A 57,671-nucleotide genomic window follows, 5' to 3' on the forward strand; every position below is an offset into this window, starting at 1 on the left:
CAAATGGACAGTGTCACCTTTATTAGGTTGTTGATTTTTTGGCGAAAATGACTATGAAATACTTTACAGAATATTCTTATTATATTTATGCAACGCTAGTGATAATTTAATTTATATAAATTGAATTAAAACAGCTATTCCAATCTGCTGAAAATGATACTACATGAATGGAATAGCTGTTTTATTCTATTTTACAATGAACTCTTATTTTGTTTTCATTTTGATTTTTCTGCTAAATCAATGTTTGATATAAGTGGCCAACTATATTTATAACGCTAGCTAGCGTAGTATTTTTCCGCAGCGGTTACAAAGAATCATAATTACACCTATTAAATTCTGGTGTTAATTCTTTATTTCTTAGTAAATCCAAATAAAACAGTTGGCAATGCTCCCAGCCCGACAATAAGCAGCCAGTCAATTGCAGATAAGGTTACTGTATGGAAAATCGGCTGGAGCGGCGGAAAGTAAATAACAACTAATAGCAACAGCATCGATGATAGTACTGCTAAAATCAGATAACGATTTTCAAATAGGTTTCTTGCAAAAATTGATTTTTCACTGCGACAGTCAAACACATGAATTAATTGTGCCACAACCAGAGTGGAAAAAGCAATCGTCTGGGCATAGACAAGATTACTTGGATCGTTCTGGTAAGCTACAATAAATGCAATTAAAGTAACAACCCCGATTAATATTCCCCTGCTGATAATTTTATAGCCGAGGCCCCGGGAGAAGATTCCTTCACGCGGATTTCTTGGTCCCCGTTTCATCACATCTCCTTCAGCCTGATCTACCCCTAGTGCCATTGCAGGTAATCCGTCTGTTACTAAATTCACCCAAAGAATTTGCACAGGTACAAGCGGAAGCGGCAGTCCAAGCAGCATAGCAAAGAGCATCACTAAAATTTCTCCCACATTGGAAGCAAGCAGATAACGGATAAACTTCCGAATGTTTTCATAGATATTTCTGCCTTCCTGAATAGCGGATTTGATTGTCGCAAAATTGTCATCCATTAAAACAAGAGATGATGCTTCTTTCGTTACATCCGTTCCACTTATCCCCATTGCGATCCCTATATCACTTGCTTTCATAGCCGGAGCATCATTCACCCCGTCTCCTGTCATGGCAACAATATGCCCTTTTTCCTGAAAGGCGTTGACAATCCGAAGTTTATGCTCCGGTGTTACGCGTGCAAAAACATACGTTTCTTCAATCGTATCCACCAATTCAGCATCTGACATTTGTGTTAATTCTCTTCCTTCCAGTACCTTGCCACTCTCTGGAAGAATCTCTAAATGATTGGCAATTGCTTTTGCTGTGTGCGCATGGTCACCAGTTATCATAACTGTTTTAATTCCCGCTTCCTTACATTCACGAACAGCTGCTTTTACTTCTTTTCTTGGAGGATCCATCAGCCCGTATAAGCCAATTAATGTCAAGTCTTCCTCCAATAGTGCAGAATCCAGTGAATCAGAGGAAGATAACACCCGAAAGCCAATCGCAATAGTTCGAAGTGCCTTTTCGGCCATAGAAACCATTGCCTGCTCAGTCTGTTTACTCCGCTCTTTTGTTAAAACTGTCTTCCCATCCTCTGTTTGAATGTAGGAAGATTTTGGAAGTAAAATATCAGGTGCTCCTTTTGTGATTAATAAACGCATCCCGTTCTCATCTTCTATGACAATACTCATCCGTTTCCGATTGGAATCAAATGGTATTTCTTTCACAATCCGGAAAGGCTGTTTATCATTTTCATGAAAGCCATATTTATACGCTGCAACAAGCAGTGCGCCATCTGTAGGATCTCCATCTACAACATTCTTTCCTTTTTTCAAAGAAATGGATGCATGGTTACAAAGCATTCCATAGAGCAGCATTGATTTCAAATTTGCGTGAGAATCTTCTATCTTTTTTTGATTGTATAGAAAATCTCCCTGAGTCTGGTATCCATCACCTGTGACATATAAAGTTCTTCCGTTTATATATATTTCCTTTACAGTCATTTGGTTTTCGGTCATCGTCCCTGTTTTATCCGAGCAAATAACAGAAGCACATCCTAATGTCTCGACCGCCGAAAGCTTCCTTACAATGGCTTTCTTTTTAATCATTCTCTGGACACCAAGAGATAAAGCAACCGTAACTATTGCCGGCAGACCTTCAGGAATAGCAGCTACTGCCAGAGATATTCCGGCTAAAAACATTTCATACATCGGATGGCCCCGGAAAATACCAGCTACAACAACAAGTAATGTCAGGAATAGTGCAACAACAATCAGTATTTTTCCCAGTTCTGCCAATTTCATTTCCAGTGGTGTAATGGCCTTTTTCGTATTATCCAGCAATGTGGCAATCTGTCCCATCACGGTTTTCATGCCCGTGCTGACAACAATACCTTCTCCTGAGCCGCGTGTAACAAGCGTCCCCATAAAGGCCATATTGACTTGATCCTGTGCTTCTAATCCATCCATTCTGATTTCCTTTGTATGTTTAGCAACAGGAAGTGATTCACCTGTCAAAGCAGATTCTTCCGTTTCCAGACTGGTTGTTTGAATAACCCTGACATCTGCAGGAATTCTATCTCCACTTGCAAACCTGACAATATCTCCTACAACAACCTCTTTCGATGGAATTTTCACCCATTGCCCGTCCCGTTTTACGCTGGCTATCGGGGCGGACAGCTCTTTCAATTTTTCCAATGAGTTTTCTGCTTTTTGTTCTTGAAAATAGCCGATAATTCCATTAATTAATACAATAACCATAATAGCTATTGCATCAATATACTCTCCTAATAATCCGGCAATCAAAGTGGCAGCTAATAAAATCAATACCATAAAATCCTGGAATTGTTTTAAGAATAAAATCCATCCGGGTATTTTTTTCTTCGCTGCTAAAACATTTTCGCCATACTGCTGACGTCTTTTTGCAACCTGCTTCTCCCCTAACCCGACATCTGCTTTTACCTGCAATGTCTCTTCTAATTTTTTTTGGTTGAGCTGATACCATTTCATTATACATTCCTCCGGCAGACATGAATTGTACAAGCACTTAATCCATTTCTATGCCCGAACTTCTAAAAAGATGCTATAATTGCCGTTGAGGTGATCATATATGCCATTCGACGGTATTGTAACAAGAGCGGTTACGAAAGAATTAGCAGCAAAATTAGAACGAGGAAAAATTAATAAAATTTATCAGCCATCGGAAACAGAGATTGTCATGACAGTCCGCAGCCAATCTGTAAATCACAGTCTGCTCTTTTCTGTCCATCCTACGTATGCCCGATTTCATATAACAAACGATTCTTATACAAATCCAAAAGAGCCTCCTATGTTTTGTATGGTGCTGAGAAAGCATTTGGCCGGAAGCGTTATTGAAAATATTGAACAAAAAGGAATGGAGCGGATTGTGACATTTACGATCCGGACCCGTAATGAGATAGGCGATATCAGTTATAAACAATTAATTATGGAGCTGATGGGTAAGCATAGTAATCTTATTTTAGTGGATCAGGAAAAAGGCCATATTATTGACAGCCTAAAGCATGTTTCCTTATCGCAAAATCGTCACCGGACGATTTTACCCGGGCAGACCTATCAATTGCCGCCTGATCAGCATAAGTTTTCTATTTTAGATACAGACAGTGCATCGATAGTGAAAAAATTAGATTTTAACGCAGGTAAAATGGATAAACAGCTGCTCGGCTTAATAGAGGGCTTTTCTCCATTTGTTACGAAAAGAATGATTGAAAGTGTCCATCTTGGCTCCAATCAAGACTATGAGAATATGCTTGCTCATGTGCAAAAGCAATTACAGGAAAATGATTATTTGCCAGCTATTTATCAGGAACCAAAGGAAGATTTTCATGTGCTCGATTTCCCGGAGGAAAAGGCAGACACTGTATTTGAAGAAGTCAACCCGATGCTCGATACGTTTTATTCTGGAAAAGCAGAACGGGACCGCGTCAAACAGCAGGCAAAAGATCTCTATCGCTTTATTAAAACGGAACAGGATAAAAATGTCCGGAAGCTGAAAAAACACAAGCAAACAGTGGAAAAATCAGAACGCGCAGACCATTATCAAAAAATGGGTGAGCTTTTAACAGCACATATGCACCTGGTGAAGCCGAATCAAAAAGAAATCTCTGTTGTAGACTATTATGATCCGGATCAGCAGGAAATAACAATTCAGTTAAATCCAAATAAATCACCTAGCGCAAACGCACAGAATTATTTTAAAACCTACCAAAAACTGAAAAATTCCCGTAAGATTATGGAATCGGAAATCAAACGGACCAATGAAGAAATTGTTTATTTTGATCAATTGCTGCAGCAGCTTAATGTAGCAAGTACGGATGATATCGAAGAAATTCGTGAAGAACTCAGAGAAGAAGGATATTTGCGCAAACAGCGTTCTTCTAAAAAAGCAAAAAAACCGCAGAAGCCTGCACCGGAAACCTATCAATCTTCTGACGGCATCACTATTTTAGTCGGCAAAAATAACAAGCAAAACGAATATGCAACAATGCGTCTGGCCCATCGTGATGATGTATGGCTGCATACAAAGGATATTCCCGGTTCACATGTTATTATCCGGGACAAAGAACCGAGCGAAAAAACATTAGAGGAAGCCGCTATTTTAGCTGCCTATTTCAGTAAATCGCAGCAATCTTCCTCTGTTCCGGTAGATTATACGTTAATTCGTCATGTGAAAAAGCCAAATGGTTCGAAGCCTGGTTATGTGACATATGATAACCAAAAAACATTGTTTGTTACACCGGCAAAAGATATTGTAGATCAATTACGGGTAAAATAAAAAGACTTGAAAAGAGGTTTAAACAAATGAAACTTGTCGGAATATCAGGTGCTCCTGCCGGTGACAAAACTGCAATCGCAGTTAACCAGGTCTTAGTCCATGCCCGGCGTTTCGATTCGAGCCTGAAAACAGAATTAATCGACATAAGGGATTATGAAATTGACTTTTTTAACGGTGCTCCCTTAGCAGATTATAATGAAGATACCTGGAATATTGTTAAAAAGATTTCATCTGCTGATTTTCTCATTTTTGGTACGCCGATTTATCAAGCATCTATTTCAGGAGCGCTAAAAAACCTGCTGGACCATTTGCCTGAATTTGTCTTCAAGCATAAAGTAACAGGCATGGTTGCAACCGGATGGTCTGAAAAGCATTTTCTTGTTATGGAGTATCATCTAAGATCGATTCTATCTTATTTTAAAGGGCTCGTTCCAACGGGAAATGTCTTTGTCCATAATAGCGCTTTTAATATGGACAGTGATGAAATCATTGATGAACGAATTGTAGAAAGGCTTCAAGCTCTTGCAGAGGAAATGGTTGCTTTGCAGCAGGGGATGAAGAATTCTTAATCAAATCAGTCAGGTAAAACTCCTGCGAAAAGATCTTTCATTTTATAAGCAGGAAGCAGTTTATATTACAAAAAAAGTTCCAAGCCCTAAGGATTGGAACTTTTTTTTTATGCTTTTTAAACCGCCGTCGGTTTCAATTCTACTTCAATATTGCCTCTTGTCGCTTTTGAATACGGACAGAATTGATGTGCTGCTTCTGCCAGATCTTCTGCTTCCTCCTGGCTGACACCCTCGATTTTAATATGGAGAGTGGCTCCAATTTTAAAGCCATCATCGGAAGGGTCTTTCATAAAATGAACCTCGGCTGTTGTTTCTGACGTAATATTTTTACCTTTATTGGATGCCATTAAATTAAGTGCACCATCATAACATGCTGCATAACCCGCAGCAAAGAGCTGTTCCGGGTTGGAGCCTTTTTCATCTGATTTATTTCCGGCTGGATTAACTAAATTCACATCGATAATCCCATCATCTGATCTCACATGACCGTCTCTGCCATTTTGCGCTGTTGCTTTTGAACTGAAAATAATGTTACTCATCGAAATCACTGCTCCTTTATAATTTAATCTAAAGGTACTATTTCCTTTATTTCATTTCTTTAAACCTTTTTTCTAAAGACCTCAACTTTCGCACCTGAGAATAAGCATCTATACCTTTCTATTTCAAGATGAATATATTTTACATTATCCTGCTTGCGTTTTGTTAAATCATCTTTTTATTGAAAGGAAGATTGTGCATAGCGCCTTCAACCAACCACTACGCTTTCCATGGGGACGGCTTCAGCTAACTTAAAAAGAAAACTGCTTTTCAAGTGGATCTTCAGCTCGCCCTGTTCCCGTAGTTGGTCTGCGCTCAGTTAGGCTTCTATAGCAAATGAAAGAAATCATACCCTGATGGAGTTGGATGAAATAACCGCTTTTTGCTTGATAAAAAGATTATTTTAGTATTTTAAATGGTTGATTTGGCAATTTAAATTAAGATATAACATGGGATAGTAAATATCAGGAATAGCTTTTATGAACAGAAAGTAATCGTGACGGAACATTTTTATATGTACCACGAAAAAGATTTTCTTTACTGGTCTAATTTCTATTAGCCCCGTTGCATTAAACGGTATAGAATCCCTTTCTAGCGGAGGCGGACCGTTTTGACTCCTGAAAGGAAAGCGGAAAGCGTCGATTAAAAACGTAACAACTGGACCGAAGCAACTGAGATAAAGGAATCACCGTGAGTTTACGAACGGATGATGACTTTCACCCGCGGGGCATAAGCGCGACTTTAGCTCTGTCTGCGCCTGGCGGCTTGCCAGTCACTAAGTCTTCTTTATCGTAGGGCGCTATCGGGAAGTTGTCTAGTTTTTGACGCTTGTAGCTGGACAGGGATCAGCACCATCTGAAGATCCACTTTTGCCAAGTGATCTTCTTGGCAAAAGTTAGCTGAAGAGCGTGCCCCTAGGCAGGCTAAGGTCGCAACGTCCTGGGGCCTAAGATTACTCACCCCATCGAAAAGAGTTGTACGTCGAAAGCAAAACGGTCAGACGCAGCGGTGGCCTTACATGTTACCTTCTTTCTGGATAGAGTTTATGCTTTGTCAAGAGATAGATAGAAGGAACGATCACCACTTGTCTCTATAATAAGCAAGTTATTTTTTAAGTGCGAAAGTTGAGTAAAGACACTCTATTTTTAATCTGCGATAAAATCATAGTTTTCCAGCAGACGAAGAAAATGATCGACCTGCGGAAGCTGACGGATCCCTTCTTGAAAACAGGCCCAGGTATCACGTGTCACAGCCTCTTTTTCTAAAAATAAAGGAATGTATGGGTAATGCTCTTTGAGATGATTCGAGACACTTCCCGGTAATACAGCCATACCTATCCCCTGCTTCATAAATTGTTTACAGGTTTCAATTTGGTCCACTGTCATCTTTTTTTGCGGTTTAATATAGTTCTGCTGTTCAAATAACCAGCTATCAACAAGCTCATGCATACTGTCATCACTTTTAAAAGAAATGATTGGTCTTTCTTTTACAGCGTGATCCGGGAAGGGTTCTGTATCAAATATATAAAGCGGATCATCAAACAAATGCACCGATGTCGTCTCCTTTAATTTATCACCGCGAATAATACATACATGATATTGCTTATGATTTTTTCTGATGTCCTCACTGATTCCCGTTACTAAATCAACAGCTACCTTTGGATAGGCAGCCGTATATTCTCCTAAAATATCCGGAAGATAGCGTTGACTGATTAACGAAGAACAAGCAATGGACAGTGTTCCTTGTATTTCTTCTCCAGTCTCTGCTAAACGATTTTTAAATAAATGCTCCTTCTCCACCATTTCTTTTGCATGCTGAATAACCCGTTCTCCTGCAGGAGTTGGTAATAACCGCTTCGATGTCCTTATAAATATTGTTTCTCCAAAATAGTTTTCCATGTATTTTAAACGTTGTGTAACTGCCGGCTGGGAAATGAGAATAGCTTTTGCCGTTCCCCGTATTGTACCAATTTCATAGAGTTTTAACAGGATTTCATAATCATCCATCCGCATAACAAAAGCCTCCAATAAGTATAAATTATCATTATTTATTAAAATATAGTATTTTACTTATTTCATTATAGCATATAGTATTTAATGAAGAATATTTTATTTACTTTATAACTGACTAATGAAAAAGGAGTTAATTTTATGGACAAAAAGCTATTAAATAAAGAATTATTTACCAAAAGAGAAGATGCTTATGTCAACAGCAGTACACACAGTAATCCAGCCGCGCTGCAGAAAATTTCAGATTGGTTACAGCCGACAAGGGAACAAATTATTTTGGACATCGCTACAGGTGGCGGCCAGGTTGCAAAAACATTAGCCCCATCAGCCAAACAGGTTATCGCAACAGATTTAACACCATCCATGCTGTCAAATGTCCGAAACAGCATAAATGAAAACGATAATATTTTATTTATTATTGCGGATGCCGAGGAACTTCCTTTTCTTGATGATTCCATGGATATTATCACCTGCCGAATCGCAGCACACCACTTTCCACATCCGGAAAAATTTATTCAGGAAGCTTATCGTGTTTTAAAGCCTGGAGGAAAATGTTTATTTGTTGATAATATTGCTTCGGAGAATGAAGCGGAGGATCAATTTTTAAATCAGCTGGAAGCAATGCGCGATCCAAGTCATGAACGTGCTAAAAAGATTTCCGAATGGAAGGTACTTTTTTCAAAATATCAATTTACCCTGCTGCAGGAGGACATACGGATAAAAGAACTGCCTTTCCATGACTGGCTTCATCGTACCGTAGACAAAAAGGAAGCACGTCAGCAGGTGATTCATTTTGTGCAGACAGCAGATGAAAAGCTGCAAAAGTATATCCGTTTACAGAAGAAAGATGATGATATTGACTCCTTTGCCATTGATGAATGGATTAGTATGTGGGAAAAATAGGGATGAAAAAGGATGTGTTGCCTATGCAGCCTCACATCCTTTGTTTATCTTATAACTCACTTCTCCAGGCAAGAACTGTTTCTTTTTCTGTTTCTGTAAGCTTGTTTTCTTCTATAAGTAATTCTAATAACTGATCGAAGCCAGTAATAGATTGATAGGATAAACCAGCCTCCGCAAATGCTTCCTCTGCTCTTGGAAGTCCATAAGTAAAAATGGAATACACTGCTGTAATTTCAGCACCTTCCTGCTCCAGTGCCTGTGCAGATTGGATGGATGATCCGCCGGTAGAAATCAGATCCTCAATTACGAGTACCTTCTTCCCTTCCACAGATGCTCCCTCAATTTGGTTGCCTTTCCCATGTCCCTTTGGTTTAGAACGCACATATACCATTGGTAATTCAAGTTCTTCCGCTAACCAGGCCGCATGCGGTATCCCGGCAGTTGCACAGCCAGCGATTACCTCCGGCTTCGTATCACTATTTTTCACCATTTCTGCAAATGCTTTAACAATATTTTTGCGGACAGCAGGATAACTCATGGTTAAGCGGTTGTCACAATAGATAGGTGATTTTAACCCCGATGTCCATGTGAAGTAGTTATCTACCTTTAATTGTACTGCCTCAATTGCTAATAAATCTTTTGTTACTTTATTTTCCATGCTGCCACTCCTTCAATACTTGTTCATATGCTTTTCTGGGATTTTCTGCTTTGGTAATGCTTCTGCCGACAACAAGAAAATCACTGCCAAGCTCTTTTGCTTTTGCAGGAGTTGCCACGCGCTTCTGATCATCTTGAGAGGAATCTGCTAAACGGATGCCTGGCGTGATTGATAAGAAATCATTTCCGCAATGCTTTTTAATCACGGGAACCTCATGAACAGAGCTGACCACTCCGTCTGCTCCGGCTTCTTTTGCTAAGGATGCAAAACGGACAACGTTCTTTTCCACATTGCCCTGTAAGCCAAGCTCATGCTCTAACACTTCATCATCCATTGAAGTAAGAATAGTCACTGCCATCAGCTTTGTCGATGAGCCAGCCAGGCCCTGCTTCGCCTGGTAAATCATTTCTTTTCCGCCGATGGCATGTGTTGTTACTAAATCCACATCCAAGGCAGCAATATTTTTCATTGCCTGATGAACGGTATTTGGAATATCGTGAAGCTTTAAATCAAGAAAGATTGGATGATTCTCTGCCTGCAGCTTTTCAATAATTGCCGGCCCTTCCCGGTAAAAAAGCTCCATCCCGACTTTTACAGGAACACCTGCTAAATCATTTTCCTTTAAAAAACGTTCTGTATCTGCCCATGTTGGAAAGTCTAATGCGACATAGATGCTCATACTACTGCACTCCTTCTATCAATAACATCCTGTACAGAAGTATATTGGTATTTTATTAATGTTTCTGGAAGTGCATCAATAATGTCTACACAGGCAAAAGGATTTTGGAAATTTGCCGTACCGACTGCAACTGCATCTGCACCGGCCTGTAAAAATTCCAAAGCATCCTCTGCGGTAGTGATTCCTCCCATACCGATAATTGGAATAGACACCTGCTGCCTTACCTCATAAATCATCCGAATAGCAATTGGCTTGATCGCCGCACCGGATAAGCCGCCTGTCTGATTGGCAATCAGTGGTTTTCCAGTAGGCAAGTGAAGCTTCATCCCTGTCAATGTATTAATCATTGATAGCCCATCTGCTCCAGCTTCTTCGACTGCTTTGGCCATTTCTGCAATATTTGTCACATTCGGAGACAGTTTAACATAAACCGGAAGATTACTCGCTTCTTTTACTGCTGCTGTCACCTTCTTTGCCATCTCTGGATCTGTTCCGAACTGAATACCGCCTTCTTTTACATTGGGACAGGATATATTTAACTCTAATGCATTCACATCATTTGTTTCGTTAAATGCTTTGGTTACAAAAATATATTCTTCTAAAGAGCTCCCTGCCACATTTGCAATAATAGAAGTATCATATTCTGCAAGTCTCGGAACTTCATTTGCAATAATCCGCTCTACACCAGGATTTTGCAGGCCAATAGCATTCAACATGCCTGATGACGTTTCTGCAACTCTCGGTGTAGGATTTCCGAAACGTTCAAATTGAGTTGCTGCCTTCATGATAATGGCACCTAAACGGCTTAAGTCATAGAATTCGCTGTATTCCTTGCCAAATCCAAAGCAGCCGGATGCCGGCATAATCGGGTTTTTTAATGCTAGTCCAGGCAGTTTTACCTCCAGGTTCATAAGATAACCTCCTGTGCTGAAAATACTGGTCCATCACTGCAAATCTTTTTATAGCTGTTATCCACGGTCGGCAATACGCATGCCATACACGCACCAACACCACAGCCCATTCTCTCTTCCAGTGATACCTTGCCCGCAGTGTCTTTTAACTCTGTTGTCACTGCACGCAGCATCGGCAGCGGTCCGCAGCTGAAATACTGATCAAATGCACCGACCTCAGGGAATACATGTGTTACAAAGCCTTGATGTCCATAAGAGCCGTCATTTGTTACTACATATGTTTCTGCTATTTCTTTAAATGCATCTTCATAAAAGACATAATCCTTTGATTGAAATCCCAACACAGCAACAAGCTCCACGTTTTTTTCGCTTAAGCGTTTTGCAAGATGATAGATAGGAGGAACTCCAATTCCCCCACCTATTAACAATACACGACCGCCTTCTGGTACATCGTCTATTGAAAAGCCGTTTCCATTTGGCCCGAGTGCATCAACAGTCATCCCTGGCTGATAAGCTGCTAACGATTTTGTTCCACCGCCAACGACTTTGAATAAAATGGTAATTGTTCCTTCTTGCTTATCTACTTTTGCAATAGAGATAGGTCTTCTCAATGTAAATCCCGGAACAAGCAAATGCAAGAATTGTCCTGGTACTGTTTGTTTACTGACCTCTGGCTGATATAATTTCATCTCAATTGTTTCTTTAGCAATGGTTTCAACAGATAATACTTTCATTTCGTGTTTTTTCTTCATTATAGAGTCACCTTTTGCTGGCTAATTGGTTTTGCAGTAAATGTCGTAGAGTCGATGACATTGATAATTGCATTAACAGTGTCTAAATTGGTTAAACTTGCGATACCATGCTCCACAGCTGCACGGCGGATTAAGAAGCCGTCTGATCTCGGCTTTTGTCCGGAATTAAGTGTATTAATAACAAATTGGACTTTTCCTTCCTCAATGATGGAAAGAACATTCGGTTCATCCAAGCCAACCTTGCCTACCTCAACAACCGGAATATCTCCTTCTTCGCAGATATATGCTGCTGTTCCCTGCGTTGCATAGAGTACAAATCCAAGCTGATGGAATCGATCTGCTACCTCCAGCATTTCTGCCTTGTCTTTATCAGCAACGGTTAATAATACACCGCCTTCTTGCGGAACTTTTAATCCGGATGCGATAAGCCCTTTATACAATGCTTTTTCTAATGTTTTATCATAGCCGATTGCTTCTCCGGTAGATTTCATTTCTGGTCCGAGGATCGTATCCACGCTGCGCAGCTTTTCAAAAGAGAATACTGGAATTTTCACAGAAACAAGGTCCTGTTCTGGTAAAATACCCGTTTCATAGCCCATATCAGCTAGTTTTTCACCCAGGATACATTTTGTCGCAATGTTTGCCATTGTTACACCAGTAATTTTACTTAAGAAAGGAATTGTTCTGCTGGCTCTTGGATTTACTTCAAGTACGTAAACTTCTTCATCACGGATAATGAACTGGATATTAATTAAACCTTTCACATTGAGAGCTTGTGAGATTTTCACCGCTGCATCTAAACATTTTTCTTTAACAGCTTCACTTAAACGCTGCGGAGGATATACGGCCATGGAGTCACCAGAGTGGACACCTGCCCGTTCGATATGCTCCATAATTCCTGGAACAATGGTTGTTTCCCCATCACAAATCGCATCTACTTCCGCTTCCATTCCTGTCAAATACTTGTCAATTAAAATTGGATGTGCTGAGTCGATATTGTCAGACTTCGCTAAATAGTTTTCCAGCTCTTTTTCGCTATAAACAATTTCCATGCGGCTGCCGCCAATGACATAAGAAGGACGGACAAGCACCGGATAGCCGATTTGATTTGCTGTTTCGATTGCCTGATTCAGCTTTGGAACTGCTTTTCCTTGTGGCCGCAACAAATCAAGCTCATCCAGTAAAATTTCAAATTTATCACGATCCTCTGCACGGTCGATTGCTTCCAGACCAGTACCTAAAATCTTCACACCACGGCGTTCCAGCCCGTCAGCAAGGTTAATGGCTGTTTGTCCGCCAAATTGCACGATAACGCCTTCTGGTTTTTCCAGTTCGATTACATGCATGACATCCTCTAATGTGAGGGGCTCAAAATACAGTTTATCAGAAATAGTAAAATCTGTAGATACGGTTTCCGGATTATTATTCATAATAATTGCTTCATAGCCGAGCTCTTTAATCGCAAAGACAGAATGTACCGTTGCATAATCAAACTCAATCCCCTGTCCGATTCGGATTGGGCCGGAGCCGAGCACCAGGATTTTTTTACGTTCGGATACTTCTGATTCATTTTCCGTTTCATACGTACTGTAAAAATAAGGTGTTTCTGATTCAAATTCTGCCGCGCATGTGTCTACCATTTTATATACCGGGAAAATGTTTTCTGCTTTTCTTAACGCATATACCTCATCAAGAGAAGTGTTCCAGAGCCGGGCAACTTGAGCATCAGCTATTCCTAATTGTTTTGCTTGTTTTAACACAGTAATATCGTATTTGTTTTCACTTAATGTTTTTTCCGTTTCCATAATTTTATTTAAGCTGTTTAAGAAAAAGCGGTCAATCTTTGTTATTTCAAAGATTTCATCAACCGTATAATCGCGGCGCAAAGCTTCAGCTAAAAGGAAAATTCGTTCATCATCCGCATGCTTCAAGCGGTTATTCAATGTTTCTTTATCTAATTCTTTGGCTTTCACCAGGTGAAGCTCCTCTGTTCCCATTTCCAGCGAACGTACACCTTTAAGTAAGGATTCTTCCAGATTACGGCCAATTGCCATAACCTCTCCGGTCGCTTTCATTTGCGTTCCTAAACGGCGGTCCCCTGAGGTAAATTTATCAAATGGAAAACGCGGGAATTTCGTTACCACATAGTCTAATGCCGGTTCGAACATGGAGTATGTTTTACCGGTAATTGGATTGGTGATTTCATCCAGTGTATACCCGACTGCGATTTTCGCTGCAATTTTTGCAATTGGATATCCTGTTGCTTTGGAAGCCAGGGCAGATGAACGGCTGACACGCGGGTTTACTTCAATTATATAGTATTGGAAGCTGTACGGATCAAGCGCCAGCTGAACATTACAGCCGCCTTCAATTTCCAGCGCGCGGATAATTTTTAAGGATGCATTGCGCAGCATATGATATTCACGGTCACTTAATGTCTGTGACGGTGCCACCACGATAGAATCTCCGGTATGAATGCCGACAGGATCAATATTTTCCATGTTACAAACAACAATTGCCTGGTCCTTATGGTCGCGCATTACCTCATATTCAATCTCTTTAAAACCGGCAATATTCCGTTCGATTAAGCATTGGTTAACCGGTGAGAGCACAAGGCCGTTATGTGTAATTTCTCTAAGCTCCTGCTCATTATAGCACATTCCTCCGCCTGTACCGCCGAGTGTGTATGCCGGCCGGACAATTAATGGGTAGCCAATTAAATTCGCAAATTCTACAGCTTCATCCACTGTATGTACTATTTCACTTTCCGGCACCGGCTCATTTAATTCATTCATCAAGTTACGGAACAGCTCTCTATCCTCTGCCTTTTGAATGGATTCCGGCGCTGTTCCTAAGAGCTGCACATGATGATCTTCTAAAATTCCTTTTCGTACAAGCTCCATTGCAAGGTTCAGGCCTGTCTGTCCCCCAAGCGTAGGCAGGATCGCATCCGGCTGCTCTTTGCGGATAATTTTTGTTAAAAACTCTTCTGTTAAAGGTTCCATATATACTTTATCTGCAACCGTATTATCTGTCATAATCGTTGCAGGGTTAGAGTTAGCCAGGATAACAACGTATCCTTCTTCTCTTAATGCTTGACAAGCCTGAGTTCCAGAATAATCAAACTCAGCTGCTTGTCCGATAACAATTGGACCAGATCCAATCACGAGAATTTTTTGAATATCTGTACGTTTAGGCATTAATATGGACCTCCTGCTTCTTCTCTTGCTGCTTCATAAGTTTTAAAAATTCATCAAACAAATAATTTGTATCCTCTGGTCCCGGAGATGCTTCCGGATGATACTGCACAGAGAATGCAGGGTAAACAGTATGTCTTACTCCCTCTACTGTTCCATCATTGATTGCAATTTGTGTTAATTCAAGACCGGTATCTTCCAGCGTAGACGGGTTCACCGCATAGCTATGGTTTTGGGAAGTAAGGTATGTTTTATCATTTTCTAAATCTTTTACCGGATGATTCGCACCCCGGTGCCCAAACTTCATCTTTTCTGTATCTGCTCCACAGGCTAACGACAGGAGCTGATGGCCAAGACAGATTCCAAATATCGGTACTTGACCAAGAATCCCTTTCACCATTTCAATTGCCTCTGGTACATCCTTTGGATCCCCAGGGCCGTTTGTCAGCATGATGCCATCTGGACGAAGGCGGAGAATATCTTCTGCACTGTAGTTATAAGGAACGACGGTAATTTGGCAGTCGCGTTTTGTTAACTCACGCAGAATACCATGCTTTGCACCAAAATCTACCAGTACAACCCGACGTCCTCTCCCGGGAACAACATAAGGCTTGCTGGTCGAAGTTTGTTTTACCTGGTCTGTCCGGAATTCTGCCGTTCTTAGTTCCTCTAATACCTTTTCTACATCTTCTTCTGCAGCAGTAATAGCTGCTTTCATTGTTCCATGCTTACGAATAATGCGTGTTAATTTTCTCGTATCAATCCCGGCAATTCCCGGGATATTGTTCGCCTTTAAGAAACTGTCAATTGTTTCTTCATTTCGGAAATTGGAAGGCTGCTTGCTATACTCTTTAACAATCAAACCATGAATAAGCGGTGTAACAGTTTCATAATCATCTCTGTTTATTCCATAGTTGCCGATTAAAGGATATGTCATCATTACAAATTGCCCACAATAACTTGGATCTGTAATAACTTCCTGATACCCGGTCATTCCAGTGTTAAACACGATCTCTCCTTTGGATACCTCTTCGCTGCCAAAACCATATCCTTCAAAAACTGTTCCATCTTCCAAAATTAAATGGCGTTTATGCATGACTGTCCTCCTCAAATACGACTTCACCGTTTACTATTGTCATAACCGGAAATCCATTTACCTCCCAACCGTGAAAAGGTGTGTTTTTACCTTTAGAAGCAAACTGGTAACGATCAATTTTTGCTGTTTTATCCAAATCAAGAATCGTTAAATCGGCAGGCGCCCCTTCTTCCATTGTTCCATAAGGAAGCCCGAATACATCCGCTGGCTTTTTCGTCATTCTATCAATTAATTCATGTAAGCTTAATACATTTTTCTGTACTAAATGAGTGTATAGCAACGGGAAGGCTGTTTCTAGTCCAACTATTCCAAACGGCGCTTCTAAAAACCCCTTTGCTTTTTCTTCCTCACCATGAGGAGCGTGGTCTGTCGCAATAAAATCAAGTGTCCCATCTAAAAGCCCTTCAATAAGTGCTTCCTGATCATCCTTTCCTCTTAATGGAGGATTCATCTTGAAGTCTGCGTCATTTTCAAGGATATCTGTTTCATTAAGTAGCAGATGATGCGGTGAAACTTCTCCAGTTACTTTAATTCCTGCTCTTTTCGCATCACGGATGACACGGACAGACTCTTTTGTACTGACGTGACATACATGATAGTGACAATCTGCCGCTTCAGCTAACAATACATCTCTGGCAATTTGTACAGACTCACTCAGGGATGGAATTCCTGGAAGATTTAGCCGCTTGCTTACTTCCCCATCATGCGTCACACCGCCGTAAACAAGAGAGTTATCTTCGCAATGGGCAACAATTGCTGCGCCACAGGCTGCTGCTTCCTTCATTGCCTGAAACATTTGATTAGCTGTCTGAATTCCTACACCATCATCTGTAAAAGCAAATGCGCCTTGTTCAAACAGCTCTTTAATATTTGTACGTTCTTCTCCTTTTAATCCTTTGGTAATAGAAGCATATGGAAGAACACGGACGACAGCATCTTCTTTAATTTTTTGGAGCAGCTTCTCCAACGTGTCTTTACTGTCAGGCACCGGGTTTGTGTTTGGCATATTGCAAACTGTTGTATATCCGCCTCTGGCTGCAGACTTTGTTCCTGTTGCAATCGTTTCTTTATATTCACCGCCAGGTTCACGTAAATGAATATGTACGTCGATAAATCCCGGTGACACAAGGTTGTTTTTGGCATCGATAGTTTGATCAGCCTCTTCTGTTATCTCAGATGCTATCTCCCGTATTTTGCCGTCCTCCATTAAAATCTCACAATTTACCAGTTCATTAGATGATGTTAAGCGCTTTGCGTTTATTAATTTCGTTTTCATTAATAATCCCCCATTCTTTTAATACATGTGTTAAAATGGCCATTCTCACATAGACGCCATTTTCCATTTGTTTAAAAATACGTGATTGTTTACTTTCTACTAGCTTTGTATCAATCTCTACGCCTCTGTTAATCGGGGCAGGGTGCATAATAATGGCATGCTTCTGCATTTTCGCTGCTCTTTCCATTGTTAATCCATAGAGCGAAAGATAATCATACATTTCTGTTTTATAAATATGACGCTCATGCTGAATTCTTAGTAACATTAACACATCTGCAATTTCTACAGCTTCATCCATTGTAATATATGGGTAATGCAGTGATTGATCTTCAAAACCTGGTGCTGCACTAAAGTAAACATCTGCTCCTAATTTTTCCAGAGCATGTGCGTTTGACTTAGCTACACGACTATGTTTAATATCACCAGCGATAACCACCTTTTTTCCTTCTACATTGCCAAACTCTTGATACATTGTCAGTAAATCCAGCATGCATTGTGTAGGGTGTTCTTCTTTTCCCGAACCTGCATTGATAACAGGAATATTCAGATGCCCTTCTTCTTCCATTTCATCCATCCAATAATCAGATGGATGACGGACTATCAAGAAATCCGCACCTATAGCCTCAAAGGTTTTGGCTGTGTCATATAATGACTCTCCTTTTATCAGGCTGGATCCTTCTTTATGCAAGTCTAATACTTCTAAACCCAGCTTTCTTTGGGCAACCTCAAAACTCATTTTTGTTCTTGTACTGGGCTCAAAGAATAGATTTGCAGCAAATAACTGTTTGTTTATTGTTATTGGTGACTTTCTTACTGACTCAGCTTCTTTAAGAATGCGATTGATCGTTTCTCCCGATAATTGCTGCATCGAAATAAAATGTTTCACGGCCCATCTCTCCTTCTTTGATATCATGATTTTTATAAAAATTCACAAAAAAAACTCTCTGCAAAGGTTGCAGAGAGCTAGACGAATGCCTAAATCAGGTATTCGCTTTACTTAACAACCTTTCAAACCTCTCTGGATTTGATTAAAAGTTATCATGTATTCTTTTCATAAATAGAAACAAGATCAATCTGGTCTTCTTCACTCAACTGGACAACAACTATTTCCTGTTCAGCCGTAGGAATATTCTTACCTACATAGTCAGCCCGAATAGGCAGCTCACGATGGCCCCGGTCTACTAAAGCGCCAAGCTGAATCGTTGCAGGCCTGCCGACATCCATCACTGCATCCATTGCCGCACGGACTGTTCTGCCTGTATAAAGAACATCATCAATCAGGATTACCTGCTTGTTTGTTATATCCATGTCAATAGAAACTGAATTGATTTGCGGATCCTCATAATTACTCTTTTTCTCCAGATCATCCCGGTACATTGTAATATCCAATTCACCAAGAGGAACCTCAATCGCTTCAATCTGTTTTATTTTTTCCTGAATAATTTTCGCCAGCGGAACACCTCTTGTTTTGATTCCAATTAAAACAAGGTTCTCTCCACCTTTATTCTTTTCCAAAATCTCATGAGACATTCTGGTCAATGCTCTGTTTATTGCAGCAGCATCAAGAATCTCTGTTTTTTTCTTCATCCCGGTTCCGCTCCTTCCGTATAAAAAAGCCCTTTTCCTGTTGATGGAAAAGGGCATACGCATACCTTAAGCAAACTTGCTGACGTATCCTTCCTAGCCTCACAGGACTATTGTTAAAGGTCTTCATTTGTTCTTAATTAGTATGTCAGAATGTGACGAATCTGTCAATACATTTTGCGGATTTGGTCGAGCGCCTCTGTAAAGACAGCGGGCGGTGCAGCTTCAAATTCCATCCACTCCTCTGTCCTTGGATGTATAAAAGCAATTTGCTTCGCATGCAGCGCCTGACCGTGTACATCTAATGATTTACGCTGTCCATATTTAGGATCCCCTACAAGCGGAAAGCCAATATATTGCATATGAACACGTATTTGATGTGTTCTTCCTGTTTCCAGCTGGCATTCAACGTATGTGTACTTAGGAAAGCGTTCCAGTACCCGGAAATGGGTAACAGCTGGTTTTCCATTATCAACAACCCCCATTTTTTGACGGTCTTTCGGGTCCCTGCCGATTGGCGCATCAATCAATCCAGTCTCATGGCCAATTTCTCCATGAACAATCGCTTCATATATTCTTTTTAATTGTTTTTCCTGCAGCTGCTTTGATAAATGCTGATGTACATAATCATTTTTAGCTACAACTAACAATCCGCTTGTATCCATATCAATCCGGTGAACAATTCCGGGACGTTCCACACCATTAATACCTGACAGGTCCGTACAATGATATAATAACGCATGTACTAATGTTCCTGTGCGATGTCCTGCAGAAGGATGTACCACCATCCCTTTATCTTTGTTAATCACCAGCAGGTCCTCATCCTCGTAGACGATATCCAAAGGAATATTCTCCGGTTCAAGTACAAGCGGCTTTGTTTCAGGAATTTCCCAAGTAATTATTTCATCTAATTGGCATTTTTGATTTGCTTTTACTATTTCATCGTTCACTTTTACATTACCTTCTTCAATCCAGCTTTGAATTTGTGAACGTGAATATTCATGCAGTAAATCAGATAGAATTTTATCAACTCTTTTTTTATGCTCTGTTTCCGTTACTATGTGCTGGTTTACTGTCATTTTTTCTCTTTGCCCCGCTTTCTCTCATCCAATATAATTGCAATGATTACCATAATAACGCCTATGGTCAGTGAAGCATCAGCAACGTTGAATATCGGAAAGTTATAATTGAAAATATAGAAGTTCGCAAAATCAACCACTTCTTGATATAGGATACGATCGATAAAATTTCCAACCGCTCCTCCTATTAACACACCAACCCCTGTTGCAATCAAGAGATTTTGTTTTCCATGTGTATGTAAAAAGTATATTAATCCGGCAATAACAATTACTGTTATGATATAAAATAGCCACATTTGCCCTTCTAAAATACCCCACGCTGCTCCAGAATTACGATGTGAGGTAATATAGAAGAAATCATTAATAATTGGTATTGATTCACCTATTTCCATTTTTGTAGCAACAAGCCACTTTGTCCATTGATCAATACCAATTAGGACAAGTGCAATCAAATAATATCTCCACATGTTCATTTCTCCAATCTAAGGAAGTCTTTTTTATCTTATCCTTTATCCTGGTAATTTTCAAGAAACAATACAGCTTTCTTAATTTATAAAATAGACATTCCTCGATTATAAAAAAAGAAAAAGGTCATCTAATGAAGATTGACCATATTTATTTTATTTTTTGGACAATGATTTTTTAATCAATAAAAGAAGTCAGCTTATAACAAAGCTGACTTCTTTTATTAGTTTGTATAATTTTCTTTTACCACGCTGGCACATCTTGCGCAAAGCGTCGGATGATCCTTATCTTCACCTACTGTTTCAGAAACAACCCAGCAGCGTTCACATGTTTCGCCCGGGTGTTTTTCTACAGCCACTTCTACATAATCGTATGCTTTTCCAATACCTTTTCCATCCGCAATAACTGCTTCAGAAACAATGAAATACTGATGCAGATTAGCTACATTTTCAAGCACCTGTTTTGTCTCTTCATCAAGTGGAGCTAATGTGATTTTAGCTTCTAATGATTTCCCGATAACTTTCTCTGCTCTAGCTTCTTCCAGAGCCTTCAGAACATCATCTCTCACTTCCATAAAGTGATCCCATTTCCCGATAATATCTTCTGAATCTGCAACCTTACGCGGTTCAGGAATATCGGTAAAGTGGACAGTTTCCGCTTCAACTCCCGGAATATATTCCCATACTTCCTCAGCTGTATGTGGAATAATCGGAGCAAGAACCTGTACAAGTGTTGTTAAAATTTCATAATATCCTGTCTGAATACTGCGGCGGCGTGGATGATCAGCAGCTTCAATATATAAAATATCCTTCGCAAAATCTAAATAGAAGGAGCTTAAATCGACAGCACAGAAATTATGGACCTGATTAATTACCGGCGCAAATTCAAAATGCTCATAATTGTCACGTGCACCTTTTAATACTTGCTGCAGACGATGAAGCATGTAGCGGTCGACTTCCTCCAGCTCCTCATCCTTCACACGGTCTTTAGCGGGGTCAAAATCAGCAAGGTTTGCTAATAAGAAACGGAAAGTGTTCCGGATTTTACGATAGCTTTCCGATGTTTGTTTTAAAATATCATCAGAAATACGCACATCTGCCTGATAATCGACACTAGCTACCCAAAGTCGTAAAATATCTGAGCCTAATTGTTTTTGTACTTTAGAAGGAACAATAACATTACCTAATGATTTACTCATCTTACGCCCATTTCCGTCGAGCACAAAACCGTGGCTGATGATATTTTTATATGGCGCTTTCCCTGTTATTGCCACAGCTGTGGATAATGATGAGTTAAACCAGCCGCGATACTGATCGCTTCCTTCTAAATAGATATCTGCCGGACGATCCAGTTCTGGCCGGTTCATAAGGACACCTTCATGTGAGGAGCCTGAATCAAACCATACGTCCATAATATCGACTTCTTTTGTAAATTTACCGTTTGGACTATGCTCTGATGTAAATCCTTCCGGTAATAACTCTTCTGCTTCTCTTTCAAACCAAATATTCGAACCATGTTCCCGGAAAAGATCGGATACATGTGAAATCGTTTCATCTGTAATAATTGGTGTACCATCTTCCCCGTAAAATACTGGAATAGGAACACCCCATGCACGCTGTCTGGAAATACACCAGTCTTCACGGTCTCTTACCATATTATAAAGTCTTGTTTCTCCCCAATGCGGGTACCAATTCACATTCTTAATTTCATCAAGGATTTCTTGACGGAAGTCTTTGATGGAAGCAAACCATTGTGACGTCGCCCGGAAAATAGTTGGTTTTTTTGTTCTCCAGTCATGCGGATAAGAGTGTGTAATAAACTCTAATTTTAATAAAGAACCCGTCTCATCTAATTTTTCTGTAATTACTTTATTTGCGTCATCATAGAACAGCCCTTCAAATCCAGGTGCTTCACTTGTAAATACACCCTTTTCATCGACTGGACAAAATGCGTCAATACCATACTTACGGCATACATAGAAGTCATCTTCCCCATGACCTGGTGCTGTATGCACACAGCCGGTTCCTGCATCTGTTGTTACATGCTCTCCCAGCATAACAAGCGATTTGCGGTCATAGAATGGATGCTGTGCTTCTGCCCGGTCAGCTTCCTGACCTTTAAATGTCTTCACAACAGTAACATCTTCCCAGCCCAATACTTCTTTAACGTCTTCAAGCAGAGCTTCTGCTACCACATACTTTTCATCATTAACCTGCGCTACCACATAACTCAAGTCTGGATGCAGGCTGATTCCTAAGTTAGCAGGAAGCGTCCATGGAGTTGTTGTCCAAATAATAATTTTCTCGCCGCCATCAAGAACGCCTTTCCCATCAGTTACTTCAAAAGAAACATAGATAGAAGGTGAACGTTTATCCTGATATTCGATTTCTGCTTCCGCAAGGGCAGACTCCGAAGAAGGAGACCAGTATACCGGTTTAAGCCCTTTATAGATATAGCCTTTTCGAGCCATTTCTCCAAATACTTTAATTTGTGAAGCTTCGTAATCCTTCGTTAATGTTATATATGGATTATCCCAATCTCCGCGCACTCCTAATTTTTTGAATTGCGTACGCTGACTGTCAATTTGTCCAAGTGCATATTCTTCACAAAGCTTACGGAATTCTGCAACAGACATCTCTTTGCGCTTCACTTTCTTTTTCTTTGTCAATGCAGTCTCAATTGGCAGTCCATGCGTATCCCATCCTGGAACATAAGGAGCATAATAGCCTGTCATCGATTTATATCGGACGATAAAGTCCTTTAAGATTTTATTAAGCGCATGTCCAATATGAATATCTCCATTTGCATACGGAGGTCCATCATGTAACACAAATAATGGTCTTCCTTTTGTACGTTCTAAGCTTTTTTGATATTGATTATTTTCTTCCCAATTCTTTTGACGTTCCGGCTCTTTATTTGGCAGATTTCCCCGCATAGGAAATGCTGTTTTCGGCATTAATAGCGTTTGTTTATATTCCAAGATATTCCCTCCTGTTATTTTCATGGCACAAAAAATATTTATATACAAAAAGAGTCCTCTAATCCCTAAAGGGACGAGAAGACTCGCGGTACCACCCTTATAAATTTAATGCCCGGCATTAAATTCACTCGAAATCCGTAACGTGGACAGCCGGCTGTTACTACATGTATTCATAACAGCTACTCCAGAGTGATTTTCTAAAAGACTTCTGTATCAGGCTTACACCGCCCCTGACTCGCTTGTGCAGAATATTCTTCTATACTTTCTCTTTCATTGTATTACTATAATAGCTGGTTTTCATAAAAATCCACGGCTGACAGGTTAAACACTGCTGACTGGCAGTCAATGCGACAAATTCTATGATAAACCTTAAGATAATTTTATAATACTCTATACTTGTATGAATTATATGTAATATACAAGCTTAAGTCAAGCCCTTAAGATTCATGCTCCATCAGTTCCAGGTCTTCATCTACCTCTGTATCAAATAATTCCTGCCAATCATCTGTACCAAGCATTTCCAATTGTGCCTGAACAAGCATGCGCATTCTTGAACGGAATACCTTAGCCTGTTTTTTCAATTCTTCTACATCAAGTGAAATTTTCCGTGCTTTACTTAATGCTTCGTTTACAATTCGATCAGCATTTTTTTCTGCTTCTTTCATAATCAATTTTGCTTCTTTTTGCGCGCTGCCTTTAATGTCTTCTGCTGTTTCCTGGGCAACAAGAATAGATTTATTTAACGTCTCTTCAATGTTTGTAAAATGCCCTAATCGCTCCTGAAGCTCTTTAGCCTTCTGATCTAATTCATCTCTCTCACGGATAACAATTTCATAATCCTTCATTACCTGATCGAGAAATTTATTCACTTCATCTTCATCATAGCCCCGGAATCCTCTTGCAAACTCTTTATTATGAATATCTAATGGTGATAATGCCACCATCTCCACCTCCCTAATCAGTTCCAAGCTGTCAATTTCTCTCTTTATTATTCAATAATTCCAGCATAAATGCCAGTACTTATTGTAAAATTGCAGCTGTCATTTTAATTTTGTCTTTCTTCGATTTCCCGCGGATGGCAACTATTTTACTTCTGCCCTTTCCACGTACAGAAAGCATATCGCCTTCCTGTAATTGGAATTTCACATCATCTACTACACGATAATTAACCTTTACAAGAAGCTTTTGAATAAGCACGGCTGCATCTTTTCGGGATAATCCGTATATCTCTTTAATCACTGTATCTAATCGCAGGGAAGAGATTGTTTTATCATACTCTTTCCAACTTTCTTTTTTGACAGCCAGAGATTCAAGGGATTGTTCCTTAAAGGAGATACGGGATTTTTTGATGGAAGTCAAATTCATCTGAATAAATGGAACAACCTCTCCCGCTGCCAGCAAATGAATTTTTCCATCTTCTGCCATAATATCTCCAAGTTTTTTACGCTTCACACCCTGTGATAAAAATGCACCCATTACATCTCGATGCTCCAGACTTACAAATTTCTCCGGGTAAGCGGCCTCCAGAAGCTGAATTTGGAACATGTCCTTTGTAATGGTTTCATAAACAGGCGCAATCACTATTCTTTTCCGTTCACTGTATTCAGAACCGCCAAAGGCTTCCGTTTGCAGTTCATCTTGACTGGTTCCTAAAAGCATCTGTACAATTTCCTGCTCACGCGGATCCAAAAAATCAGTACGCTTCGGGATATATGATCGCTCTACCTGGTCTTTCCAGGAAAGAACCTGATCAATAAAAGGCTGTTCTTCTTTTCGAAAATGCTGATAAACTTCCATAGTCATCCCTTTCCCAGAATCTTAAAACATCATTGCAAATTGCATAAAACCCTGTCTTGCGAATTGTAACAAGAGTATAGCAACAATTGGTGAAAAATCAATCATACCAAGCGGCGGAATAAATTTGCGAAAAATCTCTAAATAAGGCTCACAAATTTTCCCCAGCATCTCTCCAAATTGAGACTCTCTTGCTCCCGGAAACCAGGACATTAAAATATATGCTATCAGTGCAAAGCTATAAATGCTTAATGCTAAACTTATTATTGAAACGATTTGTGCCAACATCTGCTGCTACCATCCTTTATCATAATCTTCCTGTTCATACAACATTTCAGAAATACTTCCAGTAATCTCCACATTGTCTGGTGTACACAGGAATGTTTCAGATCCTAATTTCTGAATATCTCCTTTCACGGCATAGACCGTTCCACTCAGAAAATCAACAATACGCTTTGCCTGCTGATGATCCACACGCTGCAAATTAATAATGACTGCACGCCGGTTCACAATGTTATCTGCTATGTCCTGAGCTTCATTATAATTTCTTGGTTCTGCGAGAACAACCTTTGAACTCGTATTTTGTATACTGGAAAGGTTCACAACATTTTTACTCGCCGCCGCTGTTTTTTCCTGAGTATGAGGAGGTTTTTCTTCTTGCTCTTCTTCTACATATTCATACTCATATTCATCATCCAGAGTGAAATAATTCTTAAGCTTCTTTTTAAAGCTCATTCTCTACACCTCACTTTAAAGTTCTTTGCCAACCAGTTTCGTACCTATACGGACATGTGTAGCGCCTTCTTCTACAGCAACTGTATAATCATTACTCATTCCCATAGATAAGTATTCGCATGGTGCATAGTCTAAATGCAGGCTCTGGATATAATCGCGCAGCAGCCGTAATTTTTTAAACAGCGGCCGGGTCTCTTCCGGATTATCAACATGCGGAGCCATCGTCATCAGACCAACAATACGTATATTTTCAAATACGGCTAATTCTTTTATAAAGGACTCTACTGCTTCTTCAGCTAATCCATGCTTTGATTCCTCACCGCTTACGTTAACCTGAACAAAACAGGAAACTGTTTTCTGACTCCGCTTATTAATTTCTTTTGCCAAAGATATCCTATCCAGTGAATGAATATAATCAATATGATGAATAATATCTTTTACTTTTCTGGATTGAAGTGATCCAATAAAGTGCCATGTGGCACTTTCTCCAATCTCTTCAAATTTCGCTAAAAATCCTTCATTTCTATTTTCACCAAGGTTGACTGCCCCGGCAGATAATGCTTCTTTTGCTCGTTCTATTGTAACATATTTTGTTACAGCGATAATATTAATATCTTCTTTATTTCTGCCAGCTCTCTTCGCAGCCTGCTCTATATCCGCTTGAATTTCAATTAGATTTTCACTTACAGCAACCATTCTAATCCTCCATTACATCTCCTGTTTCTCAAAGCCAATAAACCCCAGCATTCTTCCCGTTTTTCCTTTATCACGACGGTGAGAGAAAAATATCGCCTCATCCTGGAAAGTACAATATTTTGTTACCTCTATATTATGACGAAAGACACCAGATTGTACAAGAATATCGACATTAAGCTCTTTTAAATCAATTAAATATTGATTTGGTGATACTTCCTCTGTAAATTTTTGTTTTTGATCATCACTAAGATGGGATAATACGACATCGTCAACAACGTAGTTTTCTTTAGAAATACTCGGGCCAACTGCAACTTTCAGATCCTTTACAGATGCTCCGGCCTGCTCCAATTTCCGAACCATTTCTCCAGCGATCTGTCCAACAGTCCCCTTCCAGCCAGCATGAGCGATACCGGCTATCCTGGTGGCTGGATCTACAAAAAATAGCGGAACACAATCCGCAAAGAAAGCTGTTGCAAGTAAACCATCTGCTTCATTTATAATCAGTCCATCGACTCCAGATATACTGGAATCGAATGAAATACTGCCCTTTCCGGCATCTTCAGTTCGTGACAGATGAACTCGTGTTCCATGAACCTGTTCACCACAAACCCAGCGGTTAAGCGGTATATTGAGTTCCTGACTTAAAATACTCCGATTTTCCAACACTATTTTCTCGTCATCAAATACATGGAGCCCCATATTTAATTGGCTGTAAGATCCCTCACTTACTCCACCGTTTTTTGTAGTAAAACCTGCAATCAGACCTGGAATTCCCTCTTCCAATGAAGATAAATGAAGTCTTGTCTCACTTTTAAGCTTAAATGGCTCCATGTCTCTTTCCCTCTTTTCGCTTTAATGTTGAATTCACATTCCATAGATCGCAATTTTATAAAAAAAGTTTTAACAATCTCTTTAGAATCAATTTTATGTCTTATTTTAACACATTATATCGATTATTTCTCCTTAATCTTCTGTATAGAGATCTGGTCCTTTTACTTTTTCCACTAAGATAACATCTTCTCCAATCCGCACAATTTTTTCCCAGGCAATAAATAGCTCTCCTGCCTTGGCAAACATTCCTGATTTTTTCCCTTTTCCTTCAGCAATAATTGCAATAACTCTTCCAGTCCTTCCGTCTATCTCTAAATCAATAATATGTCCCAAACGTGTGCCGTCGTCCATAACAATGATTTCTTTTATTTGCAATTCAGATAGTTTCACCATGCCAGCTCCCTCCTCTTATTATCCTATGCATGGGAACATGCTTTTTTTCATGGAAAATAAAAAACAGGTGCTCTTGTCATGCAGATGTGCATTTGCATACAAAAAAGCCTTACCGCAGTGGGCAAGGCTTTTATTCATTCAAACATTTGCTTATTCATTTGGTTGATAGCACCTTTTTCAAGTCTGGACACTTGCGCCTGGGAGATTCCAATCTCGTCAGCCACTTCCATCTGTGTTTTCCCTTGAAAAAAACGTTTATTTAAAATCATTTTTTCTCTTGCATTTAACCTGTGCATTCCTTCTTTCAAGGAGAGCTTATCTACCCAGGATGAATCTTTGTCCTTGTCATCGCTCAGCTGGTCCATCACAAAAATAGGGTCGCCGCCATCATTGTAAATTGGCTCAAAAAGTGAAACCGGATCTTGAATCGCATCCAGTGCAAAGACTATTTCAGCCTGCTCTACTCCCATTTCCTTCGCTATTTCTGCGGGAGATGGGTCCCTGGATGTTTTACTGATTAATTGCTCTCTGACCTGCAGAGCCCGATAAGCTATATCCCGTAAAGATCTGGATACACGAATTGGATTATTATCCCGCAGGTATCTTCTAATTTCACCAATGATCATTGGAACAGCATAGGTGGAAAAACGCACATTATGCGATAAATCAAAATTATCAATAGATTTCATTAAACCAATACAGCCAACCTGAAATAAATCATCCACATATTCACCGCGATTATTAAATCGTTGAATGACACTGAGAACAAGGCGCAGATTGCCATTCACTAATTCTTCCCGGGCTGTTATATCATTTTCTTCTTGCATTCGAATAAATAATTTTTTCATTTCATCGTTTTTAAGTACTGGAAGTTTTGATGTATCAACTCCGCATATTTCAACTTTATGTCTTGTCATTCCCGAAAACCTCCCCAATCTTAGATGCTGTTCAAGGACAGTATCTCCCCGGGGAAAGTTTTTATTCAGGGAAAAATTGTAAAAAAAGCAATGATATGCGGAGAATAATTGATATATCAAGCTAAACCATTTTATTAAATTCTTTTTTTAATCGGCGAATAATTTTCTTCTCTAAACGAGAAATATAAGACTGGGAAATTCCCAGCATATCGGCTACATCTTTCTGCGTTTTTTCATCGTCGCCAATTAGTCCAAAACGTAATTCCATAATTTGTTTTTCACGGGCATTTAATTTACCCAATGCTGATTTTAACAATGATTTATCAACATTCGACTCAATACTTTTTGTAATAATATCCTCTTCCGTCCCCAGCACATCCGATAATAGGAGTTCGTTGCCATCCCAATCAATGTTCAAAGGTTCATCGAAGGAAACCTCTGTTTTTAATTTATTTGTTCTGCGCAAATACATTAAAATTTCATTTTCAATACAGCGGGATGCGTAGGTTGCCAGTTTAATCTTTTTTTCTGGATTAAATGTATTTACAGCTTTAATTAATCCAATTGTACCTATACTGATCAAATCTTCAATATTAATTCCTGTATTTTCAAATTTCCTGGAAATATAAACCACTAATCTCAGGTTTCTTTCAATTAACATAGATCTTGCAGCCTGATCTCCTTTAGGAAGTTTTTTTAACAGTTCATGTTCTTCCTGTTTTGATAAAGGCGGCGGCAATGCCTCACTCCCGCCAATATAATAGATTTCCTTTGGCTTTAACCCAATCTTTCGCAGAAATTGATACCAGCGTAATTTTAATTTAAATTTCCAAACAGACACTTGACGCACTCTCCTTTATGCAGATTGTATGATAGATTGCTTAATGACAAGTGGATGCAGCAGACAATGATATTGCCCCTCTCTCTCCAGCACCCCAAATTGAATTCCAATTAATACATTTGCCTTCTGTAAAACGTCATTATTATAAAAAATAGTCAGCTCCTCAGCCCTGATTGCCAGCATAAAAGAATGTGCCCCGTCAACTCCCTGATATGGAATCATATGCAGTTTATCCTCCCACTTCTTTGGCAGCTGATCGAAATCAAGCGTTTCCTTAACCTGTTGCAGCTCTTCCCATTCTGTTTCATCAAACCATTGCTTTAAAAATGGCCGGTCACAAATAACTACAGGCTGTTTGGTTAAGGGATCAATCAATTGGTTACCACTATCAATATAGCCGACAGATTCAAAAGATTGATGATTCATCGTTAATATAATTTTATGCATCTCATCATATTTCACTTGCTCTCCCACGTGCTCGTCCATTCTCCGCTTTGTAAAATACCAGATAATCGGAAAGCATGTTACTACAAATAACCAGCTTACAGGATCTCCATAGCCCTGGTTAAAGGTGATGACACCCTCTAAAGAAACGGTGATCGGACGCTGAAGGAAGAAGTGAACCGCCATTAATCCTCCACCAATTGCAAAGGATACAAAATAAAAAAGCAATGACAGCTTAATAAAGCGATATAGACTCTTAAAGCCAAACGTACTAAAAATGATGAAAAAAGAATAAATCAGTTTGCCGGCAACATGGTTAAAAAATGAATTTGGATATAAAATTGTCAGTGGAACAATACATGAAGCAATAAATGCTCCAACGAACAACCGAATCTTTTTTGCTGGACTTCGGGCAAGTAGCTGTACGAGCATCAGCAGCATTAAATCCACCATAAAATTCAATGTCCAAACTACGTCTAAGTAAATAGACAATCTTTGCTGCACCTCCCTAAAATGTTGCTGATGGCCGGTGAAAAAAATTACCTTCCGTATGCTTTTTGAATATATTTTTTAATAGATAGGAAGTAACGTATGATGAAAGTATAGACAATTGAAAAAGAAAAGTCTGTCAATTCTTGTATGCAAAATTAAGCTATTTAGCACTTATTCTTAGAAATAATGTCTAATGATTTTTGGAATAAAATAAAGGAATGATCAAAAAGCTTATCAGCAGTTGTTGCAACAGGTTATGTGGGATAAAGTAATCTGAGGTCATAGAAAAACAAAGCTCTGGATAGTTTAAAAAACGAATTTATCCATTAAATTTCAGCTCTACATTTTATAGATCAACCTGGTAAATACAAAACACTATCAAACTAAAAAAGTTAGTATATTTCTGTGGATAGAGCCTAACTATTCTATCCTTAAAAATTAATCAAAAAAAGCTCTGCATTAGAGAAAATTTTCTAATGCAGAGCTTTTTACCTTATATTTACATCTTAACGATTGCGATTGCGATTTCTCAGGAAAGTCGGGATATCTAACTCTTCATCCTCTTGACGAGGCTTAGAAGGAGATGGATTGGAATTTTCTCTTTCCCTGACTGGGTGATTTGATTCATTTGATTGTTTCGCAGCAGCCTGCTGTGCTTGTCCTATATTTGGACGCTGTTGTTTTTGACGGGTATCTGCCTTTGGCTGTGCATTTTCATCAAAACCTGTAGCAATTACCGTCACAACAATTTCATCATTGAGATTCTCATTAATAACAGAACCGAAGATAACGTTAACCTCTTGATCCGCTGCAGAAGTAACTAAATCTGCTGCTTCCTGTACTTCATACAGGCTTAAGTTTGTACCACCGGTGATATTCATTAAAATACCATGTGCTCCATCGATAGAAGTCTCCAGTAACGGAGAAGAGATTGCTTTTTTAGCAGCTTCTGTTGCTCTTGTTTCTCCTGTCGCGATACCAATACCCATTAATGCAGAACCTTTATCAAACATAATCGTTTTCACGTCAGCAAAGTCAACGTTAATAAGACCTGGTTTTGCAATCAAGTCAGAAATACCTTGTACACCTTGGCGCAGAACATTATCCGCTTCACGGAATGCTTCAAGCATTGGTGTATTTTTATCAACAATTTCCAGTAGACGATCATTTGGAATCACAATTAATGTATCCACACTTCCTTTAAGTGTATCGATACCGGAAATTGCCTGTGTTGATCTTCTTCTTCCTTCAAAGGAAAACGGACGGGTAACGACACCGACAGTCAATGCTCCTAAATCTTTAGCTACCTGTGCAATAACCGGAGCTGCACCAGTTCCGGTACCGCCGCCCATTCCTGCAGTAACAAAAACCATATCTGCTCCCTTTAACACTTCTTCCAGCTGTTCTTTACTTTCCTCCGCCGCTTTCTTTCCTACTTCCGGGTTGGCACCGGCACCAAGACCGCGGGTTAATTTTCCTCCAATTTGTATCTTGGATTCTGCTTTGGAAAGATTTAATGCTTGAGAATCTGTATTTACTGCGATAAATTCAACACCTTCTACGCCATGCTCAATCATACGATTAACTGCATTATTTCCGCCGCCGCCAACTCCAATGACTTTTATCGTTGCTAATTCTTCCATGTTTGTATCAAAATCTAACATATTATGGTTTCCTCCTAGTCTACTAATTACGAACAATTTCTAATATAAACCTCTGCTGGCAGAAATTAATCAAAGAAATATTTGAATAGATTAGCAAATCCTGATTCTTTTTTCTTCTCTTTTTTCTTTTCTTTCTTTTCACTTGCTGGTCTGGATTGCTTTACCTGCCGCTGTTCACCTTCATCTCCAATTGCCACTGCAGGATATAATTCTTTACCCTGTATTTTCGCATTACGATAAGCAAACTGCAAGATACCGACACCAGATGTAAATTGTGCTTCTCTGACCCCGATATAATCTGGAATAGCTACACGTACATTGGAATAAAACAAATCCTGTGCCAGCTCTAAACTTCCAGGCATGGCAATAGTACCGCCTGTTAATACAAATCCGCCAGGTAATTCCTGATAACCCATTTTTCGAATTTCCCTGTCAACATAAGTATATATTTCTTCTAATCTGGCTTCAATCATATCAGCTAACTGAAGTTGATTAAATACTTGTTTCTGATTACTTCCAATAGTTGTAACTTCAAAAGTTTCTTCTTCGGAAGCATCATTGTAAAAGGCATATCCATAATTTAATTTAATTTGCTCTGCTTCTTCTGTAGAGATGCGGAGACCAATGGATAAATCTTTGGTTATATTATCTCCGCCTAAATTGATTACACTTGTCGCAGCCAGATGATCATTTTCAAATACAGATACTGTTGTACATCCACCGCCGATATCAATAAGGGCTGAGCCCATATTTATCTCGTCCTTTGATAAGGCAACAGTACCAGCTGCAAGCGGCTGAAGACAAATATCTGAGACTTCTAAATTAGCACGCTCTACACATTTCAGGATATTATGAAGAATTGTCTTCGAGCAAGTAATAATTGTCCCTTCCATCTCCAGACGAACGCCAATCATTCCTCTTGGATCTGTAATTTCATCCAATCCATCCACAATAAATTGTTTTGGAATAACATCAATAATTTCCCGTTCCGGGGGAATGGAAATTACTTGAGCGCCGTCAATTACTCTAGTTACATCTTCATCACTAATTTCACGATTCTCGCTTTGCACAGCCACTACCCCATGACACGACTGAAGCTGAATATGATGGCCGTTTACACCAACTACTACACGGTGAATTTCCATACCTACCATTCTTTCAGCTTGTTCAACTGCACTTCTGATAGAATGAACAGTCTGATCGATATCAACGATAGCACCCTTCTTCATTCCATTTGATGCTGCAGTTCCTACTCCAATAATATTTAAAGAGTCATGTTGTACTTCTCCAATAATTACTTTTATAGTATTTGTCCCAATATCAAGACTAACTAATATTTCACTGTTGTTCAAAAAAGAGCACCTCCCCGTAAAAATATGCCTGTGATATTTTTACTGTCACGTTATCCTTTGTATAGTCTTTAATTCTAAAAGAAAATGAATAAAAAATAAACATATTTTATGCTTATTTTTTCAAGTAACCTATTTCTATAAAAATCGACAGTATACCATTCGTTAAAAAAGGATGATATATGACTTTATTCTGCAAATTATTCATTTCCTGTTTCTTCATCTGTTTCCATATCATCTTCAATATCTACTTCTTCTATCTCATCTTTTTGGAAGGATTCAAAATAGACGCCGACCCCAATATGAATTATACCATTATCTTCCTCTTCAAGTTGAGAAACAATTGACGGGTAATAATCCAATTTATCAAACATCTGGTCTGCTTTCCCCTGTACCAGAAAGCCGTCACTCATATAGAGCGTAACACTCATGGCCTCTTCATCTGTATCTGGCTCATTCCGTTCAACTTCAGAAATCATATTAAAAATACTCGGACGAACATCCTGCATTTCTCCTGCCAGCTCTTTTAATTGCTCTTCATTAAATCCTGTCATTAACGGAGCGTTGCTTAGAGAATCCTGTGTATTTTGCTGGATAACTTGGCCGTCCGCCAGAACTGGATAATACTCCCTGCCGTCTTGGATATAACCAAGAACAGGCTGCTCTTCCACCTCAATCACAACAGTACGTGGAAAGCTGCGGGTAATAGATGCTTGTTCAATGACAGGTTCATCTTCTATTTGCGCTGCAGCCGAAGATGCATTCATAGACCAAATATTTGATCCTTCTGTTAAGCCCGATTCATCTATTATGTATTCATCCGTTAAGAATACATTACCGTTTACTTCAATCGACCGTATCTCGCTCAATGGAGATTGTAAATAAACAATAATAGCAATGAGAAAGAAAAATATAGATAGGTAAAATATTAATCGTCTGTTCGCTTTTTTCTTTCTAGCTTGTTTCAACTTTGGGATTCGATCCTCAATAGAAACGATATTTTTATCACTCATCTCCATTTCTTCCTTTGCCCATTATTTTCAGAGAATAAAACTGCATGAGTCCATTCCCTCGTATTTACAAAAATTATATCACAAATTAAGGTGCTACACGCAGATGACTTCGATTGTTTATAAAGTTTTTTCCTTTTTTTTAGAAAAACACTAGCAGAGCCTGCTAAAAAACAAGAATTTCAGCGTTGTAACGTGAAATCTTTAATAGATTATCTTTCTTTAAATTATAAATAATAATGCACACACTCATTTTCTAAACGAAAAAAAGATTGGTTTAAAACTGTAGCTGAAATGAAGGTATACATATAGTTATGCAACTGGCTGACGAAGGAAAAACATGGAGTCTCATGTGGGAAAGTGTAAAAAACGTTGTGTCAATAATGAGCTGACATACGTTTTGCATGGAGGAAATGAGTTCGTAGCCGGCGGAAACATATTATTTTCCGCCGGTTAAGATTACTCATCCTGCAGTAATCCGTAAAATCACCTGATGATATCTGATCTATCATCGATAAATTTTAATGCAGGCTTATTTCCTAATAGTTTAAATGATTGGTTTCGTACTTTTCTCCATACTTTTGGCATGTCTGCTGATACTTAGCAGAATACCTACTGCACAAAGAGTCAATGTTAACGAAGAACCTCCATAGCTGAGAAAAGGAAGTGTAATTCCTGTAACTGGAATCAATCCTATAACAACACTAATGTTAATCATCGCTTGTAACGCCAGCATACCCGCTACTCCAATTGCTAACAGTCTGCTAAATAAATCCGGTGCTTCAATTGCAATTTTAATTCCTCTCCATAATAACAGAAAAAACAATAGAATAGTTGTACAACCTCCAATTAAACCTAGTTCTTCTCCAATTATAGAAAAAATAAAATCCGTCTGTGGTTCAGGAAGATAAAAATATTTTTGCAGGCTATTACCTAACCCCAGTCCCATCAGTCCCCCCGGCCCAATAGCATAGAGAGATTGAATAATTTGAAACCCGTCCCCTAAAGGATCTTCCCACGGATTCAAAAAGGCTAATATCCGGTTAATCCGGTAGGGAGCAGAAGCTATCAATCCGATAAATCCGAGTACCCCGATACCCGCTAAGCCAAAAAAATGAGACAGTCTGGCCCCGGCTACAAAAAGCATAATCATACATGTCAGCACAAGCACCATTCCTGTGCCTAAATCAGGCTGAAGCATAATAAGACCAAATGCAGTAAAAATTAAAAGCAGGCATGGCAGGAAGCCCTTTTTAAAAGAAGTAATGTATTTTTGATGGTCAGACAGAATAGCAGCCAAAAAAATGATCAGCCCTAATTTCATAAATTCAGATGGCTGAATACTGAATGCACCTATGCCAATCCAGCTCTGCGCTCCACCGCGAACCATACCAATGCCCGGGATAAGTACAAGTATGAGGAGAGCAAAACAAGCAAATAATAATATTTTTGCATACTTTTTCCACATATAATAAGGAAAATAAGAGATAACGATCATCCCGATAAATCCGATTCCAGCAAATAAAAGCTGTCGTTTCAGGTAATAAAATGAATCATTGAACTTATACTCTGACCAGATATAGGATGAACTATAAACCATTAATACACCAAAACATAATAGAAGAATAATTATTCCAAATAATATTTTATCAACTTTATTTTGATTTTGAATGAACTTGTACAAAAAGACCCCTTCTTTCCATGAAATTAAACTTAGGAAATAGGGGCATTTTGAAATATACTATTTACTGATCGGCTTGTCCGAGTTTGTTTACTATTATTATCCCTGATCCATTATTTGTTCAAGCCCCTTAATTTATTGTATGAACAGCTTGAACAAATATGTCTCCTCTTTCTTCAAATGTTTTATACTGATCCCAGCTTGCGCATGCCGGGGAGAGCAACAGAATATCTCCAGCCTCTGTTAATGAAAATCCGGTCTTCGCAGCATCATTAACGTCCTCTGCATACTTTATCACCTGGACGCCTGCTTCTCTTCCTATACGCTCTAATTTTGAAGCAGTCTCCCCAAATACAACCATTGCTTTTACATTTTCCATATGAGGAATGAGCTCATCGAATTCATTCCCGCGGTCCAGACCGCCTGCAAGCAGCACAATTCCTTTTTTAAAAGAATCCAATGCTTTTTGAGTAGCTAATATATTTGTTGCTTTAGAATCATTATAAACATAGCGGCCTTGTTTCATTCCAACAAACTCCAAACGATGCTTCACACCGGAAAAAGTTTTTAAGACATGCTGAATACCTTCATTTGTTGCTCCATTTAGTTTTGCTGCCGCAACTGCCGCCAGGATGTTCTCTAAATTATGTTTTCCGACCAGAACGATATCTTCGAGCTGTATAATTGCTTCATCAAAAAAGTATACATGCGTTTCATCTGTCCAGACACCTTCCTGATCCAGCTTTGCCGTTACGGAAAACGGAATTTTTTTTGCATTGGTATGAATTACTCTTTTCTTAAGAGTAGAATCATCCGCATTATATACAAGATAATCATCCGCTTGCTGATTTTTAAATATATTACATTTTGCATTCACATAGCTTTCCAAATCACCATGATAATCCAGATGCGCTTCATAAATATTTAACAGCACTGCTGTAGTCGGACGAAATCCTGATATTCCCTGTAATTGAAAGGATGAGAGCTCAATAACCATTCTTTCATCCGCCTGCATTGTTTGTGCTACTTCCGTTGCTGCAATTCCAATATTGCCGGCAAGCTTCACATTGCAATCACTATATTTCAGCATCTCTGTAATCAACGTCGTAGTTGTTGTTTTCCCATTTGAACCGGTGATTCCAATGACAGGCTGCTGCGTTAAGTAAGATACAAGCTCCACTTCTGTAATTACTGGAAGTTTTTGCCTTAATGCTTCTGCAATAATCGGATGGTCATACCGGATGCCGGGATTTTTGACGACTATCTCTATACCTTCTAAAATACTCAAAGGGTGAGAACCAAGTACAACGTGCGCTCCTCTTTTCTGAAGCTCCTGAACAAAAGCATCCTCATAGGATGCTGCCTGATCATTCACTGTTACATCTTTTCCGCTGTCTAAAAGGACTCTGGCAGCAGCGGTACCGCTTCGGGCTAAGCCTAAGACAAGCACTTTTTCCGGAAATTGTTTCATTGTCTTCATTACATACCCACCTCAATATAAATTGCAAGAATTGCAAATAGGAGTCCGGCAAACCAGAACGTTGTAACGACTCTCCACTCAGACCATCCTACTAATTCATAATGGTGATGTAACGGACTCATTTTGAAAATACGCTTTCCAGTTGTTTTAAAAGAAATAACCTGAATAATAACGGATAATGTTTCAATAACAAACACACCGCCAATAATAATTAATAAAATCTCCAGCTTCAAAAGTATTGCAATTGCTGCAATAGCTCCGCCCAGTGCCAATGATCCCGTGTCTCCCATAAACACTTTGGCAGGATGCGCATTAAATACTAAAAATCCAAGTAAAGCGCCAACCACAGCTAAAGAAAAAACGGTTACCATATCGTTAGGCACGCCATACCATGCAATAATTGCAAAAGCGCCAAATGCAATTGCTGCTGTACCCGCCAATAAACCATCTAATCCATCTGTTAAGTTAACAGCATTGGAAGCTCCTACAAGCATTACAATAATAAGAACTGCATAAAACCAGCCAATATCAAATTGAAAGGATGTCCCCGGAATTGCTATCTCTGTTGAGAAATCTTGTCCGCGTAAAACAAAATAAAATATAAGTGCAATAATAATTTGCCCAAATAGCTTCTGTTTCGATGTTAATCCTAAGTTTCGTTTCATCGCTACTTTTATATAGTCATCTAAAAATCCTAATAAACCATAGCCAAATAATACAAAAAGTAATAACCATAATTCATAACCTATTCCACTGTCCGTTCTCATTCCCATAATCAGTGATGTAATGACAATACTGAAAACAATCATAATTCCGCCCATTGTCGGGGTTCCTGATTTCTTTTGATGAGATTCCGGGCCTTCTTCTCTAATACTTTGTCCAAACTTTAATCGTCTTAAAAAAGGGATAAAAATTGGAGATAGAAGAACTGTAATAAGAAACGCTACTGCGATTGTAATTAATAAACCTGTAATATTCATTTTCTCTCCACCTCATTTGTAACCTTCTATAGATGTCTTAAAAAAACACGATAGAATCAGCGCAATTCACATGGGTTTTATTCTTTAACTCCCAATATTCCGCACTGATTCCATTTCCTGACTGTTTGTTTTAAACACACCTATAAGATCCTCTTTAACATAATTGCTCTAAAAATGTTTCAAATTTCATTCCTCTTGATGCCTTCAGCAAGATAAGATTTCCCGGTTGCAAATATTTTTCTACATGGTCTGCAAGTTCATCTTTGTCCGCTAAATGTACAGCAGGCAGCTCAGGAAGCTTGCTTTTCAGCTCATCATGTATGTAATAGGAATTGTTTCCATACGTGTACACAGCTGTAATCTCAGAATTAATCACATCTGCGATACCCCTATGGAATTCTTCCGCATAATCACCAAGCTCTAAAATATCACCAAGAATAAGGATTTTATGATGATATCCTTTCATTTCTTCCACTACTTGAATGGATGCCTTCATAGATGCGGGGGAAGCATTATAAGCATCGTTAATTACTGTAATACCTCTTTTTCCCTCATGTTTTTCAAAGCGCATTTTTGTCATCTCTAATTGCCCAAATGCTTTTTGAATTGCCTCCGATGTTATTCCCAGTTCATAAGCCAGCTTAATAATATAAGCTGCATTTTTCGCATGATGCCTTCCCAGGAGCGGAATTTGATAGGATTCCTTGTCAATCTCAAAAGTAGTTACCGTTTCTTCAACTGCTATATTACTGACAATGACATCATTGTTCTTACCAAGACCCACCAGTGTTTTACGAACTGGTACTGCGGCATCAGTCAAAAGAGGTTCATCCCCGTCAATAATTAACATACCCGCAGGCTTTATTCCTGAAACAATTTCTAATTTAGCTTTGGCAATTCCCTCTTTGGAACCCAGGTTTTCAATATGCTGCCCGTCAATATTTGTAATTATCGCTATATCAGGCTTACCTATATTACTTAAAAGCTCTATTTCTCCAAAGTGGTTCATGCCCATTTCCAAAATCAGCACTTCTGTCTCCTGATCCATAGATAAAATCGTTAACGGAAGTCCAATATGATTATTGAAATTTCCCATTGTTGCGTGCGTTTTAAAGGTTGTCTGTAAAACAGCTTTTGCCAAATCTTTCGTAGTTGTTTTCCCATTTGATCCAGTAATGCCTATTACAGTTGGATTAATTTTCTTACGGTAAGCAACTGCAAGCTCCTGCAAAGCCTTTACCGTATCCTCTACAAACAGAATCAGAAGAGAGGAAGGAAGATTTTTGGGAAGCGGTATTTCCTTTTGCCAAAAGGTTGCAACTGCTCCATTATCCACTGCTCCCTCAATAAATTGATGTCCGTCAAATCGTTCACCGGAAATAGGCACATAAAGTCCATTATTAGAATTGGCACGACTATCTTTACTCACTTCATGAATTTCTAGACCGGCAGGTACATTCCCTTGATGCCGGGGGAATAATTCCATTAATTGTGATGCAGTAAACAACATGCTTTACTCCCCCTTCTCTTTAATTGCTGCCCTGGCAACCTGGCGATCATCAAAATCATATTTTGTTGTGCCGACAATCTGGTAGGTTTCATGCCCTTTACCTGCAATCAGAATAATATCATCTTTTTGAGCAAGTCCTACTGCATGTGTAATTGCTTCTGTGCGGTCAACAATTACTTCAAAATCTGCTTCTTCACCAGATAAATGGCTTGTCATATCATCTAAAATTTGCACCGGGTCCTCTGTGCGCGGATTGTCAGATGTAAATAGCGCATGATCCGCATACTTCACAGCAACATCTGCCATTAATGGACGTTTCGTGCGGTCACGATCTCCTCCGCATCCAACTACAACATAAACTTTACGCTTCGCAAATTCGCGGCTGGTTTGCAAGACATTCTCCAGGGAATCAGGAGTATGTGCAAAATCAACAATCACAGAAAAATCCTGTCCTTCATTAATCGGCTCAAACCGGCCGTCCACCCCTTTAATATCCTCCAAAGCCTCTTTAATCACTTCCAAATCTACATTAGATGCGATTGCAGCGCTGCTTGCCGCAAGCATATTATACACATTGAACATGCCGATTAAATGGGTTTTTATATATGTTGTCCCAATTGGTGTCACAAGATTAAAAGCTACACCGGCAGGAGATAAGATAATATTTTTTGCCATAACATCTGCATCCTGTTTACAGCTGTATGTGATTATCTGCTGGGCCGTACTGCGTTTTAATAAATCACTGGATTTATCATCCTCATTGATAATAGCATATTTCTTCTTACCCTGATGATAATCATTTCCTAATCCCGAAAAGAGAAGACTCTTCGCCCGCAAATAATCATCCATATCCTTGTGATAATCAAGGTGATCCTGCGACAGATTTGTAAAAATACCAATATCATAATCACAGCCAAAAACTCTTCCCATGTCTAAGGCATGCGAAGAAACTTCCATAATAACCTGCTCTGCTTCCTTTTCCTGCATTTGATGGAAAATACGATTTAACTCTAACGCATCAGGTGTTGTGTTAGCTACCGGGAATGTTTCATTACCGATTTTCACCTGGATGCTTCCAATGATACCGGATTTCTTACCCTGTTTTTCAAAAATAGTATCTAATAAGTAGGTAGTTGTTGTTTTCCCGTTCGTACCAGTAACACCGATCAGCGGGAATTTTGTTGTCGGATAATCATAGTACGCAGCTGCAAGCATTGCCAAAGCACGTCCTGTATCCTTTACGCGGATGAGCGGGACACTCCCGTCAACATCCACGTCTTTGCAGATAACTGCTGCTGCAGCTCCATTGTCTATTGCCTGCTTTAGAAAGTCATGACCGTCTACGGTATAACCTTCAATACATACAAACAAACTCCCTGATTCTACTTTTCTGGAATCCATTTCTACATTTACAATTTCTATATTCTGTATTGATTCTGTTGTCTGATAGAATCCTATTCCATCTAATAGTTGTTTAAGTTTCATTTTTACACCCTATTTCTATTCTTTTCCCTTTAATGTATTCTCAACCAATCTTTGGTTTAAGAGGGTTGTCGAGTAAGTTTTCACTTCAGAAAAGCTGTTGTTTACATTTTAATATTTGTAGTAAAGATAACAGAATCTATTATAGCAAATTTTTTTGGATTTAACGATTATTTTCATGACCTAAAAATAACCGGATGGTACTTCCAGATTCTAGCATTGTTCCCGCTTTTGGTGACTGGTCAATAATTTCTTCTCCTTCACCGTTAACTTCAATGGAAAGATCTAAAGGATACTCGGCCAATTTATCGGTACTGTCTCCTATAAAATCCGGCACTTCTATTTTAGGCTGGTCAGGCCAGGCATATTCTTTCTCTAACCCATCTGTACGCTTCTCTACTCCCATCGCCCGCAGACTGTCATCAATAATCGTTCCGACAACAGGTGCAGCAACGACACCACCGAATTGAATCGTATTTTTTGGATTGTCAACAGCCAGATAAACGACAATTTCCGGATCATCCGCAGGCGCAAAACCGATAAAGGATACAATATAATTATTTTCTAAATAACCGCCGTTCGGTCCTACTTTTTGAGCCGTACCCGTCTTACCGCCAACACGATATCCATCAACATAAGCAGGTCTTCCTGTTCCTTGAGCGACTACTGTTTCTAATGTTTCCCGAATCGTTTTAGATGTTTCCTGAGAGATTACTTGCCCCTTCAAATGAGGCTCATAGGATTCAACAACTTCTCCTGTAACAGGATCGACCCATTCCTTGGCAATCATCGGTTCATATAAATAACCGCCATTTACAGTTGCAGCAACAGCCATCACCTGTTGTATCGGTGTTACAGAAACTCCTTGTCCAAAGGATGTCGTCGCTAATTCAACTGGTCCAACATTTTCCGGTTTAAAGAGTATTCCATTTCCTTCCCCCTGCAGATCAATTCCTGTCTTTTTACCAAATCCAAAGGCATCAATATATGAAAACAGCTTTTCTGTTCCAATCATTTGTCCTAAATTTACAAATCCCGGGTTACAGGAGTTTTGGACAACCTCTAAATAAGACTGATCTCCGTGTCCTCCACGCTTCCAGCAATGAATCGTTGCCCCGCCCACCTTAATATCACCATCATCATAATATCGATCTTTTTCTAAATCAACGACTCCTTCTTCTAAAGCAGCAGCTAAAGTAATAATTTTAAATGTTGATCCAGGCTCATACGTACTCCAAATAGGCAGATTTCTTCCAAATATAGAAGCATCCACATCCTGATAATTCTCCGGATCAAAATTCGGACGGCTCGACATCCCCAGAACACCACCTGTTTTGGGGTCAACGGCAATCGCCATTGCTCCATCCGGATTATACTTCGCTACAATTTGGTCCAGCTCTCTTTCCATAATTGTTGTTACTTTATTGTTAATCGTTGTTTTTAAATTCAAACCATCTTTAGGAGATTTGTATTCATCCGCAAGCTGATCTAATCTTCCTCCCTTTGCATCTGAGTAAAATGATAGGCTTCCATTCTCTCCTTTTAATTTATCATCATAGTATAATTCAAGTCCCATCAATCCCTGGTTATCTATACCAGTAAAGCCCAGCACATGCGATAAAGCACTGTGATTTGGATAATGGCGCTTTGAATCCTTCGCTAAATAAACACCATCTAAATCTAATTCCCTGATCGCCTGTTCCTGCTCGTTATTAACTTTGATACCCTCAGGCCTCACCATAACACTCATGGAATTTTGTGTAACTAATTCCATCATTCTTTCTGTCGGCACATCGAGAATCTCCCCCAAAAGCTTGGCAGTGTTCTCAGGTTCCTTAATTTGCCGCGGCATTAATAAGACTGTAGGTGCAGTTACATTCTCTGCAAGAATTTCCCCTTCAGAATCAAGAATGTAGCCTCTTTCCGCAGCGAAAGTTATATCTCTTGTCCATAAATCATTGGCACTGTCTGATAAATCATCACCTAATACGAGCTGAACATAGGCCAGCCTCGCAATAATGACAAGAAAAATTAGAATCGCAAATAAAAAAACAGTGACAATTCGTTTTTTTATTATAATTGTGGATGCGCGTTTCATGAAAGAACTCCTTTCATCATGCTTTGTATCCACTATATGAATGAAAAAAATGGAATAGAACAAGCTATCTTTGCAGAAGATCCTTTAATCACCTTGTCCTCTTTATTAGACTTTTTGAGCATCCTTTTTCATCGAAAAAAGCTTGCCGAAAAAATAATTATTTTTTCGGCAAGCTTTTCTTTTATTCTTCTTCCGAATCTTCGTTCTCTGCTGCATTCTCTTCATCATTTTCTGTATCTGCTTCATCATCTTCACTATCATCGTTATCATCATTGTCATCAGACGATGTCTCTCCAGAAGGTATTTCTAATTCGAAGCCTAAATAGTCACCCTCTTGAATTGGTTTCCCTACCTCGATGCTTTGCGAAGTAACATAACCATTACCAAATCTTTCTGTCTGTAATTGCAGCATATTAGCAAATTCCATTACTTCTCTTAATGACCACCCTGCTAAATCCGGCATTGTTGGTTCGTCAGTAAGTAATAGAACTTTTTCATTTGGTAATACTTTTTCTCCCGCTTCCACATTACTTGAAATAATTTTTTCTCCTTCTCCGATTACAATCGGCCGCAGACCTTTTTCTTCTAAATCAGATTGAATATTTTCTGTAGATTCATCCACTACTTCCGGGAATTCTACTTCATCAATACCGTCGGATTCATCTTCATCTGGTTCTACATCTAAATAATGTAGACTATTTTCTACGACATTATTAAAAATAAATGAAAGAGGTGCCGAACCTGATTCTGTATCCTCAAGTTCCGGCTGCTGGATGGACACATAAACCATTAATTGAGGGTTGTCCATAGGAGCCATCCCCAGAAACGAAAACACGTAGTTCTCTCTTCCTGTTAAATAGCCGCCACCTTCAGGATCCGGCATTTGCGCTGTCCCTGTTTTACCACCGACAATATAATCATCTAACTTATATGGTGCACCAGTTCCATTCTCATCATTTACTACAGAGGTCAGCAATCCTCTCATTTGTTCTGCTGTTTCTGCTGAAATCGGCTGTCCTACATATTCCGGCTCTGTTTCTTCCATAACGTTTCCTGTTGTAGCATCAACAATCTTATCTACGACATAAGGCTTCACCATTTTTCCGTCATTAACAACCGCTGAAGCAGCTTTCATTTGCTGGATAGGAGTAACAGTTGTTCCCTGCCCAAAGGCCGTTCTTAACTTTTCGGAAGGCCAATTATATTGAATGCGGCCGACAGCTTCATCAGGAAGATCAATTCCGGTCGGATCTTCAAAACCAAACGCCTTAATATATTCATAGTATTTATCTGCTCCAATTTCTTCCCAGAGCAACTTAGACGCAGCTACGTTGGAAGAACGCATAAAACCTTCATCATAAGAAATTTCTCCCCAGCCCTCTCCCTGGTTGTGATCTCTGATTTTTTCAATTCTTTCGTTAGGCTGGTAGGTTCCAGATTTAAATGTCTCTTCTCCATTATAGACACCTTCTTCAATGGCTGCTGCCCATGTAAAAATCTTGAAGGTAGAGCCTGGTTCAAAAGGAGAAGAAATCGGATCATTATACCAGTTTTCAACATTGTCAGGACTATTCGGATTGTAGGTTGGACGGGTACTCATGGCAAGAATTTCACCTGTTTTCGGGTCCATAATAATGGCGTTCATCTTTGCAGGATTATATTGCTCATCCACTTGGGTCATTACATCATCCAACAAGGTTTGAATTTTTTGGTCAAGTGTTAAATAAACAGAATCTCCATCTTCCGGTTCTTGGATAATCTCATCCGGATCCAATAATTTCTTGTTATACCGGTCTCGCTGATATGAAATAAATCCATCCTTCCCGCCAAGAACTTCATTCATGACATTTTCCATGCCAGTTACACCAGTAATATTATGTTCGATACCATCCTCGGTTTCTTCCTCTATCTCACGGGCAAAACCAATAATGTGCGATGCAAATATACCATTTGGATAATAACGCATAGGTTCTTCATCGAAGTAAATTCCCGGAATTTCTGTATCCTCTATTTCCTCTTTAACCTGCTGGGAAAGCTGACGTCCCAGCTTTCCAAATTCAACCTGGAATTTCCCTGTATTAACTGCATCATCCAGTATACTTTTTATTTCATTTTCATCCACTTCTAAAATAGGTGCCAGCTTTTCCGCTGTTTCCTCTGTATTTGAAACATGCAGGGCTTTTGGTGAATTTTCGGAGTAAGCTTCATCTAGTACAGCATACATTCGATATGCGGGGCGGTCATAGGCCAAAACCATACCATTTTTATCCATGATTTTTCCTCGTTGTGCCTGCATTGTAAAAGAAGCCGAACGCTGCTTCTCTGCCCATTCACCCAACGCAACACCACTAACTTCGCCGGTTGCTTGTATATACAAAAATCTTCCTGCAATGACAAGGAACAGGGCAACAAAAATCAGCGTATAAACACCGGCCATTATGTTTGCCGTTTTATTTTTTTTCATTTTAAAGAAACCCCTTGCTAGTTGTTAACTGTTTCTGCTTGTTTCACTTCCGAATTTTGGATTTTCAATCCATTTTTCTCCGCAATATCAGTAATTCTCTCAGGGCGTGATAATTCTTCCTTCTCAAAATTTAAATTTTCATTTATAATTTTTTGGTTGTTTATATTGGTTTCTACATTCTGCATACCACGATTCAAAGAGTCTGTTCCAGATGCAAAAGAAACGATACCAATTCCAAATGCTAAAATTGCAGCACCTGTAATGGAATAAATCACTTTTTCTCCTTTGGTAATCCAAGGCGTTTTCTTTACCTTTCTGACTACTGTTTGGGATTCTTCTTGAGGATTATATCGGGGGTTTACTTGCCAATTTCTTGCCTGGTTTTCGCTCATCTCTTTTTCCACCCTTCTTCATAACGGAAATCATTATTCCATTCATTTATTTTTTCGACAATCCGTAATTTTGCTGAACGTGATCGTCTATTTTCGTCCAGTTCATCCATTTGAGCTATAATTGGTTTTCTTGTTATCAGTTTAAAAGGAGCCTGATGTGATTCTGGTACAATAGGAATTTGTCTGGGAACGGGCTTATCTGTACTCCACATTTTAAAAGCCTGTTTACAAAGACGGTCTTCTAATGAATGGAATGTAATTACTGCAATCCTTCCATTTTTACCTACTACTTCAGCAGCCTGATGAAGTGCCTGGTTAAATACTTCCAGCTCATCATTTACAGCAATACGTATTGCCTGAAAAATACGCTTCGCCGGATGACCGCCTTTTCTGCGGGCGGGGGCAGGAATAGCATCTTTAATAATTTCTACCAGCTCTCCTGTTGTTTCAATTGGCCTTGTCTCTCTTTCCTTTTCAATCCTTCGGGCAATCCCTTTGGAGAATTTCTCCTCACCATACCTGAAAAAGATAGATACCAGTTGTTCATAGCTCCACTCATTCACGACTTCATATGCCGAAAGCGATTGGGACTGATTCATACGCATATCTAATTTTGCATCCTGCTGATAACTGAAGCCTCTATCAGCCTGGTCAAGCTGTGGAGAAGATACACCTAAATCGAAAAGAATCCCGTCAACATGTGTAACACCCTGTTCTGAGAGGTTTTCTTGCAGTCCTTGAAAGTTTGAGTGTATAAATGTAATTCTCTCCATATATGCACTCAACGTCTTTTTTGCAGCCTCTAATGCCTGTATATCCTGATCAAAAGCAAAAAGCCTGCCGTTTTTATCAAGTCTTGATGCAATTTCCAAAGAATGGCCGCCACCACCGACAGTACAATCGACATAGATACCGTCCGGCTTTATTTCCAGCCCTTTTATTGTTTCTTCTTTTAAAACACTATAATGTTCAAACATCTAAGCCACCAACTTTTTTAATACTTGTTCAAAAGGCTGTTAAAAAGGACCGAGAAGTTCGAAGCAGCGCAAAACTCAACGGAAGAACAAGCTAACAAATCTGCGCTTGTTGTGATGACTTCAGCGACACCCATACTTATTAGAAGTTCCTTTTCTCGATTCGCCATTTTTAGCGGACTTTTAAACATCCCTATCATTTAAATATCAAAATCCATTAGATTCTCAGCGATTTCTGCAAATGATTCTTCAGATTCTTCCACATACGTATTCCAGTGATCGCTGGCCCAAAGCTCAACACGATTCGAAACGCCAATCACACTGCAATCTTTTTCCAAATTAGCGTACGCTCGCAGATTTGCAGGAATGTTTATTCTTCCCTGTTTATCTATTTCACATTCCATTGCACCGGAGAAAAAGAAACGTGTAAAAGCACGGGCATCCTTTTTAGTCAGTGGGAGCTGCTTTAACTTTCCTTCCAAAACTTCCCATTCATCCTTGGGGTAAGCGAATAAACATTTATCAAGACCGCGCGTCAATACAAAACTTGTCCCTAAGTCTTCTCTAAACTTAGAAGGAACAATGATTCGTCCTTTTGTATCAATGCTATGCAGGAATTCTCCCATAAACATAAAGACGCCCCCCACTTTCGTAAATTCATAATACCACATCCCCCCACTATGCTCCACCATTTATTCAAAAATATTTTATATCCTTCTCTTAAAGTGCCTGAATTCCTTTTCTAAAATCACAAAAAAAACTGTCATATCAATAGATAGACAGTTTTTCAAAAAAATATAAATCTGTGGTGGGGACTAGTGGGGAGAAATTATTCAACCACCCAATGTCCTTTTTCCATATCAAGTGGAAATGCAGTCAGCTGTGAAATAATTCCCATACCATAATGATTCAATAAAAATAACGGATTCCAAATACGCTCCTGCAGACCTCCATGTGGATGAAGGATCTGCTCCAGCTGATTAAATTCATTTAATTCCTGAGAATATTTCTTCTCAAATTCTTTATGAAAACGTTTGTTCATAAATCGAATATCCTCTAACAAATAGGTTAGATTCTTTTTACTTAAAGCCTGTATATCGTCTCCCATTTCGTCAGCCATATTCTGAATAGGCAGATGTGCCTCTTTAATTTTTTCAATAACTCCGTCCGTTACCTGGTCTATTTCCTGACGTCCGTTCGTTTCCATATACGCTTTCCTTGTTGCCTGAGTCCCATTTAATATAACATCTTTAACACCCAAATGATATTTTGTTAATATTTTTTTCGTAGAAGCGTCTAAAAACGTGAATGAAAGTCTTGGAACAACTGGCGGCATTAGCAAGTTCATTACATGAAAACCCGATTTCAATGCGGCCCAATAGGCAATTTCGCCAGGTCCGGCTATAAAAGCCAAAGTAGGAAACATATATTCCTGCATGATCGGTCTGGTTACGACGTTATTACTCAATTTCCAAGGTGTATTTCTGGCAATATTCATCAATTCCTGCTGCGAAAAAGAAATTTCCTGCTGTTTTCCAATCCAGCTCCCATTTTCAGTTGCTTTCAACAAAATTCTTCCTTGTATATCATCATGGTAAAATAAATTCCCATCTGATTTTTCAGCATCAATTGCAAGTGGGTATTCAAGCCTTTCTAATTCTTTCAGAGTTTCAGCCACAGAGTTACTAATTTGCGATTGTTTTTGAATCAATTCCAGAAAACAATCTGTTTCCAGCTTTCGGAATGCAGGATTCCCCGAGTCTACGAGGACAATACCCTGGTTTTCAAACAGCACAAAAATAAGGCGTGCAAAGAAATCAATATAATTAGCTGCTTGATTCTGTACTTCCTGAATCAACGAACAGATATCTTTCGTATGTGCTGTTTCCGGCAGTTCTTCAAAAACAGCTGCAATCCACTTTTCAAGCTCCTGCTTATCCAGCTCCAGTTCTGATACAGACTTCTTTCCGGCACCTGTATCCCGGGTACGAAACTTTAATTTTTTAAAATCTCCGTCTTTTTTTGGACAGTGAATATGATTTATTTCCTCAAAGTCATGATCTTCTCCGGCAATCCAGAATACTGGAATAACAGGTGTTCCCAATGCTTCTTCCTGCTGTTTCGCCAGCTGAAGAATAGAAATAATTTTATTAATCGTATAGATAGGGCCAGTTAAGAGACCAGCTTGCTGGCCGCCGATAACAACTGTACTCTGCTTATCATTTAAACGGTCAATTTGCTTTAACGTTTCTTCTGGTGCTCCCCATTCCTTATTTAATTTATGTAATACATTTGTCAGCTCATCCCGGTTAAAATCTCTTTCTGATACATCTAGCAGCCGTTTATGAAAATCCTTATATGGATGGTAATCAAACAATTTTGTTATATTATCTGCTTCATTTTTATAATCAGCTGCCAATTTATTAGCAGCTGGTAAAGTTAATGGATTTATCTGCATATCATTTTCCCCTTATATCGAATTGGATACATTCCGTATTGTACAGAAAAAACTATAAGAATCAAACTAATCTGCTCCCCGAGGAAATAAATTGGAGCTTCCTTATGATAAAACCTCAGAGATAATATAAATGAAGCCTAAAATAATGTAAGCGGAAGAAAACAATAAAAATGCACTTCTCCAAACAATTTTAATTGCTTTAGAAACTTCTATTTCTGTCTGATTTCGATATTGCTGAATTAAAATCCCCGCCAGACTGATTAAGAACAACAGGATGATCCATCCGAAAAAACTTCGGCCAAATAAAAGCTGTAATAAAATCCCGACACCTAAGATAAAAAATATCGCTGACCACTGGACAGCATTATGTACCGCTTTCCATGTATGTTTTTTAGTAAGCTTCGTTATCCAATATGCCAAAAAAGTAATAATAAATGGAAATGCAATAAAAAGAGCTAGTGTATAATAAATATAATCTCTCATTCTCTCCCCCCTGCCTAAAACACAAATAATTCATTAAAAAGATAGAGCGATGTGATTCATTTTAGCTGATTTTGTATGAAAATAACAGAAATAATTTTAAATTTGTCTTGTATGTATTATAATTTAGACAAAGAAGGAAATCCACATTCATCTTTAAATGTTCTTAATGAATATGATACTACACTATGCAGGAGGAGTTAATATGGGGAATGTAAAGATAGAAAATTTACTCATCAATTTTAAAACACTGGAGAAATTTAAGCGTTTTCGTGAATACGGAAATCAGGAATTGACGATGATGGAAGATTTGCAGAATAAGATTATTGAGAATAATAGTAAATCTCCTTTTTACGGAATCTATATTGGTGATAACTTAATAGCCAGAATGAGTTTGTATGAAGTGAGTAAGAAATATGATTTTTACTTTGAACCTTCGCAGGATTATCTGACATTGTGGAAATTAGAAGTACTTCCTGACTATCAAGGAAAAGGTTACGGAAAAGCACTTGTAGATTATGCAAAAAGCTTTCATCTCCCTATCAAAACAAGTCCAAGAATTAACTCACATGATTTCTGGGAAAAGATGAACTTTATCAAGCCGCATTATGAAATGGAACGTGATCTGGGAGAAAATCCATTACTCTGGTTACCTGAAGGCGTTAAAGAAAAAGACACGAAGCAATAAGCTTCCTGTCTTTTTTCACATTTAAAAAGGATTTAATTTGATTCCCGGAAATCCGGACGATGTGGTTTACAAACGGGTCTTCTGAACATCCTCTATAAGATGATTTATTTTCCCCCATACAGTTTCATATACTTCAACCCGCTTTTTTAGATCTCTGTTTTCCTGCAGGGCTTCATTTAACTCTTCCCGCTTCACAAAATCTTCCTGCTGCGGCATATCTGTCCGCATTTTTTCTAGCAGTTGAATAGCAGTATCAATAGAATGAATGGAGGAAGATTCTATTGCCGGATAAGTAATTCGCTGCTTTAACCCTGCTTTTCTTTTTTCTTTTGCAGCCTGAACCTGCTCCTGACATTGCTTCCTTATCTTTGCATTCCAGCGAAATCCGCATGCTGCCGCTGTTCTGGATAATTTTTCGGCAACTTCTTTAAATGCTTCTAATTGTGTTCTGCCCTCCTGAATACATTGTAATACTGTATCTGCTAATAATTGGTCCTCTTCTTCCGTCCAAGCATCCTGTCTTGTATCGTTCATAACATACCTCCTAATAGGGTTTGCTATCAATGTATGCAAAAAATAGGTATGCTAGAATCGTTTTATATTAAAATTATCCAAATCACTTCATTTTCTCCATAAAAAAACAGACCACCGTATTGTGATCTGCTTTTATTAATTGGAATTAGTTACTTACAACTTCTTTTCCATCATAATGTCCGCAAGATTTGCAAACATGATGAGGTTTTGTTAATTCACCACAGTTAGAGCATTCTACCATACCAGGTACGTGTAATTTTTTATGCGTACGGCGTTGGTTTTTTACTTTTTTGGAAGTTCTTCTTTTAGGTACTGCCATGACTTACACCTCCTTCAAAATGAAAGTAAAACTTGAATCAGATTCTTATTTTTCTTTCGGCTTATTATTAAGGAGAGATTCCAATTTTTTTAGTCTTGGATCGATGGACTTCTCTTCCTTAGTTTCAGATACAAATTCCCAGTCCTTCCCACTAGAAGGAGCTGCCTCATCCGAATCAGCGTTATCAGCAAAAACGCGGAATGGAATTTCCAATAATATATTTTCCTTGATATATGGTGTTAAGTCAAGAACTTCTCCCTGAATTGGATGAATTTCTTGTTCCTGTTCTTCTCTTCCATAATAAGCAGACGCAGAAAAAACCTCACTTGCATCTATTTCAAACGGATAAGGAACATCCACCAATGTACGGGCACAAGGGAGTGTCATTTCTCCTTTTAAATGAAAGTTCACATAGAACTCTTCACCATGCATGGTTACTTGTCCAGTCACATGCACTGGAGAAATTTTACGAATATCATTATTCATCATTTCCAGTTCTGTCACATCTGCTTGGCCATCAAAGAAATACGGCTCATTTACGGAACCTTTTCTAATCTGATTAATAGTTAATTTCATTAAAATCACCTCTAGGCAACAAGATAAATGATAAAAGAAAATGCCACGTTTGTCAATATATTTTCTTTACAGAAGTAGTATTACCTAACAAAATAAGTACAAAACATCCGTTACAATCATTTTGGCAGCATTTTTCTCTTATATCATTCTTTTGCTTTTATTATTATTATTTTAATGCTTAACTCAATTTTCGCACCTAAGAATAAATATCTATAGCTTACAAGGATAAGCATGTTCTTCATTGTCCTGCTTGCATTTTGTCACCTTTTTTATTGAAATGCAGATTGTGTATAGCGCCGCTCCGACCAACCACTACGCTTTCCATGGGGACGGCTTCAGCTAACTTGAAAAGAAAACCGCTTTTCAAGTGGATCTTCAGCTCGCCCTGTTCCCATAGGAGTCTCCGTGGTTGGTCTGCGCTCAGTTAGGCTTCTACAGCGAATGAAAGAAATCATATCCTGATAGAGCTGGATGAAATAATCGCTTTTTGCTTGATAAAAAGACTATTTTAGTGGCCCAAATGGTTAACGTGGCAATTGAAACAATGACACACTACACAGCATGAATAGTAAATACCAGGAATAGCTTTTATGAACAGAAAGTAATCGTGATGGGACATTTTTATATGCACCACGAAAAATATGTTCTTTACTATCTAATTTCTATTGGCTCAATTGTATTAAAAGGTATAGAATCCCCTGCTAGCGGAGGCGGACCGTTTTGACTTAGCATCATCTGAAGATCCACTTTTGCCAAGTGCTCTTCTTGGCAAAAGTTAGCTAAAGAGCATGCCCCCAGGAAAGCAAAACGGTCCGCCGCAGCGGTAGCCTCACGTATTACCTTCTTTCCAGCTAGCGTTTATGCTTTATCAAGAGATAGGTGGAAGGAATGATCAACACATGTCTTAATGATAAGCAAGTTATTTTTTAAGATGCGAAAGTTGCGTGCTTAATATGTAAGAAATTATAACCTTTTATAAATGAATATCCAAACAAAATACATATTTATCGTAAATCTGTTTACAGCTCTGAATATGTTAAAATAGAATTACTTAAAAATAGAGGTGAGTGCATGAAAGCTTGCGGTTTAGTTGTAGAATATAACCCTTTCCACTATGGGCATCAATATCATTTAAAACAGGCAAAGGAAAAAACAAATGCTGATTGTGTTGTTGCTGTTATGAGCGGGAACTTCTTACAGCGTGGAGAACCTGCTATTATGGATAAATTCAGCCGGGCTAAAGCAGCAATTCTTGGGGGAGTAGATCTGGTTATAGAGCTGCCTTATGTTTATGCTGTTCAGTATAGTGATTATTTTGCCAAGGGAGCGATTGATATCCTCTATCATTCTGGAGTAAATTCAATATGCTTTGGCAGTGAATCGGGGAATATCCATTCTTTTTCGGATGCTTATCTGCTCAAAAAACTGCATCATGATCAATATGAAGCCCACGTGAAAATATACTTAAATGAGGGGTACGCATACCCTGATGCAGCAACGAAAGCTTATCAAAGTATTTTTGGCATTTCTGATATACTTGATGTGTCCAAACCGAATAATATATTAGGTTTAAGTTACGTTCAGGCAATTAAAGACTCTCAGTACCCTATAAAGCCTGTTACCATTAAACGTATTCAGAATAATTATCATGATACTGCCATTACTGGAAATATTGCCAGCGCAACAAGTATCCGTAAAGAAGTGCTTAAAAATCCTTCTGCATCTGAATCGGCTGCAGAAACAATGCCGGCAGCTACTTTAGATATTTTAAAAAGTTATAAATATAAAGCAGGCTGCTGGCATGATTGGGAATTATATTTTCCTTTTTTAAAATACCGTGTACAAACAATGACTTTGACCGAATTAAAACAAATAGAAGGCATTGTTGAAGGACTTGAATATCGAATCATACGTACCGCTTCAGACGCTTCATCTTTTCAAGAATGGATGGCTGCTTTAAAAACAAAACGGTACACATGGACCAGGCTTCAGCGTATATTTGTTCATATTTTAACGAACACAAAAAAGGAAGGAACAATGCTTGCAAATAATGTAGGATACATGCGGATTCTTGCTATGAATAAAACTGGACAGGCTTATCTGAATCAGCAGAAAAAGCAAGCAGGTCTCCCGTTTATTACAAAAATCAATCAAATACAGCATCCATTCCTGCAAATAGAAGAGAGAGCCGCCAAAGCATATTACAGTGTCTTAACCGGCAGTAAACATCGCAAATTCTTCTTGCAGGAAATTAAATCTCCGATTATTATAAAGTAAAATCCTTTCAGTGAGCGTTTCGTTCTTCTTTCACTGGGGATGAAACGGCAGAAACACTTGATATTAAAGAAATTACATCCGGATTAAATTCACAGTATTAGAAGAGAGACTGATAGCTGCTCCATTTTTAAAATAAGTAAATTGACACGAAAAAAGGATTTCCGCATCACTACTGATATGTGATACAGAAATCCCTTTTATTTTATTCATCAGCAATGCTTTCTAAATACTCTACCGCATCTTCAAAAGTATCCACTGGAACGATTTCCATGTCTGTTCCTATACTTTCTGCAGTCTCAACCGCTACTTGATAATTAGAGCCTTCTCTCCCTCCTTCGTTTGGAGCAAAGAAAATGTCCACACCCTCTTTGTCAGATGCCACCACTTTCTTGTCCACTCCGCCAATCCTGCCAACATTTCCTTCATAATCAATTTCACCAGTTCCGCCGATTTGTTTACCATTTGTTAAGTCTTCTTCTACCAACTGATCATAAATCTCTAATGAAAACATAAGCCCTGCACTTGGACCGCCGATACTTCCGCTGGAAAAATGAATTTTTGGATTTACCGTAACTCCCCGGTCTGTCACAAGATTAATTCCAATCCCTATACGGCTGCCTTCATCATCTAACGGTTCTAACTCCAGATCTGCTGTATGCTCTTCATCATCTCTTTCATACATAACAGTTACAGTATCTCCCGCTTCTTTCCCGTCAATATAATTAATCAAATCCTGAGATTCATGAACTTCTGTATCATCAATTCCAGTAATACGGTCGCCGCTTTCTAATTTACCTTCTGCAGGCAGCCCTTCTACCGCCGCCACTACATATACACCATTATACGAAATTTCTATATCTTTATCAGCCGCTTCATAAGCAACCACTGTTGCGGCTTGCTGTGAGCTTTCCATCACTTGAAGCTGTGCAGCCATGTAGTCTTCCTGGGACATTCCTTCCGGGAATACCTGATCTAACGGCAGAATATCATGATGTGGTAATAATAAAGCAGCGGCGTACAAAACGGGTGTCGCCTGCATTCCACTGACTGTTACTAAATGCATATCACCCTCGCTTGGATAGCTGTCTTCTACCTCTACAATTGGATCTAGCGGGTCAGCCCCGCCTGGTTTTTGTATATAATACGGTAATTGATAAACTCCTAAAAAATAAACAATTAACACAATGGCTAATAAACCTATAATTCTTTTTTTTGATAAACGAAACACTTGTTATTCCCCTTCCCGGCACCTTTACTAAAAATATATCTATGGCATATTTTTATATGGTATTCGCGTATATATCTTATATAACAATTTTATTTTAGCAATATTATACATCGGACAAGCTAGCATTATTCTACTACTTCCCACAATAATTGTACAGAGTGGATACTTCATTACAGAAAGTACAGGCAACATAATGACGCTTTCTTTCTAATAGGGGGACATCAGATTGAAGCAAAAACTAAAAACGCTCGGTTATGCTGGCATATCAATTTTTTTATGCCTTAGTTTAATAAGATTTCCGGATCAGGCATTAGAGGCAGCTATCCGCGGATTAAATATGTGGTGGGAGGTTGTCTTCCCGTCTCTGTTACCATTTTTTATAACAGCTGAGTTATTATTAGCATTTGGGGTTGTTAAATTTTTAGGTGTTTTATTTGAACCGATTATGAGGCCGTTATTTAATATACCCGGTGCAGGCAGTTTCGGGTGGATCATGGGAATGGCGAGCGGTTACCCGACAGGAGCAAAAATAGCAGCTCGGCTCCGGGAAGAAAAACAAGTAACGCAGATAGAGGCTGAAAGGCTGGTATCCTTCACAAATAATTCAAGTCCACTCTTTATATTCGGAGCCATTTCTGCCGGTTTTTTTTATAACATTAAGCTGGGTTTGCTGCTGGCAATTTGCCATTATTCAGCAAATACTATCGTCGGAGTCATCATGCGTTTTCATGGAAAGAAACAGGAACAGCACTTGACCAAGAAAAAAAGATATCCATTTTCACTGAAAAGAGCATTTCAAGAGATGCACCGAAACCGTTTAAAGAATACTCGCCCTTTTGGCGAAATATTAGGAGATGCCGTATTAAATTCGATCCAGACACTTGTTATGGTCGGCGGTTTTATTATTTTATTTTCTGTATTAATTAAACTTCTTTTTCTGATGGATATAACACCAATGATTGCAGCTTTTATTGAACCGGTTCTTCCTATTTTCGAAATGCCAAAAGAATTGGGACTGCCATTTATATCAGGGTTATTCGAAATTACTGTTGGATCAAATTTAATATCTCAAGTAGCAACTGATTCACTATTGCAAAAAGCAATTTTAATCAGTTTCATCCTTGGATTTAACGGTTTATCCATACAAGCGCAGGTTGCCAGTATTTTAGCCAAGACAGATATCCGTTTCTACCCATATTTCTTAGCCCGGCTCTTACATGGCACGATTGCTGTTATTTTAACTGTTTTATTATACAAACCGCTATATCTCGATCGAATCGTTATCAACTCTAATGAAATTCCCGCTGCAACCATGCAGGATTCCTCCGTTTGGATGAATACTTACTATTTTTTACAGAATATTGGCCCGTCAATAACTAT

The 57,671-nt window shown here is 38.9% G+C and carries 51 protein-coding genes and 1 other annotated feature (1 of these 52 running past the window's edge); of the genes, 6 read left to right on the plus strand and 45 right to left on the minus strand.

The genetic code is table 11. The features are described 5' to 3' along the window. Window positions 1–350: 350 nt before the first annotated feature. Window positions 351–3,005, minus strand: coding sequence for a calcium-translocating P-type ATPase, SERCA-type (locus IEX29_RS22065; protein WP_188737306.1), 2,655 nt, complete (start codon window positions 3,003–3,005; stop codon window positions 351–353). Between the two features lie 100 nt (window positions 3,006–3,105). On the opposite strand from IEX29_RS22065, the gene IEX29_RS22070 reads away from it, so the two are divergent. After that, window positions 3,106–4,809, plus strand: a complete 1,704-nt coding sequence (locus tag IEX29_RS22070) for an Rqc2 family fibronectin-binding protein (RefSeq protein WP_188737308.1) — start codon at window positions 3,106–3,108, stop codon at window positions 4,807–4,809. Between the two features lie 26 nt (window positions 4,810–4,835). Continuing rightward, window positions 4,836–5,378, plus strand: coding sequence for an NADPH-dependent FMN reductase (locus IEX29_RS22075; RefSeq protein WP_188737310.1), 543 nt, complete (start codon window positions 4,836–4,838; stop codon window positions 5,376–5,378). Between the two features lie 116 nt (window positions 5,379–5,494). On the opposite strand, the gene IEX29_RS22080 is transcribed toward IEX29_RS22075, so the two are convergent. Then, a complete protein-coding gene (locus tag IEX29_RS22080) occupies window positions 5,495–5,917 on the minus strand; it encodes an organic hydroperoxide resistance protein (protein ID WP_188737312.1) in 423 nt (140 codons plus the stop codon). A 1,143-nt stretch (window positions 5,918–7,060) separates the two neighbouring features. After that, window positions 7,061–7,927 carry a LysR family transcriptional regulator gene (locus IEX29_RS22085; protein WP_188737313.1) on the minus strand — a complete coding sequence of 289 codons (867 nt, stop codon included), beginning with the start codon at window positions 7,925–7,927 and terminating at the stop codon, window positions 7,061–7,063. A gap of 138 nt (window positions 7,928–8,065) precedes the next feature. On the opposite strand from IEX29_RS22085, the gene IEX29_RS22090 reads away from it, so the two are divergent. Then, the gene (locus tag IEX29_RS22090; protein ID WP_188737315.1) at window positions 8,066–8,827 is read left to right on the plus strand and encodes a class I SAM-dependent methyltransferase; all 762 of its coding nucleotides are present in this window, start codon (window positions 8,066–8,068) and stop codon (window positions 8,825–8,827) included. Between the two features lie 49 nt (window positions 8,828–8,876). Here the strand turns inward: IEX29_RS22090 and pyrE are convergent, their stop codons facing one another. The 37 genes from pyrE to IEX29_RS22275 form a co-directional block, all read right to left on the minus strand. Next, window positions 8,877–9,485 (minus strand): orotate phosphoribosyltransferase, encoded by a 609-nt coding sequence (gene pyrE / locus IEX29_RS22095; protein WP_188737317.1) that lies wholly within the window; start codon window positions 9,483–9,485, stop codon window positions 8,877–8,879. Further along, window positions 9,475–10,164 (minus strand): orotidine-5'-phosphate decarboxylase, encoded by a 690-nt coding sequence (gene pyrF / locus IEX29_RS22100; RefSeq protein ID WP_188737319.1) that lies wholly within the window; start codon window positions 10,162–10,164, stop codon window positions 9,475–9,477. The genes pyrE and pyrF overlap by 11 nt, the downstream gene beginning before the upstream one ends. Continuing rightward, complete coding sequence (locus IEX29_RS22105) at window positions 10,161–11,075, minus strand: dihydroorotate dehydrogenase (protein WP_188737322.1); 915 nt, start codon at window positions 11,073–11,075, stop codon at window positions 10,161–10,163. Before IEX29_RS22105 ends, pyrF begins: the two co-directional genes overlap by 4 nt. Then, window positions 11,072–11,827 (minus strand): dihydroorotate dehydrogenase electron transfer subunit, encoded by a 756-nt coding sequence (locus IEX29_RS22110; protein ID WP_188737323.1) that lies wholly within the window; start codon window positions 11,825–11,827, stop codon window positions 11,072–11,074. Before IEX29_RS22110 ends, IEX29_RS22105 begins: the two co-directional genes overlap by 4 nt. After that, a complete protein-coding gene (gene carB / locus IEX29_RS22115) occupies window positions 11,827–15,027 on the minus strand; it encodes a carbamoyl-phosphate synthase large subunit (protein ID WP_188737325.1) in 3,201 nt (1,066 codons plus the stop codon). Before carB ends, IEX29_RS22110 begins: the two co-directional genes overlap by 1 nt. Further along, a complete protein-coding gene (locus IEX29_RS22120; RefSeq protein WP_188737327.1) occupies window positions 15,020–16,120 on the minus strand; it encodes a carbamoyl phosphate synthase small subunit in 1,101 nt (366 codons plus the stop codon). Before IEX29_RS22120 ends, carB begins: the two co-directional genes overlap by 8 nt. Beyond that, window positions 16,113–17,396 carry a dihydroorotase gene (gene pyrC, locus IEX29_RS22125; RefSeq protein ID WP_188737329.1) on the minus strand — a complete coding sequence of 428 codons (1,284 nt, stop codon included), beginning with the start codon at window positions 17,394–17,396 and terminating at the stop codon, window positions 16,113–16,115. Before pyrC ends, IEX29_RS22120 begins: the two co-directional genes overlap by 8 nt. After that, entirely contained in the window at window positions 17,353–18,282 is a 930-nt protein-coding gene (locus IEX29_RS22130) for an aspartate carbamoyltransferase catalytic subunit (RefSeq protein ID WP_188737331.1), read from the minus strand. Before IEX29_RS22130 ends, pyrC begins: the two co-directional genes overlap by 44 nt. Before the next feature lie 152 nt (window positions 18,283–18,434). Further along, the gene (gene pyrR / locus IEX29_RS22135) at window positions 18,435–18,983 is read right to left on the minus strand and encodes a bifunctional pyr operon transcriptional regulator/uracil phosphoribosyltransferase PyrR (protein WP_188737333.1); all 549 of its coding nucleotides are present in this window, start codon (window positions 18,981–18,983) and stop codon (window positions 18,435–18,437) included. Window positions 18,984–19,147: 164 nt separating this feature from the next. Next, a complete protein-coding gene (locus tag IEX29_RS22140; RefSeq protein WP_188737335.1) occupies window positions 19,148–20,059 on the minus strand; it encodes an RluA family pseudouridine synthase in 912 nt (303 codons plus the stop codon). Next, window positions 20,056–20,526, minus strand: a complete 471-nt coding sequence (gene lspA / locus IEX29_RS22145; protein ID WP_188737337.1) for a signal peptidase II — start codon at window positions 20,524–20,526, stop codon at window positions 20,056–20,058. The genes IEX29_RS22140 and lspA overlap by 4 nt, the downstream gene beginning before the upstream one ends. Before the next feature lie 221 nt (window positions 20,527–20,747). Then, on the minus strand, window positions 20,748–23,504 hold the full coding sequence (gene ileS, locus IEX29_RS22150) for an isoleucine--tRNA ligase (protein ID WP_188737339.1): 2,757 nt from the start codon (window positions 23,502–23,504) through the stop codon (window positions 20,748–20,750). Between the two features lie 66 nt (window positions 23,505–23,570). Next, window positions 23,571–23,787, minus strand: a binding site (T-box leader). Window positions 23,788–23,941: 154 nt separating this feature from the next. Further along, window positions 23,942–24,445 (minus strand): DivIVA domain-containing protein, encoded by a 504-nt coding sequence (locus IEX29_RS22155; protein WP_077601503.1) that lies wholly within the window; start codon window positions 24,443–24,445, stop codon window positions 23,942–23,944. Between the two features lie 79 nt (window positions 24,446–24,524). Next, window positions 24,525–25,301, minus strand: coding sequence for a YlmH family RNA-binding protein (locus IEX29_RS22160; protein ID WP_188737341.1), 777 nt, complete (start codon window positions 25,299–25,301; stop codon window positions 24,525–24,527). Window positions 25,302–25,322: 21 nt separating this feature from the next. Further along, window positions 25,323–25,583, minus strand: coding sequence for a YggT family protein (locus IEX29_RS22165; protein WP_139344703.1), 261 nt, complete (start codon window positions 25,581–25,583; stop codon window positions 25,323–25,325). A gap of 9 nt (window positions 25,584–25,592) precedes the next feature. Further along, window positions 25,593–26,033 (minus strand): cell division protein SepF, encoded by a 441-nt coding sequence (locus IEX29_RS22170; protein WP_188737343.1) that lies wholly within the window; start codon window positions 26,031–26,033, stop codon window positions 25,593–25,595. Between the two features lie 15 nt (window positions 26,034–26,048). After that, the gene (locus IEX29_RS22175; protein WP_188737345.1) at window positions 26,049–26,729 is read right to left on the minus strand and encodes a YggS family pyridoxal phosphate-dependent enzyme; all 681 of its coding nucleotides are present in this window, start codon (window positions 26,727–26,729) and stop codon (window positions 26,049–26,051) included. Between the two features lie 12 nt (window positions 26,730–26,741). After that, window positions 26,742–27,560: a peptidoglycan editing factor PgeF gene (gene pgeF / locus IEX29_RS22180; protein WP_188737347.1), complete on the minus strand. Its 819-nt coding sequence runs from the start codon at window positions 27,558–27,560 to the stop codon at window positions 26,742–26,744. A 132-nt stretch (window positions 27,561–27,692) separates the two neighbouring features. Next, window positions 27,693–27,953: a YlmC/YmxH family sporulation protein gene (locus IEX29_RS22185; RefSeq protein ID WP_188737349.1), complete on the minus strand. Its 261-nt coding sequence runs from the start codon at window positions 27,951–27,953 to the stop codon at window positions 27,693–27,695. A 134-nt stretch (window positions 27,954–28,087) separates the two neighbouring features. Next, window positions 28,088–28,870 carry an RNA polymerase sporulation sigma factor SigG gene (gene sigG, locus IEX29_RS22190; RefSeq protein WP_077601092.1) on the minus strand — a complete coding sequence of 261 codons (783 nt, stop codon included), beginning with the start codon at window positions 28,868–28,870 and terminating at the stop codon, window positions 28,088–28,090. Window positions 28,871–28,991: 121 nt separating this feature from the next. Beyond that, a complete protein-coding gene (gene sigE, locus IEX29_RS22195) occupies window positions 28,992–29,711 on the minus strand; it encodes an RNA polymerase sporulation sigma factor SigE (RefSeq protein WP_147209614.1) in 720 nt (239 codons plus the stop codon). A 15-nt stretch (window positions 29,712–29,726) separates the two neighbouring features. Next, window positions 29,727–30,647, minus strand: coding sequence for a sigma-E processing peptidase SpoIIGA (gene spoIIGA, locus IEX29_RS22200; RefSeq protein WP_188737352.1), 921 nt, complete (start codon window positions 30,645–30,647; stop codon window positions 29,727–29,729). 506 nt (window positions 30,648–31,153) lie between these two features. Next, complete coding sequence (gene ftsZ, locus IEX29_RS22205) at window positions 31,154–32,311, minus strand: cell division protein FtsZ (RefSeq protein ID WP_188737354.1); 1,158 nt, start codon at window positions 32,309–32,311, stop codon at window positions 31,154–31,156. Between the two features lie 65 nt (window positions 32,312–32,376). After that, on the minus strand, window positions 32,377–33,663 hold the full coding sequence (gene ftsA, locus IEX29_RS22210) for a cell division protein FtsA (protein WP_188737356.1): 1,287 nt from the start codon (window positions 33,661–33,663) through the stop codon (window positions 32,377–32,379). A 197-nt stretch (window positions 33,664–33,860) separates the two neighbouring features. Further along, window positions 33,861–34,673, minus strand: coding sequence for a cell division protein FtsQ/DivIB (locus tag IEX29_RS22215; RefSeq protein ID WP_188737358.1), 813 nt, complete (start codon window positions 34,671–34,673; stop codon window positions 33,861–33,863). 544 nt (window positions 34,674–35,217) lie between these two features. Beyond that, window positions 35,218–36,354 carry a stage V sporulation protein E gene (gene spoVE / locus IEX29_RS22220; protein ID WP_188737360.1) on the minus strand — a complete coding sequence of 379 codons (1,137 nt, stop codon included), beginning with the start codon at window positions 36,352–36,354 and terminating at the stop codon, window positions 35,218–35,220. Between the two features lie 127 nt (window positions 36,355–36,481). Next, window positions 36,482–37,831, minus strand: a complete 1,350-nt coding sequence (murD, locus tag IEX29_RS22225; protein ID WP_188737362.1) for a UDP-N-acetylmuramoyl-L-alanine--D-glutamate ligase — start codon at window positions 37,829–37,831, stop codon at window positions 36,482–36,484. After that, complete coding sequence (gene mraY / locus IEX29_RS22230; RefSeq protein ID WP_188737363.1) at window positions 37,831–38,811, minus strand: phospho-N-acetylmuramoyl-pentapeptide-transferase; 981 nt, start codon at window positions 38,809–38,811, stop codon at window positions 37,831–37,833. Before mraY ends, murD begins: the two co-directional genes overlap by 1 nt. 154 nt (window positions 38,812–38,965) lie before the next feature. Further along, complete coding sequence (locus IEX29_RS22235; protein WP_188737365.1) at window positions 38,966–40,321, minus strand: UDP-N-acetylmuramoyl-tripeptide--D-alanyl-D-alanine ligase; 1,356 nt, start codon at window positions 40,319–40,321, stop codon at window positions 38,966–38,968. Window positions 40,322–40,324: 3 nt separating this feature from the next. Further along, a complete protein-coding gene (locus IEX29_RS22240) occupies window positions 40,325–41,806 on the minus strand; it encodes a UDP-N-acetylmuramoyl-L-alanyl-D-glutamate--2,6-diaminopimelate ligase (protein ID WP_188737367.1) in 1,482 nt (493 codons plus the stop codon). A gap of 160 nt (window positions 41,807–41,966) precedes the next feature. Then, on the minus strand, window positions 41,967–43,901 hold the full coding sequence (locus IEX29_RS22245; RefSeq protein ID WP_188737370.1) for a stage V sporulation protein D: 1,935 nt from the start codon (window positions 43,899–43,901) through the stop codon (window positions 41,967–41,969). Between the two features lie 181 nt (window positions 43,902–44,082). Next, window positions 44,083–46,365 carry a penicillin-binding protein gene (locus IEX29_RS22250; RefSeq protein WP_188737372.1) on the minus strand — a complete coding sequence of 761 codons (2,283 nt, stop codon included), beginning with the start codon at window positions 46,363–46,365 and terminating at the stop codon, window positions 44,083–44,085. Window positions 46,366–46,382: 17 nt separating this feature from the next. Then, the gene (ftsL, locus tag IEX29_RS22255) at window positions 46,383–46,769 is read right to left on the minus strand and encodes a cell division protein FtsL (protein ID WP_229720336.1); all 387 of its coding nucleotides are present in this window, start codon (window positions 46,767–46,769) and stop codon (window positions 46,383–46,385) included. Continuing rightward, window positions 46,754–47,734, minus strand: coding sequence for a 16S rRNA (cytosine(1402)-N(4))-methyltransferase RsmH (gene rsmH, locus IEX29_RS22260; protein ID WP_188737374.1), 981 nt, complete (start codon window positions 47,732–47,734; stop codon window positions 46,754–46,756). The genes ftsL and rsmH overlap by 16 nt, the downstream gene beginning before the upstream one ends. Before the next feature lie 197 nt (window positions 47,735–47,931). Next, a complete protein-coding gene (mraZ, locus tag IEX29_RS22265; RefSeq protein ID WP_188737376.1) occupies window positions 47,932–48,363 on the minus strand; it encodes a division/cell wall cluster transcriptional repressor MraZ in 432 nt (143 codons plus the stop codon). Between the two features lie 197 nt (window positions 48,364–48,560). Beyond that, complete coding sequence (bshC, locus tag IEX29_RS22270; RefSeq protein ID WP_188737378.1) at window positions 48,561–50,189, minus strand: bacillithiol biosynthesis cysteine-adding enzyme BshC; 1,629 nt, start codon at window positions 50,187–50,189, stop codon at window positions 48,561–48,563. A 102-nt stretch (window positions 50,190–50,291) separates the two neighbouring features. Further along, complete coding sequence (locus tag IEX29_RS22275; RefSeq protein WP_188737380.1) at window positions 50,292–50,672, minus strand: DUF3397 domain-containing protein; 381 nt, start codon at window positions 50,670–50,672, stop codon at window positions 50,292–50,294. Window positions 50,673–50,874: 202 nt separating this feature from the next. Between IEX29_RS22275 and IEX29_RS22280 the strand changes: the two genes are divergently transcribed. Then, window positions 50,875–51,357: an N-acetyltransferase gene (locus tag IEX29_RS22280; RefSeq protein WP_188737382.1), complete on the plus strand. Its 483-nt coding sequence runs from the start codon at window positions 50,875–50,877 to the stop codon at window positions 51,355–51,357. Window positions 51,358–51,423: 66 nt separating this feature from the next. Here IEX29_RS22280 and IEX29_RS22285 read toward each other — a convergent pair whose 3' ends face one another. The 3 genes from IEX29_RS22285 to IEX29_RS22295 form a co-directional block, all read right to left on the minus strand. Further along, window positions 51,424–51,891 carry a Myb-like DNA-binding domain-containing protein gene (locus tag IEX29_RS22285; protein WP_188737384.1) on the minus strand — a complete coding sequence of 156 codons (468 nt, stop codon included), beginning with the start codon at window positions 51,889–51,891 and terminating at the stop codon, window positions 51,424–51,426. Window positions 51,892–52,036: 145 nt separating this feature from the next. After that, window positions 52,037–52,210: a 50S ribosomal protein L32 gene (rpmF, locus tag IEX29_RS22290; RefSeq protein ID WP_077601073.1), complete on the minus strand. Its 174-nt coding sequence runs from the start codon at window positions 52,208–52,210 to the stop codon at window positions 52,037–52,039. Window positions 52,211–52,255: 45 nt separating this feature from the next. Continuing rightward, window positions 52,256–52,786, minus strand: coding sequence for a YceD family protein (locus IEX29_RS22295; protein ID WP_188737386.1), 531 nt, complete (start codon window positions 52,784–52,786; stop codon window positions 52,256–52,258). Window positions 52,787–53,857: 1,071 nt separating this feature from the next. On the opposite strand from IEX29_RS22295, the gene IEX29_RS22300 reads away from it, so the two are divergent. Beyond that, window positions 53,858–55,063, plus strand: a complete 1,206-nt coding sequence (locus IEX29_RS22300; RefSeq protein ID WP_188737387.1) for a nucleotidyltransferase — start codon at window positions 53,858–53,860, stop codon at window positions 55,061–55,063. Between the two features lie 72 nt (window positions 55,064–55,135). Here IEX29_RS22300 and IEX29_RS26875 read toward each other — a convergent pair whose 3' ends face one another. Continuing rightward, window positions 55,136–55,273, minus strand: coding sequence for a hypothetical protein (locus IEX29_RS26875; protein ID WP_229720337.1), 138 nt, complete (start codon window positions 55,271–55,273; stop codon window positions 55,136–55,138). Further along, on the minus strand, window positions 55,266–56,291 hold the full coding sequence (locus IEX29_RS22305) for a SepM family pheromone-processing serine protease (RefSeq protein ID WP_188737389.1): 1,026 nt from the start codon (window positions 56,289–56,291) through the stop codon (window positions 55,266–55,268). The genes IEX29_RS26875 and IEX29_RS22305 overlap by 8 nt, the downstream gene beginning before the upstream one ends. Window positions 56,292–56,517: 226 nt before the next feature. Between IEX29_RS22305 and spoVV the strand changes: the two genes are divergently transcribed. Continuing rightward, window positions 56,518–57,671, plus strand: partial view of a dipicolinic acid transporter SpoVV gene (spoVV, locus tag IEX29_RS22310; protein WP_188737391.1) — the 5' portion only. The gene runs 55 nt beyond the window's last position; the window shows 1,154 of its 1,209 coding nt (coding positions 1–1,154); the start codon lies at window positions 56,518–56,520; its stop codon lies beyond the right edge, outside the window.

Source organism: Oceanobacillus neutriphilus, from assembly GCF_014645515.1.
In the GTDB taxonomy this organism is placed as follows: domain Bacteria; phylum Bacillota; class Bacilli; order Bacillales; family Amphibacillaceae; genus Oceanobacillus; species Oceanobacillus neutriphilus.

Excerpts from the sequence above, each read along its gene's own strand:
- murD (WP_188737362.1), bottom strand. The coding sequence starts at position 37,831 with ATGAAGACAATGAAACAATTTCCGGAAAAAGTGCTTGTCTTAGGCTTA.
- rpmF (WP_077601073.1), bottom strand. The coding sequence starts at position 52,210 with ATGGCAGTACCTAAAAGAAGAACTTCCAAAAAAGTAAAAAACCAACGC.
- IEX29_RS22245 (WP_188737370.1), bottom strand. The coding sequence starts at position 43,901 with ATGAAACGCGCATCCACAATTATAATAAAAAAACGAATTGTCACTGTT.
- IEX29_RS22235 (WP_188737365.1), bottom strand. The coding sequence starts at position 40,321 with ATGTTGTTTACTGCATCACAATTAATGGAATTATTCCCCCGGCATCAA.
- pyrR (WP_188737333.1), bottom strand. The coding sequence starts at position 18,983 with ATGAAGAAAAAAACAGAGATTCTTGATGCTGCTGCAATAAACAGAGCA.
- mraZ (WP_188737376.1), bottom strand. The coding sequence starts at position 48,363 with ATGTTTATGGGAGAATTCCTGCATAGCATTGATACAAAAGGACGAATC.
- lspA (WP_188737337.1), bottom strand. The coding sequence starts at position 20,526 with ATGTGGAGATATTATTTGATTGCACTTGTCCTAATTGGTATTGATCAA.
- IEX29_RS22175 (WP_188737345.1), bottom strand. The coding sequence starts at position 26,729 with ATGGTTGCTGTAAGTGAAAATCTAATTGAAATTCAAGCGGATATAGAG.
- mraY (WP_188737363.1), bottom strand. The coding sequence starts at position 38,811 with ATGAATATTACAGGTTTATTAATTACAATCGCAGTAGCGTTTCTTATT.
- IEX29_RS22280 (WP_188737382.1), top strand. The coding sequence starts at position 50,875 with ATGGGGAATGTAAAGATAGAAAATTTACTCATCAATTTTAAAACACTG.
- IEX29_RS22065 (WP_188737306.1), bottom strand. The coding sequence starts at position 3,005 with ATGAAATGGTATCAGCTCAACCAAAAAAAATTAGAAGAGACATTGCAG.
- IEX29_RS22090 (WP_188737315.1), top strand. The coding sequence starts at position 8,066 with ATGGACAAAAAGCTATTAAATAAAGAATTATTTACCAAAAGAGAAGAT.
- IEX29_RS22240 (WP_188737367.1), bottom strand. The coding sequence starts at position 41,806 with ATGAAACTTAAACAACTATTAGATGGAATAGGATTCTATCAGACAACA.
- IEX29_RS22110 (WP_188737323.1), bottom strand. The coding sequence starts at position 11,827 with ATGAAGAAAAAACACGAAATGAAAGTATTATCTGTTGAAACCATTGCT.
- bshC (WP_188737378.1), bottom strand. The coding sequence starts at position 50,189 with ATGCAGATAAATCCATTAACTTTACCAGCTGCTAATAAATTGGCAGCT.
- pgeF (WP_188737347.1), bottom strand. The coding sequence starts at position 27,560 with ATGGAGCCATTTAAGCTTAAAAGTGAGACAAGACTTCATTTATCTTCA.
- ftsZ (WP_188737354.1), bottom strand. The coding sequence starts at position 32,311 with ATGTTAGATTTTGATACAAACATGGAAGAATTAGCAACGATAAAAGTC.
- IEX29_RS22105 (WP_188737322.1), bottom strand. The coding sequence starts at position 11,075 with ATGAACCTGGAGGTAAAACTGCCTGGACTAGCATTAAAAAACCCGATT.
- IEX29_RS22215 (WP_188737358.1), bottom strand. The coding sequence starts at position 34,673 with ATGAGTGATAAAAATATCGTTTCTATTGAGGATCGAATCCCAAAGTTG.
- IEX29_RS22070 (WP_188737308.1), top strand. The coding sequence starts at position 3,106 with ATGCCATTCGACGGTATTGTAACAAGAGCGGTTACGAAAGAATTAGCA.
- IEX29_RS22085 (WP_188737313.1), bottom strand. The coding sequence starts at position 7,927 with ATGCGGATGGATGATTATGAAATCCTGTTAAAACTCTATGAAATTGGT.
- IEX29_RS26875 (WP_229720337.1), bottom strand. The coding sequence starts at position 55,273 with ATGAATAAAATAAAAGGGATTTCTGTATCACATATCAGTAGTGATGCG.
- IEX29_RS22170 (WP_188737343.1), bottom strand. The coding sequence starts at position 26,033 with ATGAGCTTTAAAAAGAAGCTTAAGAATTATTTCACTCTGGATGATGAA.
- pyrC (WP_188737329.1), bottom strand. The coding sequence starts at position 17,396 with ATGAAAACGAAATTAATAAACGCAAAGCGCTTAACATCATCTAATGAA.
- IEX29_RS22250 (WP_188737372.1), bottom strand. The coding sequence starts at position 46,365 with ATGAAAAAAAATAAAACGGCAAACATAATGGCCGGTGTTTATACGCTG.
- IEX29_RS22075 (WP_188737310.1), top strand. The coding sequence starts at position 4,836 with ATGAAACTTGTCGGAATATCAGGTGCTCCTGCCGGTGACAAAACTGCA.
- pyrE (WP_188737317.1), bottom strand. The coding sequence starts at position 9,485 with ATGGAAAATAAAGTAACAAAAGATTTATTAGCAATTGAGGCAGTACAA.
- IEX29_RS22080 (WP_188737312.1), bottom strand. The coding sequence starts at position 5,917 with ATGAGTAACATTATTTTCAGTTCAAAAGCAACAGCGCAAAATGGCAGA.
- IEX29_RS22295 (WP_188737386.1), bottom strand. The coding sequence starts at position 52,786 with ATGAAATTAACTATTAATCAGATTAGAAAAGGTTCCGTAAATGAGCCG.
- IEX29_RS22140 (WP_188737335.1), bottom strand. The coding sequence starts at position 20,059 with ATGACAGTAAACCAGCACATAGTAACGGAAACAGAGCATAAAAAAAGA.
- IEX29_RS22275 (WP_188737380.1), bottom strand. The coding sequence starts at position 50,672 with ATGAGAGATTATATTTATTATACACTAGCTCTTTTTATTGCATTTCCA.
- pyrF (WP_188737319.1), bottom strand. The coding sequence starts at position 10,164 with ATGAGCATCTATGTCGCATTAGACTTTCCAACATGGGCAGATACAGAA.
- sigG (WP_077601092.1), bottom strand. The coding sequence starts at position 28,870 with ATGACAAGACATAAAGTTGAAATATGCGGAGTTGATACATCAAAACTT.
- IEX29_RS22160 (WP_188737341.1), bottom strand. The coding sequence starts at position 25,301 with ATGGAAGTTTATCAGCATTTTCGAAAAGAAGAACAGCCTTTTATTGAT.
- IEX29_RS22300 (WP_188737387.1), top strand. The coding sequence starts at position 53,858 with ATGAAAGCTTGCGGTTTAGTTGTAGAATATAACCCTTTCCACTATGGG.
- IEX29_RS22120 (WP_188737327.1), bottom strand. The coding sequence starts at position 16,120 with ATGCATAAACGCCATTTAATTTTGGAAGATGGAACAGTTTTTGAAGGA.
- carB (WP_188737325.1), bottom strand. The coding sequence starts at position 15,027 with ATGCCTAAACGTACAGATATTCAAAAAATTCTCGTGATTGGATCTGGT.
- rsmH (WP_188737374.1), bottom strand. The coding sequence starts at position 47,734 with ATGTTTGAACATTATAGTGTTTTAAAAGAAGAAACAATAAAAGGGCTG.
- IEX29_RS22185 (WP_188737349.1), bottom strand. The coding sequence starts at position 27,953 with ATGGTGAAACTATCTGAATTGCAAATAAAAGAAATCATTGTTATGGAC.
- IEX29_RS22285 (WP_188737384.1), bottom strand. The coding sequence starts at position 51,891 with ATGAACGATACAAGACAGGATGCTTGGACGGAAGAAGAGGACCAATTA.